At 61.9% G+C, this 40,654-nt stretch carries 39 protein-coding genes, 4 tRNA genes and 1 pseudogene (1 of these 44 running past the window's edge); 29 read left to right on the plus strand and 15 right to left on the minus strand.

Annotated features, from left to right (window positions below):
* The 7 genes from KBX18_RS05780 to KBX18_RS05810 form a co-directional block, all read left to right on the plus strand.
* Positions 1-56: transfer RNA gene (locus KBX18_RS05780), tRNA-Gln, on the plus strand (it extends 16 nt beyond the left edge of the window).
* A 47-nt stretch (positions 57-103) separates the two neighbouring features.
* Positions 104-176, plus strand: a tRNA-Glu gene (locus KBX18_RS05785).
* 244 nt (positions 177-420) lie between these two features.
* The gene (locus tag KBX18_RS05790) at positions 421-609 is read left to right on the plus strand and encodes a hypothetical protein (RefSeq protein ID WP_255995183.1); all 189 of its coding nucleotides are present in this window, start codon (positions 421-423) and stop codon (positions 607-609) included.
* 88 nt (positions 610-697) lie between these two features.
* Positions 698-770: transfer RNA gene (locus KBX18_RS05795), tRNA-Glu, on the plus strand.
* 452 nt (positions 771-1,222) lie between these two features.
* Complete coding sequence (locus tag KBX18_RS05800; protein WP_005290398.1) at positions 1,223-1,792, plus strand: DUF6230 family protein; 570 nt, start codon at positions 1,223-1,225, stop codon at positions 1,790-1,792.
* Complete coding sequence (locus KBX18_RS05805) at positions 1,782-2,261, plus strand: DUF6114 domain-containing protein (protein ID WP_005290396.1); 480 nt, start codon at positions 1,782-1,784, stop codon at positions 2,259-2,261. Before KBX18_RS05800 ends, KBX18_RS05805 begins: the two co-directional genes overlap by 11 nt.
* Before the next feature lie 173 nt (positions 2,262-2,434).
* A complete protein-coding gene (locus tag KBX18_RS05810) occupies positions 2,435-3,034 on the plus strand; it encodes a hypothetical protein (RefSeq protein WP_255995184.1) in 600 nt (199 codons plus the stop codon).
* Here KBX18_RS05810 and KBX18_RS05815 read toward each other — a convergent pair.
* Positions 3,031-3,435 carry a carboxymuconolactone decarboxylase family protein gene (locus KBX18_RS05815; protein ID WP_005290392.1) on the minus strand — a complete coding sequence of 135 codons (405 nt, stop codon included), beginning with the start codon at positions 3,433-3,435 and terminating at the stop codon, positions 3,031-3,033. The genes KBX18_RS05810 and KBX18_RS05815 overlap by 4 nt on opposite strands.
* Before the next feature lie 43 nt (positions 3,436-3,478).
* On the opposite strand from KBX18_RS05815, the gene KBX18_RS05820 reads away from it, so the two are divergent.
* Together KBX18_RS05820 and KBX18_RS05825 are read left to right on the plus strand one after the other, a co-directional pair.
* Positions 3,479-4,438 carry a pyridoxal-phosphate dependent enzyme gene (locus KBX18_RS05820; RefSeq protein ID WP_255995185.1) on the plus strand — a complete coding sequence of 320 codons (960 nt, stop codon included), beginning with the start codon at positions 3,479-3,481 and terminating at the stop codon, positions 4,436-4,438.
* On the plus strand, positions 4,431-7,160 hold the full coding sequence (locus tag KBX18_RS05825) for an FAD/NAD(P)-binding protein (protein ID WP_255995186.1): 2,730 nt from the start codon (positions 4,431-4,433) through the stop codon (positions 7,158-7,160). The genes KBX18_RS05820 and KBX18_RS05825 overlap by 8 nt, the downstream gene beginning before the upstream one ends.
* On the opposite strand, the gene KBX18_RS05830 is transcribed toward KBX18_RS05825, so the two are convergent.
* Positions 7,157-7,843, minus strand: a complete 687-nt coding sequence (locus KBX18_RS05830; protein WP_255995187.1) for a helix-turn-helix domain-containing protein — start codon at positions 7,841-7,843, stop codon at positions 7,157-7,159. The genes KBX18_RS05825 and KBX18_RS05830 overlap by 4 nt on opposite strands.
* Positions 7,844-8,046: 203 nt before the next feature.
* Here KBX18_RS05830 and leuC point away from each other — a divergent pair, with 203 nt between their 5' ends.
* Positions 8,047-9,477: a 3-isopropylmalate dehydratase large subunit gene (gene leuC / locus KBX18_RS05835; protein ID WP_255995188.1), complete on the plus strand. Its 1,431-nt coding sequence runs from the start codon at positions 8,047-8,049 to the stop codon at positions 9,475-9,477.
* A 9-nt stretch (positions 9,478-9,486) separates the two neighbouring features.
* The gene (gene leuD, locus KBX18_RS05840) at positions 9,487-10,080 is read left to right on the plus strand and encodes a 3-isopropylmalate dehydratase small subunit (RefSeq protein WP_255995190.1); all 594 of its coding nucleotides are present in this window, start codon (positions 9,487-9,489) and stop codon (positions 10,078-10,080) included.
* 22 nt (positions 10,081-10,102) lie between these two features.
* On the opposite strand, the gene KBX18_RS05845 is transcribed toward leuD, so the two are convergent.
* Entirely contained in the window at positions 10,103-11,110 is a 1,008-nt protein-coding gene (locus KBX18_RS05845; protein ID WP_255995191.1) for a bifunctional NUDIX hydrolase/histidine phosphatase family protein, read from the minus strand.
* A 74-nt stretch (positions 11,111-11,184) separates the two neighbouring features.
* On the opposite strand from KBX18_RS05845, the gene KBX18_RS05850 reads away from it, so the two are divergent.
* The gene (locus tag KBX18_RS05850) at positions 11,185-12,183 is read left to right on the plus strand and encodes an NAD(P)H-dependent glycerol-3-phosphate dehydrogenase (protein ID WP_255995192.1); all 999 of its coding nucleotides are present in this window, start codon (positions 11,185-11,187) and stop codon (positions 12,181-12,183) included.
* A 21-nt stretch (positions 12,184-12,204) separates the two neighbouring features.
* Positions 12,205-13,260, plus strand: a complete 1,056-nt coding sequence (locus KBX18_RS05855; RefSeq protein WP_255995193.1) for a D-alanine--D-alanine ligase family protein — start codon at positions 12,205-12,207, stop codon at positions 13,258-13,260.
* Here KBX18_RS05855 and KBX18_RS05860 read toward each other — a convergent pair.
* The gene (locus KBX18_RS05860) at positions 13,232-14,188 is read right to left on the minus strand and encodes a DUF3515 domain-containing protein (RefSeq protein ID WP_255995194.1); all 957 of its coding nucleotides are present in this window, start codon (positions 14,186-14,188) and stop codon (positions 13,232-13,234) included. The genes KBX18_RS05855 and KBX18_RS05860 overlap by 29 nt on opposite strands.
* Positions 14,189-14,236: 48 nt before the next feature.
* Here KBX18_RS05860 and KBX18_RS05865 point away from each other — a divergent pair, with 48 nt between their 5' ends.
* The 6 genes from KBX18_RS05865 to coaD are packed head-to-tail and all read left to right on the plus strand — an operon-like array spanning position 14,237 to position 20,606.
* Positions 14,237-15,211: a thiamine-phosphate kinase gene (locus tag KBX18_RS05865; RefSeq protein WP_255995195.1), complete on the plus strand. Its 975-nt coding sequence runs from the start codon at positions 14,237-14,239 to the stop codon at positions 15,209-15,211.
* Positions 15,208-15,852 (plus strand): uracil-DNA glycosylase, encoded by a 645-nt coding sequence (locus tag KBX18_RS05870; protein ID WP_255995196.1) that lies wholly within the window; start codon positions 15,208-15,210, stop codon positions 15,850-15,852. Before KBX18_RS05865 ends, KBX18_RS05870 begins: the two co-directional genes overlap by 4 nt.
* An 11-nt stretch (positions 15,853-15,863) precedes the next feature.
* Positions 15,864-17,402 (plus strand): DAK2 domain-containing protein, encoded by a 1,539-nt coding sequence (locus KBX18_RS05875; protein ID WP_255995198.1) that lies wholly within the window; start codon positions 15,864-15,866, stop codon positions 17,400-17,402.
* 4 nt (positions 17,403-17,406) lie between these two features.
* Positions 17,407-19,527 carry an ATP-dependent DNA helicase RecG gene (locus KBX18_RS05880; RefSeq protein WP_370686992.1) on the plus strand — a complete coding sequence of 707 codons (2,121 nt, stop codon included), beginning with the start codon at positions 17,407-17,409 and terminating at the stop codon, positions 19,525-19,527.
* A 9-nt stretch (positions 19,528-19,536) separates the two neighbouring features.
* Complete coding sequence (locus KBX18_RS05885) at positions 19,537-20,124, plus strand: RsmD family RNA methyltransferase (RefSeq protein ID WP_255995201.1); 588 nt, start codon at positions 19,537-19,539, stop codon at positions 20,122-20,124.
* Positions 20,121-20,606, plus strand: a complete 486-nt coding sequence (gene coaD, locus KBX18_RS05890) for a pantetheine-phosphate adenylyltransferase (RefSeq protein ID WP_005290363.1) — start codon at positions 20,121-20,123, stop codon at positions 20,604-20,606. Before KBX18_RS05885 ends, coaD begins: the two co-directional genes overlap by 4 nt.
* A 163-nt stretch (positions 20,607-20,769) precedes the next feature.
* On the opposite strand, the gene KBX18_RS05895 is transcribed toward coaD, so the two are convergent.
* The 4 genes from KBX18_RS05895 to KBX18_RS05910 form a co-directional block, all read right to left on the minus strand.
* Positions 20,770-21,537 (minus strand): amino acid ABC transporter ATP-binding protein, encoded by a 768-nt coding sequence (locus KBX18_RS05895; protein ID WP_305082973.1) that lies wholly within the window; start codon positions 21,535-21,537, stop codon positions 20,770-20,772.
* A 9-nt stretch (positions 21,538-21,546) separates the two neighbouring features.
* A complete protein-coding gene (locus KBX18_RS05900; protein ID WP_255995202.1) occupies positions 21,547-22,464 on the minus strand; it encodes an amino acid ABC transporter permease in 918 nt (305 codons plus the stop codon).
* Positions 22,464-23,363: an ABC transporter substrate-binding protein gene (locus tag KBX18_RS05905; protein ID WP_255995203.1), complete on the minus strand. Its 900-nt coding sequence runs from the start codon at positions 23,361-23,363 to the stop codon at positions 22,464-22,466. Before KBX18_RS05905 ends, KBX18_RS05900 begins: the two co-directional genes overlap by 1 nt.
* A gap of 85 nt (positions 23,364-23,448) precedes the next feature.
* Positions 23,449-23,802, minus strand: coding sequence for a hypothetical protein (locus KBX18_RS05910; RefSeq protein WP_005290356.1), 354 nt, complete (start codon positions 23,800-23,802; stop codon positions 23,449-23,451).
* A 147-nt stretch (positions 23,803-23,949) separates the two neighbouring features.
* Here KBX18_RS05910 and KBX18_RS05915 point away from each other — a divergent pair, with 147 nt between their 5' ends.
* Positions 23,950-24,795, plus strand: a complete 846-nt coding sequence (locus tag KBX18_RS05915; RefSeq protein ID WP_005290353.1) for a cutinase family protein — start codon at positions 23,950-23,952, stop codon at positions 24,793-24,795.
* Here KBX18_RS05915 and KBX18_RS05920 read toward each other — a convergent pair whose 3' ends face one another.
* Entirely contained in the window at positions 24,796-26,193 is a 1,398-nt protein-coding gene (locus tag KBX18_RS05920) for a deoxyribodipyrimidine photo-lyase (RefSeq protein WP_255995204.1), read from the minus strand. It lies immediately after the preceding gene.
* A gap of 67 nt (positions 26,194-26,260) precedes the next feature.
* Positions 26,261-26,836 carry a GDSL-type esterase/lipase family protein gene (locus KBX18_RS05925; RefSeq protein WP_255995205.1) on the minus strand — a complete coding sequence of 192 codons (576 nt, stop codon included), beginning with the start codon at positions 26,834-26,836 and terminating at the stop codon, positions 26,261-26,263.
* 205 nt (positions 26,837-27,041) lie between these two features.
* On the opposite strand from KBX18_RS05925, the gene KBX18_RS05930 reads away from it, so the two are divergent.
* The 5 genes from KBX18_RS05930 to KBX18_RS05950 all read left to right on the plus strand — a co-directional run bounded on the left by KBX18_RS05930 (position 27,042) and on the right by KBX18_RS05950 (position 32,176).
* On the plus strand, positions 27,042-28,604 hold the full coding sequence (locus tag KBX18_RS05930) for a sodium:alanine symporter family protein (RefSeq protein WP_255995206.1): 1,563 nt from the start codon (positions 27,042-27,044) through the stop codon (positions 28,602-28,604).
* Between the two features lie 71 nt (positions 28,605-28,675).
* Positions 28,676-29,884, plus strand: coding sequence for an amidohydrolase (locus tag KBX18_RS05935; protein WP_255995207.1), 1,209 nt, complete (start codon positions 28,676-28,678; stop codon positions 29,882-29,884).
* 264 nt (positions 29,885-30,148) lie between these two features.
* Entirely contained in the window at positions 30,149-30,778 is a 630-nt protein-coding gene (locus tag KBX18_RS05940) for a YdhK family protein (RefSeq protein WP_255995208.1), read from the plus strand.
* A gap of 7 nt (positions 30,779-30,785) precedes the next feature.
* On the plus strand, positions 30,786-31,292 hold the full coding sequence (locus tag KBX18_RS05945) for an O-acetyl-ADP-ribose deacetylase (RefSeq protein WP_255995209.1): 507 nt from the start codon (positions 30,786-30,788) through the stop codon (positions 31,290-31,292).
* 2 nt (positions 31,293-31,294) lie between these two features.
* Entirely contained in the window at positions 31,295-32,176 is an 882-nt protein-coding gene (locus KBX18_RS05950; RefSeq protein ID WP_255995210.1) for a DMT family transporter, read from the plus strand.
* A gap of 5 nt (positions 32,177-32,181) precedes the next feature.
* Here the strand turns inward: KBX18_RS05950 and KBX18_RS05955 are convergent, their stop codons facing one another.
* Positions 32,182-32,472: a hypothetical protein gene (locus KBX18_RS05955; protein WP_255995211.1), complete on the minus strand. Its 291-nt coding sequence runs from the start codon at positions 32,470-32,472 to the stop codon at positions 32,182-32,184.
* Between KBX18_RS05955 and KBX18_RS05960 the strand changes: the two genes are divergently transcribed.
* Entirely contained in the window at positions 32,471-32,959 is a 489-nt protein-coding gene (locus KBX18_RS05960; RefSeq protein ID WP_255995212.1) for a GNAT family N-acetyltransferase, read from the plus strand. The genes KBX18_RS05955 and KBX18_RS05960 overlap by 2 nt on opposite strands.
* Before the next feature lie 194 nt (positions 32,960-33,153).
* Here the strand turns inward: KBX18_RS05960 and KBX18_RS05965 are convergent.
* Positions 33,154-33,230 (minus strand) — tRNA-Leu (locus tag KBX18_RS05965).
* A gap of 71 nt (positions 33,231-33,301) precedes the next feature.
* Entirely contained in the window at positions 33,302-33,655 is a 354-nt protein-coding gene (locus KBX18_RS05970) for a hypothetical protein (RefSeq protein ID WP_255995213.1), read from the minus strand.
* A 390-nt stretch (positions 33,656-34,045) separates the two neighbouring features.
* Between KBX18_RS05970 and polA the strand changes: the two genes are divergently transcribed.
* On the plus strand, positions 34,046-36,709 hold the full coding sequence (polA, locus tag KBX18_RS05975) for a DNA polymerase I (RefSeq protein WP_255995214.1): 2,664 nt from the start codon (positions 34,046-34,048) through the stop codon (positions 36,707-36,709).
* 75 nt (positions 36,710-36,784) lie between these two features.
* On the opposite strand, the gene KBX18_RS05980 is transcribed toward polA, so the two are convergent.
* Positions 36,785-38,116, minus strand: a complete 1,332-nt coding sequence (locus KBX18_RS05980) for a hypothetical protein (RefSeq protein ID WP_255995215.1) — start codon at positions 38,114-38,116, stop codon at positions 36,785-36,787.
* 358 nt (positions 38,117-38,474) lie between these two features.
* Here KBX18_RS05980 and rpsA point away from each other — a divergent pair, with 358 nt between their 5' ends.
* Both rpsA and KBX18_RS05990 read left to right on the plus strand, forming a co-directional pair.
* Positions 38,475-39,950 carry a 30S ribosomal protein S1 gene (rpsA, locus tag KBX18_RS05985; RefSeq protein WP_255995216.1) on the plus strand — a complete coding sequence of 492 codons (1,476 nt, stop codon included), beginning with the start codon at positions 38,475-38,477 and terminating at the stop codon, positions 39,948-39,950.
* A 173-nt stretch (positions 39,951-40,123) separates the two neighbouring features.
* On the plus strand, positions 40,124-40,549 hold the full coding sequence (locus KBX18_RS05990) for a hypothetical protein (protein WP_255995217.1): 426 nt from the start codon (positions 40,124-40,126) through the stop codon (positions 40,547-40,549).
* On the opposite strand, the pseudogene KBX18_RS05995 reads toward KBX18_RS05990, so the two are convergent.
* A pseudogene (locus tag KBX18_RS05995) lies at positions 40,508-40,654 on the minus strand (IS256 family transposase); the annotation flags it as partial. The gene KBX18_RS05990 and the pseudogene KBX18_RS05995 sit on opposite strands and share 42 nt — an antisense overlap.

Consider the following 40,654-nt stretch of genomic DNA (forward strand, 5'->3'; position numbering starts at 1 on the left):
TGGCAACACTACGGTTTCTGGTACCGTCATTCTAGGTTCGAGTCCTGGTAGGCCAGCTGCAGTCCGCTTCAAATAGTGAACTGCAAGACAGAAAAGTCCTAATGCCCCGTTCGTCTAGCGGCCTAGGACGTCGCCCTCTCACGGCGGTAACACGGGTTCAAATCCCGTACGGGGTACAGCGAGAAAACCCTTTCATTCCACAGTGGAGTGAAAGGGTTTTTCCATATGTCTGAATATCTTGGCATTGAGAACAACTTTGTGACTCTTATTGTCGCGGTTGCAATCGGGGCGGCGGTGTTCACGGCGGTCTACAACGTGGGTCGAAAGCCTAAGGGAGAAGTGGAGACCTAGGTTCGTGTAACGGAGGGGGTTTGCGGAGCAATTAACAAACGAAACCGATTACTCACATGGAGGGGAATTATGGGTAAGAGAATCGCCGGCTTTTCTGTCGCGGTCGCTATCGCTATGGCGTGGGCAATTGTCTCCGCGCAATACGGCATTGAAAACCAAATTGTTTCGGCCATTGTCACCGTTGCTATGGGACTGGTTGTTTTTCTGGCGATCTTTTCCGTGGGCACCAACGGAAAGCCCCTGTTCAAAGAAAGTTAGAAGCGAACGCTTAGCCGCTTGTTGACCTAGGGATTTGGCGTTCGGCGCCATCACCATTTAGAGTGAGCAAGTCGCCACAAGCGAGCGCGCCCCGTTCGTCTAGCGGCCTAGGACGTCGCCCTCTCACGGCGGTAACACGGGTTCAAATCCCGTACGGGGTACAAAGCTAAAACCCTTTCATTCCATACCGGAGTGGAAGGGCTTTTCTTTTGTTCAAGAAGCCCTGTGCACATTGGCGTAACGAATCCCGGTTGAATCCTGATTAGGTCAGTGAAACGAGATGCCAATGGAGGGGTTGTCATGGTTAGAAATATTGTTGGTCTGTTGCTCGCGCTGTTCGCCGCTACGGTTTGGACAGTTGTCGCCGTTCGGATCGGGGTGGAAGATTCTCTCATGCGGACCATGATTTCGTGTGCGCTAGCGGCGACCATATTCTGCGCATTCTTCTTTTCGGGCAACAAGCCCGATGAGCCAGAAGCTCCTGCGGCTACCTAACCGTGACCGATCCACGCCCCGGCGGTTGTTTGCAAACCGCCGGGGTTTTGTCGTGTTTCGCTGACGTAGCGTCCGCTCAGGAGTAGTGTTTGCTACACAAACATAAAGGAGCGTGGGCATGGGACACACCAAGAAACTCCGGTTTGCTGTTATCACCGGTGTGGGGCTGATCATTCTCGCCGGTGAAGGTGTGGCGATGGCGCAGAACGGGCTCACCGCTGGTCTCGCATTGTCGAATGTGATCTTCACCCAGCAGGTCGGCGGCATTGAGGCCGACAACTTCAGCCTCTTCGTCGACCGAGAGACCTTGAAGGACAGTGAAGTAGCCGTGTCTCGCCTCAAGCTGGAGGACGCGACGATCACCGACCTGTGCATGTCCGCGCCGATTAAGCTCCCCGGTTTGGGGGATCGTCGCTTCCAAATGAAGGCCCCGGGGGCAAGCACGAAAGCTACCAACCTGGTCATCGGCGCCAAGGAACTCAACGGCACCATGACAATGACCAACCCGCAGATCGGTGTGGACGCCCGGCAATTGTCCGATAAGGCTGAGCCGGGCTCCTTCGGTATTTCCATGACGCACCTGTCTGCAAAGAACCAGCTGATCTACGCCACGTCCCTGTCCGCTGACAAGCTCACAGCCGCCGGCGGGCAGATTAAGGTGGTGAAAGAGGGCGAAGGTGAGTGCTAATTCACGTGGGCCGGAGCACGGGGGCATCAACGAACTCTTCGACGGTCCCACCAACGTCCCCGGCACGGCGGAGGGTCCCGCCGACACAGATGACAACGTCGAGAAGATCAATCGCGGTTTCGCGGGATGGCGCGGCGGACGGCCGTTCGGCGCGGGGCTGTGCATGATCATCGCCGGTGTGATCATCCTCATGCCGGCCTACCTCTCCTTCGAGGTGTCTAACATCATGATCCAGATCAGCACGATCTCGGGCGTGTCCACCTTGCTCGTGGGTGTTCTGCTCATCGTTTGTGGCTTGATGACGTGGGGGCAGCCGCAGGCCCGCATTCTCACTGGGGTGACCGCCATGCTGCTCGGATTCATTGCTTTGCCCACGTCGAATTTCGGCGGTTTCATCATCGGCACCCTCTTCGCTCTCATCGGCGGGGCGTGGGCCTTGTCCTGGGCGCCAGGGGAGAAAACCGCATGAAAGTCAGGGGACAAGTAGCAGCTGCACTCACGGCCGCAACCATGGTCGTGGCCGCGCCGCAGGTCGCTGTCGCGCAGTTTCCTCCCGTGCCTCCGTTGCCTTCGTTGGAACTGCCACCGCCGCTGCCACTTCCAGCACCGTCATCACTGCCCCCATTACCTCCACCGCCGCCGGTGCTTCCAACCCCCGAGCTTGAAGGCCTTGACCTTCCACCGCAGCTGTCGGGTCGCGGTGCAGTGCCCCGGCAGATTGGCGGTTTCGACTTCGACCCTCCGTCGCCGATCGAGAATATGATGACTCCCTCGGGGGAGACATACACGGTCCAGTCGGATTCCACGAAGCTGCTGGGCGACGTCAAGATGTCCTACGTCCAGGTGGACACGATGCAGGGGTCCAAACCCGCAATCCGCATCGATTGCAACCGTGTGGAGTTGGACAACCTGCGTGTTCGGTTCCCCGGTGCTTCCGCCGGTGTGGAGGATATCTGGCAGCGGTCCGGCCCAGGGGTGATCACCACTCTCAACGGGAACTTTCACATCCTCGTGGCCAGGATGACCATCACGTCTCAGATCGCAGGCGTGACTCTTCCCATTCCCATCACGGTTGACGCGTCGTGGGCACCGGAACAGATCCGTGCCGAGCTCAGCAAAGCCGGTGCAGGGCTGCCCGATGACATGTCCAACCTCATGGTCGTGGTCGACGGAACGATGGAAACGTACTACATCTCCGCAGATGACCTGCGTGCTGAGCAGGGATTGAGCATTAAGTCTTAGTCCTTCGGGCCGAGCTCGTTCTCGAGCACTTCTTGGGCCACCTTCATCGCAGAAAGCGCTGCGGGGGCGCCACAGTAACCGGAGGAGTGGATGATCGCCTCGGTGATCTCCTCGCGCGTGAGGCCGTTGACAAGTGCGCCACGGACATGGCCACGCAGCTCCTCAGTGGCGCGCAGTGCGACCAGCATGCCGATGTTGAGCAAGCTGCGGTCGCGGCGGGAAAGTCCGTCGCGCGTCCATACCGAGCCCCACACGGTGGCTGTGACGTGGTTTTGCAGTTCTTCGCCGTCTTTGCCGGTGTTGCGCTCGAGCGCCGCGTCGACAAAGTCATCTCCCATGACGTCGCGGCGCACGGCCATGCCAGCGTCGTAACGGTTGTCCTGAGTATTGTTGTCGCTCATGCGCCCAAGCCTAACCCCACCCGCTTCACATAAGCTGGCGGGCATGATTGAAAACCGTCGGTTGCTCGACACCATAGGTTCCACGCCCCTCATACGTCTCGACACCGGCGACGGGGCCTCCAGTGGCCGGCGGGTATGGGGAAAACTGGAATCGTTCAACCCAGGTGGCAGCGCGAAAGACCGTACAGCGCGGGCTCTGGTGAAGGCCGCAGAAGAACAGGGGCTCGTCGGCCCCGGTGTGACGGTGGTCGAGTCGAGTTCCGGCAATCTCGGTGTCGCTCTAGCGCGTGAGGCCGCCGTCGGCGGGTGGGATTTCCACTGCGTTGTGGACCAACGCACGAACGCCTCAACCGTGGCGCACATGGAGGCGCTCGGCGCAACGATCCATGCGGTCACGAAACCGGATCCACGCACGGGGGACTGGTTGGCGGCGCGGAGGATCATGGTCGCGGAGCTCGTCGATAAGCTCGGCGCGGTCAACCTGGACCAGTACTCGAACCGCGCTGCGTTCACCGCGCACAGTGAAGGCACGATGCGCGAGATCGTGGAGCAACTTGGGCACGCGCCGGACTACTTGGTGGTGGCAGTGAGCACGACAGGCACTGTCGGAGGATGTCTGCGCTACATCGAGGAGCACGACCTGGATACCACTGTGATTGCTGTCGACGCAGAAGGGTCGGTTCTTTTCGGCGGAGAACGCGGCGAGCGGCTGCTGCCTGGCTTTGGCGCTGGCGTGGTTCCGGATCTCGCCGGCGACGTCACACCGCACGAGGTCGTGCGGGTCAGCGCAGCTGATTGCGTGGCGGCCGGTCGCCGCTTGGCCGCCGCGACGGGATTCTTGCCGGGGGCGTCTGGGGGAGCGGTGGCTGCGTGCGTCGAAAAGCATGCGGAACTAGAAGGCGATGTCGTGGCGATCTTCCACGACTCTGGAGTCGCGTACCTAGACACGATGTACAACGACGAGTGGGTGGCAGAGAAGCTGGGAGTGGATTTCGATGGGTAGAACAGTTGCGATCATCGGTGCCGGACCGCGCGGACTGTGGGCTGCTGAAGAGCTCTTCGACTTCGCCCGCCAGCGCGGCGTGGCTATCGATCTCACGGTGTTCTCCTCCGGCACGGTGGGTGCGAGGAACGCGTACGAACTGGATCAGCCTGAGCAGTGGGTGCTCAACGTGCCGCACAGCGCGATCCGGTCGCACAGCTCCAGTTTCGAGAACTTCAGTCGTGAAGATGAACCGGCCTCGCGCAGCACCGCCGGTGACTTCCTCGGAAAAGCTTGGGGCGATCTGCAGACATTCGCGCCGCGTACGTGCACGATCGACTGGCGGCGCACGTGGGTCAAGGACATTCGTCCCCGCGGTGAGCAATGGGAGGTTGAGGGCACGCTTTTCGACGACGTCCTCATCACCACCGGCCACGCCGACGACTGGCCCGGATCGTTGGCCCACGCGGATCTGGGCCTGGGAGAGAACGTGCGGGTCATTGCGCCCGCCACCCCTCAGGCTCTCGCGACCGTGACTCCCGACGACGTGGTGGTCGTGCGCGGCGCCGCACTGACGTTCATCGACATCACCCGCGTCATCTCTGCGAAAGCGATCTACCCCGTGACGCGCTCGGGCAGGTTCATGGAGGCCAAGCATGAGCCCACGACGCTTATCGACGACCTCGTCGACCGCGCCCAGGACGCAATCCGTGCCGCAACAAACACGCAGGACATCGTGGACGCACTGGCCGAATGCGCGGCAGGGATTCTCGAGCGCGAGACCGGTGACGCAGACCGGAATGCCATCGAGCAGGTTCTCGCCGGGACCGACAAAGGCGATCCGGTGGAGGATTTTCGGCGTTCCGTCACCGAGCCGGTCACGCCCGCGCACGCGGTGGGCATCGCCTTCCGCAAGGCCTATCCGGCCGTGATTGAGCGTGCATCCTTCGGCGGGCGGGGGAGCCTCGACAGCTTTGGCGACCTCACCCGCCGCCTCGAGCGCGTCGCGTTCGGGCCGTTTGCCGGCCCTGCTGCTGACCTGCTGGATCTGATCGAAAAGGGTGTCGTGCGGACCGACATTCTCGACCGTGGGGGCGATAACGCTGATCTGGCAGCCGCCGCGCGTGAGGTCAAAGCGACAGTCGTGATCGACGGGGTCATCGCGCCGCCCGGAGTCGTTCCGGGCACTCTGGTGGCCGACCTGGTGGACCGCGGCATCGGCACAATCGACCCTGAAACGAATGGTCTGGTCATTGACCGAGACGCCACGATCACCGGTCAGCGCCACATTGCGGCGGCGGGACGGATGACTGAAGGGTGGGTCTTGGGCCTGGACACCCTGAACCGGACGCAACATGACGAGATCCCGCGGTGGGCACGCCGCGTTGTCACTGAGGCGATGGAGAATCCCGAGCGCGTGCACGGTGTCCCGCCGATGACGGCCCGGATCGAGCCCTGGGCTGAGGAACTCACCAACAGCTACAACGACTGCCGGAACCTGCTCGAGGAATTCTCCAGCCCGGTCAATGTGCTCAATCCGGAACCGATGCTGGCGAACGTCGACGAGCTCGTCAGCGCGGGCGCCTCCACGGGAGTCGAGGTGAAGATCTTCTTCGCCCGCAAAGCCAACAAGGGACTCGTGTTTGTGGACACGATGCGCGACGCCGGGCATGGTGTTGATGTGGCCAGTGAGAACGAGCTGCGCCAAGTCCTGGATCGGGGCGTGCCGGGGGAGCGGATCATTCTCTCCGCGGCGATCAAGTCGGACGCGTTGCTCGAGCTCGCCATCGCTAACGGGGTGGTCATCTCCGCCGACAACGTGACCGAGTTGGAGCGCATCATCGCCATTGCCGGTGACCGCACCGCCTTGGTGGCTCCGCGTCTCGCGCCGGATCCGCAGACGATGCCGCCGACTCGCTTCGGCGAACGTTCTCAGGTCTGGGCGCAGCGGTTGAGCGAGCCAGTGGGCTCCGTGACGGTTGCAGGGGTGCACGTTCACCTCCACGGTTACGCTGCTGCGGACCGGTCTGCGGCGCTGCGGGAGTGCGTGGGGCTCGTCGATAAGCTGCGGGCGAGCGGGCACGACCCGCAGTTCATTGATGTGGGCGGCGGTGTGCCGATGAGCTACCTCGACGATGAGGAGCAGTGGAATCACGCCCAAGACTCGCTACGCGCCATGCGGGAGGGCTACGCGGAGCCGTTCACGTGGAAGGGCGACCCGCTGCACAACACCTACCCTTACTGGCAACGGCCCGTGCGCGGTGCATGGCTGCGCGACGTGCTGGCCGATGGTGTTGCGCAAGAGCTCACCTCACGCGGCTTACGGTTGCATTTGGAGCCAGGCCGCTCGCTTCTCGACGGCTGCGGCCTCATCCTCGCCACCGTCGAATTCACCAAGCACCGCAGCGATGGGTTACCACTCGTCGGCCTGGCGATGAACCGGACGCAATGCCGGACCACATCGGATGACTACCTGATCGATCCGATTCTGGTGACGGGCGCCCCCGGTTCCACCGACGAGGAGGTCGAGGCGTTCCTGGTGGGCGCCTACTGCATTGAGGATGAGGTGATCCTGCGGCGGCGGATCCGTTTCCCCCGTGGGGTACGGCCGGGCGATATCGTCGCGATCCCGAACTCTGCCGGCTACTTCATGCACATTCTGGAAAGCGCTTCCCACCAGATCCCGCTGGCGAAGAACGTGGTCTGGCCGGTCGGCGCGCTTGACTCTATCGACGCAGGTTAGATTGCGGCCATCAAGGCGTCGGCTGCGCTGAGCAGTTCGGCTCCCCACATCTGCGCAGGGGAGGGCTTGAGGCGTTCGACCGGGCCGGAGATGGACAGCACGGCAAGAAGCGCACCGTTGGCGCTGTGAATGGGAGTGGATACGCTGGCCAGCTCTACTTCACGTTCGCCGACGGATTCGGCTAGACGGGTGGTAAGGATCCGGTCGAGCTCCGCAGGGTTGAACGGGGTGTCGATGTGCTCGTAGGCGGCAAACACCTTCGCAGCGGAACCACGGTCGAGGGGCAGCTTCGAACCCACGGGAACTGTGTTGTTGAGTCCGCTCGGCGGCTCGATCGCCGCCACACACGTGCGGGTTGCGCCAGTGAGCTCGTAGAGCTGGACGGACTCGTGCGTGGTGCGCACTAGCTCGCCCATGATGGGCTTAGCAGCGTCAATCACCTGTGACGGGCCAGCTGCGGCATAGCGTGCGAGTGCGGGGCCGATCGCCCATGCGCCGGCTTCCGTGCGGACGAGGATCTGGTGAATCTCCAACGCTGTGGCAAGGCGGTGGGTCGTCGCACGGGGGAGTTCCGTCGCGGCGCTCAGCTGAGCAAGGGTCTTCTCGCCGGCGGCGATGGCGTCGATGATGGCGATGGAACGGTCAAGGACCTTGATGCCGGAAAGTTCTGCAGTGTTTCCCACGATGCGGATGATAGCAATCCACTATGTGGACAGTGGTATCGACCGTGGTAGGGGTGTGTTCGTTCAGGGCGCAGGGTGAACGAGGGTGGCAAAACGGTTTTGCCTAGGATTACGTGAAACGGTCTGGCCTCCGCTAGACTGTCCCATTGAATGGACTCGTTTGTCCCGCCTGTTGGGAACATGCTTGAAGGAGAGTGTCTGAGATGGCCGTTAATGCGGACAAGCCATTGACTTTGGCTGAAAAAGTCTGGCGCGATCACGTGATCACCAAAGGTGAGAACGGGGACCCGGATCTGATTTACATCGACTTCCAGCTTCTCCACGAGGTCACCTCGCCGCAAGCGTTCGACGGCCTGCGCATGAACGGCCGCGCGATCCGCAACCCCCAGCAGCACCTGGCTACCGAGGACCACAACGTGCCCACCGTGGGCATCAAGTCCGGCAATTTGCTGGAGATCGAGGAGCTGACCTCCCGCACCCAGGTGTCCACCCTGCGCAAGAACTGCGAAGAGTTCGGTGTCCGTCTGCACTCTATGGGCGACGTCAAGCAGGGCATTGTCCACACCGTTGGCCCGCAGCTGGGCATCACTCAGCCGGGCATGACGATCGTGTGCGGCGACTCCCACACCTCAACCCATGGTGCGTTCGGATCGATCGGCATGGGCATTGGCACTTCCGAGGTTGAGCACGTCATGGCGACCCAGACACTGCCGCTCAAGCCGTTCAAGACCATGGCTATCGAGGTCTCCGGCGAATTGCAGCCCGGAGTCACGGCTAAGGACTTGATTTTGGCGATCATCGCGAAGATCGGCACCAACGGCGGAGCCGGCCACATCATCGAGTACCGCGGAGAGGCCATCGAGAAGCTGTCGATGGAAGCACGCATGACCATCTGCAACATGTCCATCGAGGGCGGTGCCCGTGCCGGCATGGTGGCCCCCGACGAGAAGACCTTCGAGTACGTCAAAGGCCGCGAATACGCACCACAAGGCAAGGACTGGGACGACGCCGTCGCCTACTGGAAGACGCTGCCGACCGATGAGGGTGCCGAGTTCGACACTGTCGTCGAAATCGATGGTTCTGCGCTCACCCCGTTTGTCACCTGGGGCACAAACCCTGGTCAGGGTCTGCCGCTGGCTGAGTCTGTGCCGGACCCGGAGTCCTTCGGTGATGACACGCTCAAGGCGGCCGCCGAGAAGGCGTTGAAGTACATGGATCTTGAGCCGGGCACCCCGCTGCGGGACATCAAGATCGACACTGTCTTCCTTGGTTCGTGCACCAATGCGCGCATTGAAGACCTGCGTGCAGCTGCGGAGGTCATCAAGGGCAAGAAGATTCACGAGAACACCCGCATGATGGTCGTTCCCTCTTCCGCAATGGTGAAGCAGCAGGCGGAGGCAGAAGGCCTGGACCAGATCTTCCGCGACTTCGGAGCGGACTGGCGTACCGCCGGCTGCTCGATGTGCTTGGGCATGAACCCGGATCAGTTGCAGCCGGGGGAGCGGTCAGCGTCGACAAGCAACCGCAACTTCGAGGGCCGTCAGGGCCCCGGCGGCCGCACCCACCTGGTGTCGCCGCTTGTCGCAGCGGCAACCGCAATCACTGGCCACCTTGCCTCCCCGGCGGACCTTTAAGGAGCAATCATGGAAAAGTTCACCACCCACACCGGCGTTGGCGTTCCGCTGACCCGCTCCAACGTGGACACCGACCAGATCATCCCCGCTGTGTACTTGAAGCGTGTCTCGCGCACCGGGTTTGAGGACGGTCTGTTCTCCAACTGGCGTAACAACGAAGCAGACTTTGTGCTGAACCAGGATGCGTTCAAGAACGGCTCCGTGCTCTTCGCCGGCCCCGACTTCGGCACCGGCTCCTCTCGAGAGCACGCCGTGTGGGCGCTCATGGACTACGGCTTCAAGGCCGTGTTCAGCCCGCGTTTCGCCGACATCTTCCGCGGTAACACCTCCAAAGCAGGCCTGCTCGCCGGCCAAATGACTGAATCCGACATCGAGCTGATCTGGAAGCAGCTCGAACAGAACCCCGGCATGGAGGTCACGGTGTCCCTCGAGGACCGGACCGTGACGGTGGGGGAGAACACCTTCACCTTCGAGATCGATGACTACATCCGCTGGCGCCTCATGGAAGGCCTCGACGACATCGGCCTGACCCTGCGTGATGAGGGCGCAATCGAGGACTTCGAAGCGAAGCGGCCCGCGTACAAGCCAGCTATCGACGTCTAGAACGGCCGGACTGCCCCGCTTTTTATCGCACCGGCAGGGCAGTGGGCATGTAGTCAGCGCCAGTCAGCTCGCCGTTGTTGAAGGACAAGACCCACACGCAGCCCTTCTTGCAGTTGATCTCACCGTCGATCGGCAGGCGGCCGTTCTCTGAGAGCCACTGGATCATGTTGGGCATCACGTCGCCCTGGGCCACGATGACGCTCGTGCCGCCCTGATCGATGACAGCTTGGAAAGCCTGCTTGGCACCGGACGGGTCTGACTGCCAGGCGTTATCACCGAAACGCAGGTCGACGTCGACAGGCATGTTCAACTCGTCGGCAAGCGGCGCGATGGTCTGCTGGCAGCGGTCCGGAAGAGCGCTGTAGATGCGCTCCGGGTGGAAGGCAGCGAGCATTGGGACGAGCATCTCCGACTGGCGGCGGCCTTTCTTGTCTAATGGCCGCTTGTTGTCGTCGCCGGACCACTTCTCGCGGTCGTGCGCCTTCGCGTGGCGCACATAAAGGATGCGGCTCGTCGCCGGGAGGCGGAAGCGCTTCTCCGCTTTCGTCAGAACCTGGCGGTCGAGGTCGTAGGACATGATTTCTTTGGCATCGTCGAAGGTGAGCCAGCGGATCTCGTCGACCTCGTCGTTCGGCTCGAACTCGCCGCCGAGCACCTGAGCGATCCAGTAGTAGACCACCTTCGTGCTGTCCATGACGGGGTACACCGTCCTACCCAGCAGCTTGCCCAGGCGGATGTCGTAGCCGGTTTCCTCCTTGATCTCGCGGACCGCAGTGACCACGAGAGACTCGCCCGGGTCCACCTTGCCTTTGGCCAAGGACCAGTCGTCATAGCGTGGGCGATGAATGCACGCGACTTCAATCGAGTCGGTGTCGTTGACGTCGCCGCGCCACAGCACGGCGCCCGCAGCCAGAGTAGTCTTCTTAAATTCCTCATCTGGTCGGCGTGGAATCTCCTGGTGGCGGCCGGTGAGGAACATCTCGCCCTGGATGTCCTTGTCGTCTTCGTGCATCTTCGACTTCTTGCCCATGGCATTCATCATATGCGCCCAACCGAGCCTGGCTCCTCTACACTGGCACGGAACGTAAGAGAGAAGGAGCGCACATGGTCAAGGTGGCTGTTCTCGGCGCCGGGTCGTGGGGGACCGCACTGGCGAAGGTCTTTGCGGACGCCGGAAACTCTGTGAGTCTGTGGGCTCGCCGCACCCAGTTGGCGCAGACAATGGCGTCCACACGCGAGAATCCCGATTACCTCGAGGGCATTGAACTGCCAGAGGCGATTGAAGCGACCTATGACGCCGAAGCCGCAATCGAGTCTGCACAGATCGTGGTGCCCGCTGTGCCGAGCCAGACGATGCGGGACAACCTGGCCACGTGGGCGCCGCACATCAGCTCGGACGCCACAGTGCTGTCTATCTCCAAGGGCATTGAGACGGGCACGTACAAGCGCATGTCCGAGGTGGTGGCAGAGGTCACTGGCATTAGCGACGACCGCGTGGCCGTTTTGTCGGGCCCGAATTTGGCTCGCGAGGTCGCTGAGGAGCAGCCAGCGGCTACAGTCATCGCCTGCTCAGACCTCAACCGCGCGAAGCTGGTCCAGGCCGCCTGCGCAACCACGTATATGCGCCCGTACACCAACACTGATGTCGTCGGCTGTGAGATTGGCGGGGCCTGCAAGAACGTCATCGCGCTCGCGTGCGGCATGGCTGCGGGCAAAGATCTGGGGGAGAACACCCGAGCCACCTTGATCACCCGCGGCCTGGCGGAGATCACACGCCTGGGCATGGCGCTCGGCGCAGATCAGCGCACTTTCGCGGGCCTTGCTGGGCTGGGCGACCTCGTGGCCACCTGCGGCTCGCCGCTGTCCCGCAACCGCACGTTCGGTGAACGTCTCGGCCGCGGAATGTCGCTGGAGGACGCCCGCGAGGCGACGCACGGCCAGGTCGCAGAAGGCGTGATCAGCTCTAAGAGCATCTACGAGCTGGCGCTGGCGAACGGGGTGGACATGCCGCTCACGGAGGCAGTGCACTCCGTATGCCACGGCGACCTCAAGGTCGATGAGATGGTTGTCGCACTGATGGGTCGCTCGAAAAAGTCGGAGTAGGTGCCTTGTAGTGTGGTCTGCATGATCACACTTGCCGTCATTTACGGTGGAATGTCCTCCGAGCACTCCATTTCTTGCATTTCTGCTGGCGCCATCATGGCGGTGTTGCCCGAGGACAAGTACAAAATTTTCCCGGTAGGCATCACTCAAGATGGCGTGTGGGTGGAAGGCACGACGGACCCGGTCGGGGATTCTCAGCTGCCGTCGGTCACGGGCGAGCGCGAGGTCGCGCTGTCGGTCAATCCTTCCCGCCGCGGTGAGTTCTACGATGCTCGCACGGGCGAGGTCCTGGCCACCATCGACGCTGTCTTCCCGGTTCTGCACGGCACCTACGGCGAAGATGGCACGATTCAGGGTCTGCTCGACCTTGCTGGCGTGCCGTATGTCGGCCCGGGTGTGCTGTCGTCCGCCTGCTCGATGGACAAGCAGTTCACGAAGATTGTCGCGCGTTCGGCCGACGTTCCCGTCACCCGCGAGGTCGTGCTTGTCGACGACGAGCACCTCGACGACAACGACCGCGACTACCTCGGCCTTCCCGTGTTTGTGAAGCCGGCCCGCGGTGGATCCTCCATCGGCATCAACAAGGTCGACAGCTGGGATCAGCTCGATGACGCCGTGCGTTTTGCCCGCCTGTATGACTCCAAGGTCATCATTGAGGCGGAGCTGGTTGGCGACGAGGTGGAAGTCGGCGTGATCGAGCGCCCCAACGGCGATCTGATCGCCTCGCCTCCCGCAAAGCTCAACGGGACCTCCGAATCGGAGGAGGGCTTCTACGGGTTTGAGACCAAGTACCTCGACGACGTTGTCACCGCGACGATCCCGGCGGGCTACGACGACGTGATGAACGCCAAGCTCGAAGAACTGGCCATCCGCACCTTCCGCGCTCTGGACTGCCGTGGTTTGGCGCGCGTGGACTTCTTTGTCACATCGGAGGGCCCGATGCTCAACGAAGTCAACACCATGCCCGGCTTCACCTCGATCTCGATGTTCCCGCAGGTCTTCCAAGCTGCGGGCATGAGCTACGGGGAGCTGCTCGAAACACTCATTGCTACTGCGCTGGAACGTTCTCCTCAATAAGGTTGGTCAGCTTCGTCAGCGCTTCTTCGCCGACACCCATGGGCAGCGACACTGCGATATCGGTGCGCCGGCCCAGCGCGTAGAGCAGCGTCGCAGTTCCGTCAGGCTTCTCCTCCTGGAACCACGGGGTGTCGTTGATCTGGGTCAGCTGGGCTCCAGGTTCATAGCTCGCCGGTGCCGCGACACCGCAGCGGATGACAATGGGTTCCACGCTATCCCCGCCCCATGCGGCTGCAGATGCGTCGTCAAGCGAAGCGACGTTGCTCAGATCCAACCGTGCGTAGCCCGGGACGAGCTCGTCGGGGAGTCCTCCCATGAGCGTCTCGCACTCGGCTACAGCGCCCTCTGCGGGTTCAAGCGCGGCCAGCGGCGCGGGTGCAGGTTCGCTCGCCTCTTCCGGTAGAGCAGACAGGTCGAGCTTATCGACGGGACTCTCACCCTCCCGCACAGCCTGATGGTCCGCCGTCACCGCCACGACCGGCGAGCGGTCGACAGTGAACCATGTGGACAAGTCCGCCCCCGCCGTAGGGTCGCTGATTTCTATCCACCGTGCTCCGGCCGCTTCAAACGTGGGGGTGAGCTCGGTGTACTGGAGAGGGGCTTCGACACCGCAGCGCAGCGTGACGCGTTCGTCGGACGCAGACTGCCACACGGCAGCACCGGCAGGAGCCGGGTCGAGCAGCTCGGCGCGGCGGTGACCGGCAAGCTCGTCGGGCAGAGACTCGACCAACTGGGCGCATTCTGGGGAATCCGCCATAGGAGACGGCAACTCCGACAGCGAGACCGGCTGGTTGTTAAGCTTCTGCATAACCAATTTGGACCCGACGAGCACGCCGACGACAAGCGCTAGCGCCAAGCCCAGACTGACGTAGATCAGTGTCTTGTTCATCGGCGGCGCGGCGGTAGTCTGTTCGGCTGAGCTCGTCATAACGGCCCAGTCTATAAGGCCCAGAACCGAGAAAGGCCCCACGCACCTATGATTCACACCGGTTTTCCCACCAGTGGCCCCACGCTCGGTGAGGTCGGGGAACACGCGGTAATCCAGTCGATCATCGATGCCAGCCCATCACCGGTCAACGGGGACGATGCGGCCGTTTTGCTGCCTGCGTCGCCGAACTCGCGCGTGGTGGCCACCACGGACATGCTCGTGGAAGGGCGGCATTTCCGGGCAGATGTGACCACCCCGTGGCATCTGGGCCGCAAGGCAGTCGTGCAGAACTTCGCCGATATTGAAGCAATGGGTGCGCGCCCGATCGCTGTGTTGCTCTCCCTGTCTGCTCCGCCGGCAATGGCGGCGTCCGTGGTCGGGGAGATCGCCCGTGGGATCGCCCACGAGATCGACAAGTACGCCGCCGAGCTCGTCGGCGGCGACGTCACAGCGGGGGAGAGCCTTGTTCTCTCGGTCACCGCTATCGGATCCCTCGGCGGCAACCGGCCGCCGCTGACCCTATCCGGTGCGCGCCCGGGCCAGAACCTTGTTGCCCACGGTGCGATCGGTTACTCCGCGGCTGGCTTGGACCTGCTGGAATCGGGCATGGAGATCCCCGAGAAGTTGGAACCGCTCGTGCTGGCCTACCAGGCTCCCGTTCTCTCGCCGAGCGCTGGCGTGGTCGCGCGGTCCGCCGGAGCAAGCGCGATGACCGACAACTCCGACGGTCTACTGCACGATCTCACTGCGATCGCTGAGAACTCCAGTGTGCGGTTCGATCTGGATCCCCACACGATCGCCCCCGACGACTTGCTGCTTCATGCCGCTGAGCTTCTTGGTGCTGACCCGTGGAAGTGGGTGTACGAGGGCGGGGAAGACCACACTTTGCTTGGCACCCTGCATGGGGATGCGCCTGTCGGGTTCCGCAGCATCGGCAAGGTGTGCCGCACCAACGATGCAGCGTGCGTCACCGTCGATGGTGCTGCACCCAATTATTCCGGAGGATGGGAGAGTTTCGCATGAGTTTGCCTGTGCATGAGAGCTGGGAGGAACCACTGAAGCCCGTCGAAAAGCGCATTCATGAGATGGGTGACTTCCTGCGCGCGAACCAGCCGTACCTGCCGGCCGGCAACGATGTCCTGCGCGCGTTTCAGGACCCCTTTGATGACGTGCGCGTGCTCATCGTTGGCCAAGACCCGTACCCGACACCAGGGCACCCCATGGGCCTGAGCTTTTCGACGCAACCAGGTGTCCGCCCACCCCGCTCCCTGGTGAATATCTACACCGAGCTGGAAAGCGACCTGGGCATCCCGCCCCGGAAGGACGGCGACCTGTCCAACTGGGCGAGCCAGGGAATCTTGCTGCTCAACAGGGTGCTCACAGTGGCGCCCGGAAAATCTGGCTCGCACCGCGGCAAGGGCTGGGAAGAAGTCACAGAGCAAGCGATGCGCGCCCTCGCCGAGCGTGACACACCGCTCGTGGCCATCCTGTGGGGACGCGACGCCCGCACCGCCAAAGAGTTCTTGGGCGACACTCCATGCATCGAGTCGACGCACCCCTCACCGTTTTCCGCGCGCAACGGATTCTTCGGCTCCCGGCCGTTCTCGCGGGCCAATGAGGCGCTGCAGGCCCAAGGGGCCGACGGTGTTGACTGGGCACTGTAGAGTAAGTGCCCATGACCACCCTCTCCGGCGTTTCTGTGCTTGACGGTGCCCGCCTTCTGGTGTGGGCACGTAGCGGCGCTGAAGCGTTGGAGGAGCACCGCGAGGACATCAACAGCCTGAATGTCTTCCCCGTGCCGGATTCAGACACTGGCTCCAACATGGCGTACACAATGGCCGCAGCCGTGCGCGAAGCCGAGAATGTGGATCCGTCCGCCGGCGCGGACGCGGTCGCTGAGGCGCTGGCGTTCGGCAGCATTAAGGGTGCCCGCGGTAATTCGGGGATCGTCCTGTCGCAGGTATTGCGGGGTGTCGCGCAGGCGGCACTCGATGGGGAGTTGGACGGCAGAAGCGTCGCAGACGCGCTGACCAACGCTGTCACGTTCGTGGAGCGGGCTATCAATTCGCCCGTCGAGGGCACGATCATCACCGTCTTGCGCGAAGCAGCTAATGCGGCACGAGCGGCCGCGGAGACCGGTGAGCTTGCTGACGTCACTGCAGCAGCCCTTGGTGCCGCCGAAGAAGCGCTCGAACGCACTCCGTCACAGCTCGCTGAACTCCGCGAAGCGGGGGTTGTGGATGCAGGCGGTACTGGGCTGGTGCTGTTGCTTCAGGTGCTGCACGACAGCGTCAGCGGCGAAAGCGGCGGTGACCGTCCCGTAGGTTCTGCAGCTGGTTCGGACCATGAACACGGGGACGGCCACAGCGCCCCCGGTTGGCTCGAAGTTCTGTTCATGTTCTCTGGTCCCCTCGATGATCTTGAGTCGGTGCTCTCCGGGATGGGGCGCAGCCTTGTCGTGGCCCGTGTGACGGACACGCAGGGCAAGGTGCACATTCATACCCCGGAAGCGGGGCCGGTCATCGAGAAGGCCTTCGCTATGGGGGAGGTGACCGAGTTGCGGCTTGAGGTGTTGCCGGATGCGTCCCCGTTGCATGAAGCGCGCCGTGCCGGCCGCCTCATCGTTGCGGTGACTCCTGCCGGTTCGTTGATGGATCTGTACACCCAAGCCGGTGCGGTCGCTGTCGTGCCCGGGCCAGGTGTGGTTGAGGATCTCCGCCGCGAGATTGTCGCCTCGGGCGCGCACGAGGTCCTTGTGCTGCCCAATGGCCAGCTCGACTCCGAAACGCTCGACGCAGTCGAAGCGGTTGCCGAGACGGATGACATGGAGATCGTTTTGCTCCCGACAGTCCGCCTGGTCAACGGTATCGCTGCTCTTGCCGTTCATGATCCGCGCCTACCGCTCGACCAGGCGGCTGCTTTGATGCAGGAAGCCGCGCAGGAGATGGATGTGGCCGATATCCAGGCCACAGATGACGGGATTGACGTCCTCGGTGCGGACGGAGCTATTGCCCGGGCAGACGACCTCGCTTCGGCGATTGAGCAGGCGTGCACCGCTTTGCTTGCCGACGGCGGTGAGCTGATCACCCTCCTTCTCGCCCCGGACGACGCCACCGTGGTAGACAGCGACGCCCTCGAAGAGAAACTCGGGGCGGAGGTACTGGTCTACCCGGCAGATGGCCTCGGAACGCTCGGCCACATCGGAGTGGAGTAGCACCGTGCTCGGCCTGACGTACTCCACGCCGCTCAACCTGGTCATTCCCACCCGCCCCGCGCGAGCCATCGCGACCAACTTCGGGATCGAGACAGCAGAAGGGCTGTTGGAGCACTACCCGCGCAAGTACCTTCACTACGGTTACGGCGACGCGCTCGAAGGGGCGCTGCCAGGTGACACGATCTCTTTCATCGGCGTGATCCAGTCCACGCGCATGATTCACGGCAAGCGCACAATCTTCAAGGCGCAGGTGACCGACGGGCGCAACACGATTGACATGTCGTTCTTCAACGCCCGCTACGCTCCGCGGGTGCTCGCGGAAGGCACCCGCGGCATGTTCACCGGGAAGCTGTCCTACTTCAACGGCATGCCGCAGCTGCAGCACCCGGACTTCATTCTGCTCAACCAGTCCAGTTTCTCAGGCGAGAAGTCAAGCGGTGCTACGCACAGCTCCGGGTCGATGAAGCAGCTTGCCGCCTTCGGGGACCCCAATGAGATGTTGGCTGGCCGTGAGTGGTTGCCGGTCTACGCGGCAAAGAAGAACGTCTCCACATGGACCATTATGGGTGCGGTCGCCACCGTCCTCGAACACATCGGGGAGGTGGAAGAGCCGCTCGGCTTCACTCCCGAGGGCTTCATTTCTCTTCAGGACGCTCTGTGGCAGATCCACTTGCCCGGGCCCCACGGCCCCGACGCCGCCCGGAACCGCCTGAAATACAACGAGGCGCTGCGGGTGGCTCTCATCATGGCGGTGCGCCGCGAGGATACGGCGCATCGGACGGCGCCGGCGCTTCCGCGCGTCGATAAGCGCAACCAAGCGCAACTCTTGAGCGCTTTGCCGTTCTCGCTGACCGACGGGCAGCTCGGTGTGCTCGACGAGATCACCTCAGACCTACAGCGCACGATCCCGATGACCCGCCTGCTGCAGGGCGAGGTCGGTTCCGGAAAAACGATCGTGGCGTTGGCTGCGATGCTCCAAGCGGTGGACAACGGCATGCAGTGTGCGCTGCTTGCCCCGACGGAAGTGCTCACCCTGCAGCACGAAAAGTCCCTGCGTAAAACCTTGATGCGCACCGGTGTCCATGCCCGCGTGGTGGCGCTGACGGGGTCGATGCCGACTGTGCAGAAACAGGAGGCGCTGCTGGCGATCATGACGGGGGAGGCCGACATCGTCGTGGGCACGCACGCGATCATTCAGCAGAGCGTGGAGTTCTTCAACCTCGGTTTCGTCGTTGTGGACGAGCAGCACCGCTTCGGTGTGGAGCAGCGCGACATGCTGCGCGACAAGGCAGGGGATATCACCCCGCACTTGCTGGTAATGACGGCGACACCGATTCCGCGCACCATCGCCATCACCGTCTTCGGCGACTTGGAAGTGTCCACTCTGCGAGAGCTTCCCGGTGGCCGCAAACCCATCCAGTCGGCGATCGTGCCGGAGTTCAAGGAGACGTGGGTCGCGCGTGCCTGGGTGAAGATTCGCGAGGAGGTCGCCGCCGGCCACCAGGCCTATATTGTGTGCCCGCGCATTGAGGGGCCCGGCGGGGTGCTCGAGATGGCGGAACGCCTGCAAGCCGTGGAGTTGCAGGGCCTGCGAATCGAGATTCTGCACGGGCGCATGAAAGGCGAGGACAAGGACCGGACCATGTCCGAGTTCAGCGCCGGAGAGATCGATGTGCTCATCTCCACGACGGTCATCGAGGTCGGTGTCGATGTACCGAATGCAACGGTGATGATGGTGCGCGAATCCGAGCACTTCGGCGTCTCCCAGCTCCACCAGCTGCGCGGCCGTGTGGGTCGTGGTGGGCACCAGTCGCTGTGCTTGTTCCATACCTTCGCCGAACCCGATACACCCCAATTGGAGCGCGTTTCGCGCATTGCCGAGGTTTCCGACGGGTTCGAACTCGCCGAGCTCGACCTGGAGATCCGCCAAGAGGGCGACGTGCTGGGCACATCCCAGTCCGGCAAGGAGCGACAGCTCAAGCTGCTCAACCTGGTCGAGGACTATGAGATCATCCAGCGCGCCTACGACGACGCCGCCGAGATTGTCGCCCGCGACATTGAGCTGGCCCGCTCCGTCACCGAAGAGATGATCCTCGAAGAATTCGAGTACTTGGATAAAAGTTAAAGTGGTCGCATGAGCCGAATCATTTCGGGCGAAGCCCGCGGACGCAAGATCAAGGTGCCGCCGGAAGGCACCCGCCCCACCTCAGACAGAGCGAAAGAGGGGTTGTTCTCGTCGCTGCAGGTGCGGTTCGGCTTCGTCGGCAAGCGTGTGCTCGACCTGTTTTCCGGCTCGGGCGCGCTGGGGCTCGAGGCCGCATCGCGTGGCGCCGACGAGGTCGTGCTTGTCGAGTCCGACCCGAAAGCCGTTGAGATAATCAAGCACAACGCCCAGGCCGTCGGCCATCCGAACGTGCACATTGAGCCCGTCAAGGCCTCCGCCTATGTGCCGCGTGCCCCGCGCGCGTACTTCGACATGGTGCTCGCCGACCCGCCCTACGACCTGCCCGACGAGGATGTCGCCGCCATGCTCGAAGCGCTCAAGCCCGCGCTTATCGACGGCGCAGCTGTCGTCATCGAACGCCACCGCGACAGCGCAGAAACCGCATGGCCGGAGGGCTACACACCTACCGGTCAAAAGTTGAAGAAGCGCCTGTATGGTATCGCTCGTATGGACATGGCTGTCTACGACAGTGCCGACAAGAACGAGGAAGAACAATGACGAAGGCAGTATGCCCAGGATCCTTCGACCCTGTGACCAACGGTCACCTGGACATCTTCACCCGCGCCGCGCGTAGCTTCGATGAAGTCACCGTCCTGGTGACCGGCAACCCGAACAAGCAGTCCGGCCTGTTCAGCATTGACGAGCGCATGGACCTCATTCGCGAAGTCACCAGCCACATTCCCAATATCACCGTTGACACATGGGGCGGTCTGCTGGTGGACTACACCACCGCGCACAACATCGGCGCGCTGGTGAAGGGTCTGCGCTCCTCCCTCGACTACGACTACGAGCTACCCATGGCGCAGATGAACCGGCGGCTCTCCGGCGTGGACACATTCTTCCTCATGACCGACGAGAAGTACGGCTACATCTCCTCGTCGCTCTGCAAGGAAGTGGCCAAGTACGGCGGCGACCTGAAGGGGCTTGTGCCGGACCCGGTTTTCGAGGCGATGAACCAGAAGTTCAGCGGCACTACTTAGGTCCAAGGGCCGCTTGCGGAAAAGTTGACAAACCTGAAGCCGGTCTAGCGCCCCATATCGCTTCTACCTGCGGAAACGGTTCTAGGCGGAAATTGAGTTTGTCAACTTTTCCGCACGCAGCGATCGGCGAGGATCCGCACTGGGGCGCGGCCCCCGAAGATCCCTAGAAGATCGACGAGAGGAACTCCTGCGTGCGGGCTTCCTTCGGGTTGTCGAGAACTTGCTCGGGAGTGCCGTACTCGACAATGGCGCCGTCAGACATGAAGGCGACTGTATCGGCGACCTCGCGGGCGAACGCCATCTCGTGGGTCACCACCAGCATGGTCATTCCGGATGCGGCCAGCTCGCGCATCACGCGGAGGACTTCGCCGACGAGTTCGGGGTCGAGGGCGGAGGTGGGTTCGTCGAAAAGCATGAGCTTGGGGTCCATGGCTACCGCACGCGCGATGGCGACGCGTTGCTGCTGACCTCCGGAAAGCTGGACGGGGTAGGCGTCTGCTTTGTGGGCGAGGCCGACTTGCTCGAGCAGCTCCATGGCCTTCTTCTTGGCAGTCTCCGGCTTCTCGCCCTTGACGTGGATGGGCGCTTCGATGATGTTCTCCAGGGCGGTGCGGTGGCCGAAGAGATTGAAGGACTGGAAGACCATGCCGATGTCGCGGCGCTGGCGGGAGGCATCCTTTTCCGAGATTTGGTACAGAACACCGTCTTTTTCGCGGTACCCGATGAGGTCCCCATCGACGTAGAGGCGGCCGGCGGTGACCTGCTCGAGGTGGTTCACGCAGCGCAGGAACGTCGACTTACCGGACCCCGACGGGCCGATGAGGCAGGTGACCTCGCCTTTTTGCACTTCGAGGTTGATGCCCTTGAGCACGTCGAGCGAGCCGAAAGACTTCCAGACGTCGACGGCCTGAACCATGGGTGTGCTAGTCATGAGCGCTTCCTACCTTTCCTCGATGACGGTGACGTTGTGGGGTGTTTTGCCTTCAGCGTCGGTCAGCGCCGCGAGCTGGCGGGCCGTGAGTTCGCGGGTGACACCACGGTCGAAGTAGCGCTCCAGGTAGTACTGGCCGATCATGAGGATCGAGGTGATCACCAGGTACCAGGTGGCGGCGACAAGCAGCATCGGCACTGGCTCGAAGAGCGCGGCGGCAATGTCTTGGCTGCGGCCGTAAAGCTCGAGCGAGTAGGGGATAGCCACCACCAGCGAGGAGGTCTTCAGCAGGGAGATGAACTCGTTGCCAGTTGGCGGGATGATGATCCGCATTGCCTGCGGTAGCACCGTGCGGCGCATGGTCATGCCCCAGCCCATGCCCAAAGCTTTCGACGCTTCGATCTGCCCTTCCGGAACCGAGTTGATGCCGGAGCGGACGATTTCGGCCATGTAACCAGCTTCGTTGAGGCCCAGGCCAAGCACCGCGAGGGCGAAAGCGGAGGACGTGAGTGCCTCCATGGAGATCTCAGTGAAGCCGAGGTCGACAGACTGGTAGATCGCTCCGAGAAGTCCCCAGAACACCAGTTGGACATATACCGGGGTACCTCGGAAGACCCACAGGTACAGCCACGCAATGGATTTGAACACTGGGTTCGGCGACATGCGCATGACTGCCAGGATCACGCCGAGCACCACACCGATGATCATGGCCAGCACCGTCAGCGCCAGGGTGTGGCCGGCGGCGCTGAGGATGCGGGTGTCAAAAAGGTACGCGAAGTAAGTGCCCCAGCCGTAGGCCTCGCGGCGCGCGGCGTCGAAGATGAAGAGCGCGAAAAGCATCAACAGGATCACCGCGGCGACCCATCGTCCCGGGTGGCGCAGCGGTTTAGCCTCGATGCGTTGCGGGCGTTCGTTGCGTTGAGCCATTAGTGTCCTCCCACTGGCTGCTCGTTGATCAGGGCCTCATCCAACAGGCCGGTTTCCACATTCCACTGTTCCAAGATGCGCTGGTATTCGCCCGTATCAATAAGGTGTTGCATGGCTGCGGCGAGCGCGTCCGCCAGCGGCGAATCCTTCGGCACCGCGATGCCGTAGGGTGCGGCGTCGAACATCTCGCCGGTGAGCTCGAGCTGGCCGTCCGAGCGTTCCACGGCCCAGGCCGACACAGGTGAGTCCGCGCTAAGCGCGTCAGCGCGCCCGACGAGCGCAGCCAATGCAGCATTGTCCGACGTGTCGTAGGACAGGATCGTGATCGGGTTGCCTTCCTCTTCGCACTTCTCGGCTTTCGGGCGGATGTCGTCCGTCTCTGACACCGTCGTGCGCTGCACGGCAACGGTGAGCCCGCAGGGGTTCTCCGGGTCGACCCCGCTGCCGGGCTGAGTCGCCCACTGGATGCCGGCGTACAGGAAGTTGACGAACTCGAAGTTCTCGCGCCGTTCCTCCGTGTCAGTGAAGCCAGACATTCCCGCGTCGAGCGTTCCGGCCTGAACGGCGGGCAAGATCATGGAGAAATCCTGCTCCTGAGCCTGGAACTCCAGACCCATAACGCTGGCGAGGGCGTGGCCGAGATCCATCTCCAGACCAATCATCCGGCCTTGCGAGTTCTTGAACTCAAAAGGAGCGAACGGGGGATTGGTACCGATTGTCAGGGTGCCGGATGCCTGTATATCTTCAGGCACCATCGCGGCGATCTCGGGAACCTCATCCGGCGTGATCTGCTCCCAACCGTCAGGGTGTCCGCCCTCGACGTTGGTGACGCAACCAGCGAGCATGCTTATCGACGCAATGCTGGCCGCGCAGGCTGCCACCTTGAAAGGTTTGAACATAGAAGAAGCATACAATGCCTTCGAGTGAAGAAATTGTATGCCTCGGTCTTGGCTCAGTCCCACTCGGAACGAGCATTGGTGTGGTCTAGCGCGGCATGTTAGCCATGACCAGCTGGATGATCTGGCCGATGATGGTGATGCCCGCTGCGATGATGACGTAGTTGAGGATGGCGCGGGTCAAGCCCTCGGAGCTCGTCGCAGTGTCCATAGAGGACATATCCCCAAAGGGCTCGAGGCCATTTTTGAAGAAGTCCTTGGTGCTGGAGTTTTCCTGCAGAACCGACTTCTCGGGATCTATGCCGCGTTCGATGCCAGTGGTGATTTCCTCGGAGATTTTTCCGATCTTGTCCTGTGCATCTGCCACGGCGGGGAAAGCTCCCAGGGTCAGGGCAGCCGCGGTGGCGACGGAGACGGCTTTAGTAACGATGGATTTGCGCATGCGGGCAGTGTACCCCGCGGGTGCCCCCGACGAAACTGCGCTGAGAGCAAACTGGCCGTTTCCTGTTGGGGTTTCCTTGTATGTGCTTTATTCTTAGTTGGTCTTTACGCGGAAACCGATGCCTCACGGGGCGCGAGGAATAAGAGAATGTTGCTGAAGAAGATTGCGGCGGTCGCTGTCGCGCTCGGGTTTGTAGCGGGCGGTGCTGCGCAGGCGAGTGCTCAGGATATGAGCTCGGTGCTGGAGTCGCCGAATGTGAACACGTGCTCGCGCGAGTTCCTCATTACTATTCCCGGTGGTGCCAACACTGCTTCGTTCCTCCCGGAGAAGGCTCCTGTCGGCCCGAAGGTGACTCCGGTGGCGCAGCGCGTGCACCAGCGCACCGGTGGGACGACGCAGCCGGTGTGGATCACCTACCCGGCCGTGCCGTTCACGCTGATGACGTACACGGATTCCGCGCGTGCCGGATATAACGATGCTTCTGCGACGATGCGTCGATTGTCCCGCATGTGCCCGGATGCGACCTTTAGCATTACCGGCTTCTCTGAAGGCGCTGGCATCGGTGCGCAGTTGATCAACGACATCGCCCACGACCGCGGGCCGATCCAGAAGGAGAAGTTTCGCTCAGCTGCGCTGATCTCCAACCCCCACCTGGCTGACAACGGTGGCCACTTCCGCGCTGGTGCCACGGCCGCCGATAAGGGCGCGTTGGAGACACTGGAGGGTGGTTACGGTGAGCTGGGCCCGCGCGTGCTGGATATCTGCCGCCCCGATGACCCGATCTGCTCGCTTCCCGACGAGTGGCGCCGCCACGTCGACCCCATGCTGCGCGTGGCCACTTTGAGGGGGCAGATGCCGATCACTGAGTTGGCGGCGATCGTCGCAATGCGCTCTCCCACGACGTTGCCGCTGTTGTTGAGCGTTTACAACCACGGCCAGTACGGCGAGGTCTCTTACGGTGAGGCCGTGAACTGGATTACCGCCGCCCGTTAGTCAGTTCTTGACGTCGACCATCGGCTCCGGGTACATCGGGGTGTGTCGCTCCGGCACCCACTGGTTGATGTAGAGCCCCTGAGGGTCGAACTTCTCCTCCTGGAGAAGGGGGTTGAAGATGCGGAAATAGGGTGCGGCATCGTCGCCGCAGCCGGCGACCCATTGCCAGTTGAAGGGGTTGGAAGCGTAGTCGGCGTCGACAAGCGTGTCCCAGAACCACTCTTCGCCGTGACGCCAGTGGATTCCGAGGTTCTTTGTCAGCCAGCTGCCGACGACCATCCGCACCCGGTTGTGCATCGTTCCGGTGGCCCACAACTCGCGCATCCCGGCATCGACCATTGGGATTCCTGTTTCACCTTTCTGCCACAGGGCGAGCTCATCGAGGTGCTGGGCTTCGTCCGGATCGTTCGGCACCATCTTGGGGTGGGCAAAGGCTCGCGTTGTGGAGCCAGGGGTGGCCTGGTCCGTCCACGCCCAGGGAAACGCGTTGAACTGCTCGCGGACATTGTGCGTGGCCAAGTTGGGAATGTAGTAGAGCCGGTGCCACGCGAAATCTCGCCACAGCAGCTGGCGCAAGAACGCCCAGGCATCTGCGGCGACGGTGTGATTGGCGTCTGCGAAAGCGGCCGTCTCCGCCCAGGTCTGGGCGGGACTGATCTCCCCGAAGCGCAGGTGCGCTGACAGGCCCGACGTCGCATCAACCGAGGGGATGTCGTTGCTGTCCTTGTAGCTCGTATCCGCCAATCCGTCGAGGAAGTCACGGAACCTCCGTTGCGCTTGCGTCTCACCGGGATGGCAGTGCTTGGCGAGGGTCTCCACCGCCCAGAACGGCTCCTCGAAGGTCGGTGGTGCACTCGTCACGCCGGTTCCGTGGAGGTCGGGGATGGGGAGGGGGGTGGGTGGAGCGTCGATAAGCATGCTTTGCGACGCCTTGCCATACGGCGTGAACACCCTAAACGGCGTGCCACTACCTGTCTGCACAGTCCACGGCTCGTTCAGCAGGTAGCCGGGGTGAGAGGTGACCTCGCACGTTCCCGCCAATGTGCGCTTGAGTTCAGCATCGACATCGCGGAAGGGGAGGTGGTAGCGGCGGTTCCACGTCACCGCCGTGGCACCCAGCTCTGCGGCGATCCTCGGGACGATCTCACGGGGATCACCGTGCTCGATGATCAGGTGTACACCGCGTTGCGCCAGATCAGCGTGTAGTTTGCGGACGCTTTCACGCTGCCACCACGCCGCTGCGGCACCCAGTGGGCGAGCGGCATCGATCTCCTCGAAAATGAACAGCCCGACCACATGGCCGTGCTGCGCTGCCCACGTGAGGGTGGCGTTATCCGTGAGCCGGAGGTCGTCGCGGAACCAGACAAGTGCGAGGGGCTGCGGGGTGGGGGAGACCATGTCTTTCAGACTAAACCCGGTCAGCTAGCGGGGAGCGGCGTGGTTTCAGAGGGCGTCCTCGCGGGCGCTAGAGCACCTGGTTCACACGGGTAGCCACGTAGCGCGAACCAGCGTGGGAGGGGTGGTAGGCCATGTTGTAGTTCTCGGTGGTGGTGTCGATGAACCCGGCGACCCAGCGGTTCTTGTCCGGCGCGCAGGAATGGTTGTTGCGGGATTCGTTCTTGATGTCAATGAAGGTGGCGCCGATCTCACGCGCTGCACGCATCTGGGCATCGCGAGCACCCAGTTCCATCGCCTGAAGATGGCCAAGCGGAATGCCCCCGGGCATGTTCGGAATCACGTTGAGCAAGCAGATGCGCTGCAGGCCGGTGGGCTCAGAGATGGAGAGCAGGCCGGGCATGATAATGCGGGCGTTAGGGGCAATGCGGCGAATCTTGCCGGCAGCGGTGTGCAGGTTGCGGACGTAGACGTTCTGGATGTCACGGAAGTCTCCGGAGGCACAGTTGAGCACGTTCAGGGGTGCGTAGTCGTTGAAGCCGGTGGAGATCAAGACGGTAGTGGTGCCGCGGTTGAGATCGCCCTTCGCGATCGCGCGGTCGATGCGGTGGAGCAGCGAGGTCGAGTTTCCACCGGATAGCGTCACATCTGTTACTGATGTGACAGAAGTGACGTATGTTCTTTCTGGATGGGTAGTGGAGCTCAATTGTCCTGTCATTTGAATATCGGGCCCTGCGTGTGCGCTCGGTTGGGGGTAACTGCGGAAAATATGGGCAGGAGCGCATAGTGGGCGCTTCCCATGGTCTATAGTTTGACCAATATTTAGAACTCGCCGACGTGGGAGGACCCCCATGGAAGATCTCATCAGCACGCTTGAAGGCCTGATCTGGTCGAATGCGCTCGTATTCCTCTGTCTAGGTGCTGGCGTGTACTTCACAGCCGTGACGTTGTTCTTGCAGGTGCGTTGCTTGCCAGACATGATCAAACAAATTCGTTCGGGGGAGGACTCAGAATCGGGAATTTCCTCGTTCCAGTCGCTGATGGTCTCGCTGGCTGGCCGCGTCGGCGTGGGAAACATCTCTGGTGTGGCCACGGCCATCGCCTTCGGTGGTCCGGGTGCGGTGTTCTGGATGTGGCTGGTGGCCTTCCTGGGTTCGGCCACCTCCTTCGTCGAATGCTGCCTGGCCCAGGTGTATAAGGAGAAGGATCGTGACACGGGTGAATACCGCGGCGGCCCTGCCTATTACATCGAGAAGGCGTACTCCCACACCAAGGCCCGTCCGTTCGCGCTCGTCTACGCTGTCCTCTTCGCGGTCATGATGATCCTGGCTACCTCGTACTTCTTGCCGGGTGTTCAGGCCAACGGTGTGGCCGCAGCCGTCGATAATGCATGGAGCGTTCCCACGTGGGCGACTGCGCTGGTGATGGTCGCGCTGCTCGCTGTCATCATCCTCGGTGGTGTCAAGCGCATCGCCTGGTTCGCGTCCATGGTCGTGCCCTTCATGGCGGTGTTGTACATCCTGGTCGCCGTGATCATCCTGTTTGTGAACGCGTCGGAGATCCCCGATGTCTTCGGCCTGATCTTCCGTTCCGCGTTCGATCGCGAGGCACTGTTCTCCGGTATGCTCGGCGCCGCCATCCTGTGGGGTGTCAAGCGCGGTATCTACTCCAACGAGGCCGGCCAGGGCACCGGCCCGCAGTCGGCCGCTGCTGCCGAGGTGTCCCACCCGGCGAAGCAGGGGTTCGTGCAGTCGTTCGCCGTGTACGTCGATACGCTGCTCGTCTGCTCTGCGACCGCATTCATCATCATCTCCACCGATATGTACCGCGTCTTCGAAGGCGACGAAGAAGGCCCGGTCCGCTACTCCGGTGCGATCTCCGAGACGATCGCTGTCGGCCCCGGCTATGTCCAGTCGGGTCTTGACACATTGATCCCGGGCTTCGGCGCGAGCTTCGTGGCGTTGGCCATTCTCTTCTTCGCCTTCACCACGATCGTCGCTTACTACTACATGGCAGAGGTCAACTTCAGCTACCTCAACCGGTGGATCGAGAACGACACCGCCCGCAGCGTGGTCATTTGGTTCCTGCGCGGTCTGATTCTCGTGTCTGTGTGGGTCGGTGCAACCACGACTCCGGGCACTGCGTGGGCGCTCGGCGACATTGGCGTCGGCGTGACGGCGTGGCTGAACATCGTTGCTATCCTCGTGCTGCAAGTTCCCGCACTGAAGTGCCTTTGGGATTACCGCCGCCAGAAGAAGGCTGGCCTCGACCCGCAGTTCGATCCGGAGGCAGTGGGCATCCGCAACGCGACGTTCTGGGAGGCGCGCAAAGAGCAAATGCTTATCGACGGCTCCTGGACCACCCCCTCCACCCACGAATCCAACAGCATTCTGGAACGGTATCCCCGGGCCTAAAACCGCACGTGCGTGGCGGTCCACGGGCCTAGGCTGGGAGGTAGAACCCTTTCATCTAAGGAGGTATCCCAATGGCCACCGAGAACTTTCAGAAACTGATTGACACTCTGGAAAACACGCGGGCTGAGCGCGAGGAACTGTACAAGTGGTTCCACCAACACCCCGAGCTCTCGATGGAGGAGCACGAGACCGCCGCGCGCATTGAGGAAGAACTCAAGCGCTTAGGCCTCGAGGTGCAGACATTCGCTGGCACCGGCAAAGTCGCTGTCATCCAAAACGGTGAAGGCCCGGTAGTTCTGTTCCGTTCTGACCACGACGCATTGCCGATCGCCGAAGAATCCGACGTCGACTACGCCGCGCCGTACGAGTTAGGCAAGATGCACGCCTGCGGCCACGACATGCACACCACCGCCCAGCTCGGTGCGGTCGGTGCACTAGTGCGCAACAAGGACTTGTGGTCCGGCACGTTCATCGCGCTGTTCCAGCCCGGTGAGGAAGCCGGCGGAGGGGCGCGCCGCATGGTCGAGGATGGTCTCGTCGATAGGCTGCCGAAGCCAGACTACGTCTTCGGTCAGCACATCTTCGCCGAGGACCCGCCGTACGGCTTCATCTTCACCCCGGGGCGCATGACCACCGCCGCATCGAACTGGAAGGTGCGCATCCACGGCAAGTCCGGCCACGCGTCACTTCCGCACCGTTCCATTGACCCGATCCCCACCGCCGCGTCGATCGTGACCCGCCTGCAAGCCGCCGTCGTGCGCGAGGTCGACCCATTGGAGATCGCCATCATCTCCGTCGGTTCCATCAACGGCGGAACCACCTCGAACTCAATTACGGACATGGTGGAACTAGGCATCAACACCCGTGCCTCCACTGACGCGATCTCCGAGCAGATCCAGAACATCATGAAGCGCGTGGTCACCGCCGAGTGCGAAGCGGGCAACTGCCCGCAGCCGCCGGAGTTCGAATACCTCGACTCCGTCCCGGTGGTCTACAACGACCCGGAGCTCACTGAACGGGTCAAAGACACCTTCACCGAGTTCTTCGGTGAGGATCTGGTGCAGTACGGTCCCGGGTTCCCCGGCTCCGAAGACTTCCCGATCATCCCGAACGCCTGGGACGTACCGTACTTCTTCATCGGCTGGTCCGGTTTTGAAGAGGGGCAGGCTGGCCCGCCGAACCACTCCAAGGGATTTGTGCCACAGATCCAGCCGTCTTTGGACCGTGGCTCGATCTCCGTGCTGCTCGCAGCCGCCACGGTGATGGGGACGGACGATTAGGCGGCTGGGCTTTACAAGGTCCTGCGGGGCGCCTTCTGGGGCCCACGTGCTATGACCCCCAGGGCGTGACCTTCAAGGCCCCGTTCGCCCGCACGTGCCATGAACCTCTGTCTATCTCTTCGGTGCCGATGTCCACAGCTGACGGGAATTCTTGATCGGGAAGGTGAAACCGAGCATGAAGATGATCGTGACGAACGGAACGAGCACGAAGCGCATGTAGAATGGTTCAGTTACCGTCCGCCTACGCAGAATGAGGTACACATCATGACCACACGCAAGACCATGGCAATCGCAACCGTTGCAGTGGCGGGTTTGTTCGCTGCTACTGCATGCTCCTCCGAGAATACTGAGGTGCCTCAGACCCCTGAGACCACAGTCCAGGAGGAGACGAGCGCGGAACAGAACCACGAGCACGGAGACGACGCCAGCGACCACAACCACGGCGGCCACGAGGGCCACGAGCACGCTGAAGACGGTGGCCCCGCCCCCGAAGGCATGACAGAGGCTTCCGCTCCGACCTATCCCGTCGGTACGGAAGTCATTCTCACCGCGGACCACATGCCCGGCATGGACGGTGCGGAGGCCACCATCGTCGGCGCTTTCGATGGCACGTACACCTACGCCATCTCCTACGACCCGACCGACGGTGGCGAGCGTGTGACCAACCACAAGTGGGTTGTTCAGCAGGAGCTCGAGGATGCTGGCGAGGAGCGCTTGGCCGACGGCACCGAGAAAGTTGTCACCGCCGAGCACATGAAGGGCATGAAGGGTGCGACAGCCACGATCGACAGCTCTACCGATGAGACTGTCTACATGGTCGACGTTGAGGCCGACGGCATGACCATGAAGAACCACAAGTGGGTCGTCGAGAGCGAGATCAAACCCGCGAACTAGCAGAGTCATGAAACTCACTGTCATTCGCGGAGACATCACGCGAGAGCTTGTCGACGCTATCGTCAACGCCGCCAACTCTTCCCTCCTCGGGGGAGGTGGGGTCGACGGGGCGATCCACCGTGCTGGCGGCCCGGCTGTCCTCGCTGCCTGCAAGAAAGTCCGTGCGGAGCAGTGCCCCGACGGGCTACCCACCGGTGACGCTGTAGCGACTACCGCGGGCGACCTTTCTGCCACATGGGTCATTCACACTGTCGGTCCAGTGCACGGTCGCGGCACGCGTCAAGAACTCGTATCGTGTTACCGCCGCTCCATGGAGGTAGCAGGCGAAATCGGTGCCCGCACTATTGCTTTCCCGCTGGTGAGCGCCGGTGTTTACGGTTGGCCGCTTGACGACGCCGCTGCCAGCGCCATCGAAGGCGTCACCGAGTCCGGCGTCGAAATGGACGAGGTCCGCTTTGTCGCCTTCTCACCGGAGACTGAGGAAGCGTTGCAGAAAGCACTCGACGACCGGTAACTATGCCTGCTAGTGCACAAGAGGGCAGCGCCGTATCGCCGCTGCGCCCAGTGATCCTCATCCTCATCGGATCGTTGGGGAACCAATCATCGTCCGTCATTTCCTCGACGTTGTTTGCTCAGCTTGGCACGGTGGCTGTGTCGACGCTTCGTCTTGCCCTCTCTGCGGCGTTCCTGTTCGTCATCTTCCGGCCAAGGCTCACCAAGCTCAGCCGCGAACGATGGATCAATGCCGTCATCTACGGTGCGGCCATGGCAGCAATGAACCAATTCTTCTTTGCTGCGGTCGCCCGTATCCCGTTGGGCGTCGCGGTCACATTGGACTTCCTCGGGCCGTGCTTAGTGTCGTTTTTTGGGATCAAGTTCTGGCAGGGCAGGGTATGGGCTCTCGTGGCGTTTGCAGGGATCGTGCTCATCACGGGCCCTTCCTCAGGTCTGGACCCGCTCGGGATCACATTCGGTCTCATTGGGGGAGGCTTCTTTGCTGCCTACACTGTGTTCGCTGAACGCGTTGGAAAGGCCGAAGGCGGGCTTGGGGACTTAGCAATCTCCGTAGCAGTCGCCGCGATTCTCACCTTCCCACTGGTTGCGCCGTCGCTTGGAAACGTCGATAAGCGCGCATGGCTGATCCTCACCATTGCCGCAGTTGTGGGAGTGGTCATTCCGTACATTGCGGACACATTGGCGGCGAAGTTCTCCTCGGCACAGGTCGTCGGCACGCTTTTTGCTCTTGATCCTGTGCTTGGTTCTCTGCTCGGATGGCTCTTCGCCGGCGACCAGCTCACCGTGCGCATGGTCGTCGGCATTGCCTTGGTGACCGTTGCGGGCGCGGCCATTACCTGGCAGTCGGCCCCGAAGAACGAGACAAAGCCCGAGCCTTTCTAATCGGTCTACAGCCTCAGCAGGCCGGCGGAATACTTTTCCCGAAAGCCATCGGGGGCGGAAACGCGCTGGCCTGGAAAACCGCCAGACCGGAACACGCGGTTGAAATAGTCGACGAAGGGCTCGTGGATGGGTTGTGCGTGCGCGTCCTCGTTCACGAATGTGCCTTCAACGGTGGGAGCGGGAAGTTCGAAACCGTACGGTGCCCCTCCGGAAATATTCGCTTTGTGCAGGCTATCTGGCGCCACGGACAGGTCATGCGGCAAGACTAAGGCCCCGCGCAGTAGAAAGAGAACCATGATCGACGCAGTATTCCGGCCGCTGTCAGACGGCGACCGCGTATTACTGGAGCAGGCCACGCTCGGGAACGTGAATTGGAACGGTGACCGGTTCACCCTTGATCAGGTCAGGGAGACCGAAGCGTTAGCTCATTACCTCGAGTTTGATCCTGAGCGCGGGGACATCGGGATTGTAGCGGAGAGGGATGGTCGAGCTGTTGGCGTCGCGTGGGCGCTTTTCCTGCCGGCGGAAGACCCGGGGTTCGGGTACGTTGATGCGGATGTCCCCGAGTTGAGCCTGTGGGTTCATCCCAATGCGCGCGGCCAAGGGCTTGGCCGTCAGCTTCTGCGGGAGCTTCTTGACGCTTCCTCGCAGCGAGCAATCGATGCGGTCAGCTTGTCCGTTGAAGAGGGAAATTTTGCCCGGCAGCTCTACCTCTCGGAGGGGTTTAAGGACGTCCCCGGATCCGGAGTTAACGGCGTCATGGTACGCCAACTCCGCCGCTAGGGTCTTGGTTCTAAACTCGGGGGTTGTTGTTCTTGCCGATGGCGATGCCCAAAACGATTCCGACGATTAGGGCGATAACAGCAACGATAATGGTGACTAAAGAGAAACCAAACACAGCTTTTCCTTTCCTAGACGGGTGACTTAGGTCACACTACCGCCGTTACGCCAAACCGGCAGGAAATCGGAGAAAGTAGTGGTGCCCCAGGTGAGACTCGAACTCACACTGGACGGGTTTTGAATCCGTTGCCTCTGCCAATTGGGCTACTGGGGCGTGCTGAATAAGAATAGCGCAGCGTGTTTCACGGACGAAATGAGGTCTAGACCAGCAAGAAAGCTGCGCCTTTAATCGGGGTCTTCTTCGATGTTGTTGACTGCGGAGACAAACGCCTCAGCGCCTTCCCGCTCGAGGGCATCAAGAGCTTCCTGGAGAAGGGTTTGACGGTGAGACCCACCCAGCCTGTTGGCTTTGTTGATCACTTCCGGGGTGATGCGGTCAAGCCCGGGGTCTAACAAGGAAAGCGGAATACTCCCGACCTCGTATGGCGCGTCAGGAGGAATCCTCTTGTGCAGGACGTACATCACTACGAAAATCAGCGCTGGAGCGATGAGAAAAACCCAAAGCATGAGAAGTGCGGGGTCCCGGGGCTCACTGAAGAGGTAACCGATCAGTCCCAGCAGCGCGAAGGGGATGAGCATGCTCGCGAGACACCCGGCGCACCCTAACCAGATGTAGATCGTCCTGATCCGTTCGATCGTTGGGGTTGTTGGAGACGCTGTCGTTGTCACCACCATGGCCGAAGAATCGGGCGCTAGTTCGATCGAGATGCTTTTGTTCTTCGATGGCGGCAAGTCCGGGTATGGCCATACGTTTCGCGTCTCCAAGCGTTGCTCCTTTCTCCGTCATGGGTGAAACGCGCGCATCGGGCTGGAAGTTCGAGCAAGTGGCAAAACTAGAAGACTGCTGGAGGAGATAAACCAAAGACGATGCTTTTGACCTGCAGGTTTACGTGAGCGGTATTCCGGAAACCGGCCAGTAGTATTCCGGGCGCGGGGAGGTGTCCGGGCCACTCGGTAAAGTGGTGCCTTGTGACTGCGAACAAGAAACGCCTTTTGCTTATCGACGGCCACTCCATGGCCTTCCGCGCGTTCTACGCCTTGCCGGCCGAGAACTTCTCCACCTCCGGCGGGCAGAACACGAACGCGGTGTATGGCTTTCTGTCCATGTTCGCGAACATCCTCTCCGAGGAGCAGCCGACGCATGCTGCCGTCGCTTTCGATGTGGGGCGCAAGACCTTCCGCACGGAAAAATTCCCGGAGTACAAAGCTCAGCGCGAAGCCGCCCCGGAGGAATTCAAGGGGCAAGTGCCGATCATCCAGGATGTGCTGGGAAGCTTGGGCATCGTCACGTTGACAAAAGACAACTACGAGGCCGACGACATCTTGGCTACGCTGACGACGCAAGCGCAGGATGAATACGAGGTGGTCATTGTCACCGGCGACCGCGACTACATCCAGCTGGTCAACGACGACGTCACAGTCCTGTACCCGACTCGCGGTGTATCCACCCTGACCCGTTTCACCCCGGAGGAAGTGGAGAACAAATACGGTCTCACACCGGCCCAGTACCCGGATTTCGCGGCGTTGCGTGGCGACCCCTCGGACAACCTGCCTAACATCCCGGGCGTGGGGGAGAAGACCGCCACCAAGTGGATCGTGGAAAACGGGGACTTGGAGGCCCTTATCGCCAACGCCGACTCCATTAAGGGCAAAGCTGGCGATGCCTTTCGTGAGCGTATCGAGCAGGTCAAGCTCAACCGCGAACTGACCCAGATGGTCACCGATCTCGTACTGCCTGTCGGCCCGGATGATCTGGAGCTCAAACCGGCAGATGTCGGTGCAGTGGCGAAGGATTTCGATGATCTCGAGTTCGGCGTCAACCTCCGCGAGCGCGTTTTGGCAGCTGTGCCGACGGACGGCAGTGCGCCGGAGCCGGAGACCGTTCAGCTCAGCGAGGTCACGGTGGACGACGGCCCGCTTGACGAGTGGTTGTCCGCACATAAGGGCCAGGGTCTCGCCGTGTTCGTCACGGGTCATGGGGCGCCGGCGGCGGGGGATGCTGTGGCGGTGGGAATCGTCGACAAGCAGCGGCACGCTGTGAGCAAGCAGCTAGCGGAATTAAGCCCGGGGGAGGAGTCCGCGTTGCAGACGTGGCTCGAGTCGGCCGCACCGAAGTACCTGCACAGCGCGAAGGAGACGTTCCACATGCTGCGCGGCCGCGGGATCACTTTGCGCGGCATTGCGCACGACACAGCGATTGCGGCGTACCTGCTGCGCCCTGGCCAGCGTACGTATGATCTCGGCGACGTGTACCAGCGTCACCTGCAACGCCAGCTCACTACGGGCAGCGACCAGCTGAGCCTGCTCGATGAGGACACAACGCTTGTGGACTCGGCCGCGGCGATCCTGGAGCTCGCGGAAAAGCTCACCGAGGACTTGCGCGCGATCAATTCTTACGAGCTCTACGCCGATCTCGAATTGCCGCTAGTGACCATCCTCGCTGAGATGGAGGACACCGGAATCGCCGTCGACATGGGCGTCCTCGAAGAGCAGCTGAAAGAGATCGCGCAGAAAGTCACCGACGCAGAAGACACAGCACGTTCGCTTGTCGACGAACCCGACCTGAACCTCTCGTCCCCCAAGCAGCTCTCCGTCGTCCTCTTCGACAAACTCGAGCTGCCCAAGACGAAGAAGACCAAGACCGGCTATTCCACCGCCGCCAAGGAGATCGAGACGCTCGCCGCAAAGAACCCGCACCCGTTCTTGGATCAGCTACTCGCGCACCGCGAATGGCAGAAGCTCAAGTCCACCATTGAAGGCCTGATCAAGACCGTCCACGACGACGGCCGCATCCACACCACCTTCAACCAGACTGTCGCATCCACTGGGCGCCTCAGCTCCACCGAGCCGAATCTGCAGAACATCCCCGTGCGCACCGAGGCCGGCCGCCGCATCCGCTCCGCCTTCACCGTGGGTGACGGCTACGAATGCCTCCTCACTGCGGACTACTCCCAGATCGAGATGCGCGTCATGGCGCACCTGTCCGAAGATCCCGGCCTCATCGAGGCGTACAAGGAAGGAGAGGACCTGCACAACTTCGTCGGCTCCCGCGTCTTCGACGTGCCCATCGACGACGTCACCCCCGAGCTGCGCCGCCGCGTCAAAGCCATGAGCTACGGCCTCGTCTACGGCTTGAGCGCATACGGCCTGTCCAACCAGCTGGGTATCCCCGCCGGCGAAGCGAAGAAAATCATGGAGTCCTACTTCCAGCGCTTCGGCGGCGTGAAACGCTACCTCGACGAGGTCGTTGAACAAGCCCGCCGCGACGGCTACACATCCACCGTCTTCGGCCGCCGCCGCTACCTGCCGGAGCTCACCTCCGACAACCGTGTCGCGCGCGAAAACGCAGAACGCGCCGCCCTCAATGCTCCCATTCAGGGCACCGCGGCCGACATCATCAAGGTCGCCATGATCCGCGTCGACGCCGCGCTTAACGACGCCTCCCGCGACCAACCTTTCCAATCCCGCGTCCTCCTCCAAGTCCACGACGAACTCGTCGTCGAAGTCGCCCCCGGCGAGCTCGAGCAGGTTCAAGCGATCGTCGAGGAGGAAATGGACCGCGCCATCACACTGCGCGTCCCGCTGGAAGTCTCCGCCGGAACCGGCACCAACTGGGACGAAGCAGCACATTAGCCCGGGGCCGGCGCTTGTTCCGCGCGGCACCCGGGCTAATAGGGAAGGCAGGGGGGGAGGCCCCTCTAGATTTTCCTAGATCTTCGTGGAGCCGGAACCCGTGCTGGAATCGGCGGCCGCGTCAGAGCCCTCGCTGTCTGTACCGTCTGCACTGTCTGCGTCTTTGGTGTCTTCATCGTTTTCGTCCTCGACCTCGGACTGGAGGGCTTTCTGGAATTCTTCGTCATCAAGCATAGATTCCTCAGCCAGCTCGTCGAGCGACATGTCCGCGAACTCGCTGTCCGGGTCGAGATTCTCCTCGTCGGTCACCAGATGGACAGCGGCAGTGCGCAGCTCGCCCTCGCGGTCCAGGCGGTCGCGGTAACGGAAGTACTGGTAGACCAACACCGCGATCACGAACAGGCCCAAGTAACCCAGGATCGGGTACAGGTTGGCCACCAGTGGCTTGAAGCCGATGAACGACAGCACGAAGCCGACCAGGCAGGCGCCGACGTAAACCTTGTAGAAGTTGTCCGGGTTGTTGCGCGTCAGGCGCTTCGCCAGCGCGTAGATCATGCCCAGGCACGTGTTGAACACCATGAGGAAGATGACCCACGTCATGACCTGGCCGAGTGCTGGGTTGATGTTGAACAGCACGGTCAACAGCGGCAGATCGTCGCCGTTGATCTCCTTCGCCTCCATGAACAGCGTGACAACGAGCAGAGCCAGCATCGCCGCGTACAGGAAGCCCGCGACTATCCCGCCAATGCGGACCGACTTGTTGTCGAAGTTGTCGCCGCCGATCACAATCGCCATGGACACCGTGCACAGCGCGTTCAAGCCCGTATGGTTCAGCGCGCCCAGCCACCACGTGGGAGCGCCCGTCGCGCCCTCCACATTCTGCTGCGCCCATTCGCTTTGCGACGCAAAGTCCACGCTCGTATGCGTGAACGTCCAAATCGACGCGATTAGGACGAAAATGATGAGCAGCGGAGTGACGAGCCCCAGAACCATTGAGATCTTGTTCACATCCAGCCGGCCCACCAGCAGCATGATGACCAGCATGGCCACACCGCCGACATAGATCGGCCAACCGTATGCTTGCTCAAGGTTCGAACCGGCACCGGCGAACATCACGAAGCCCACACTGAACATGCAGGCGATCGCCGACCAGTCCATGATCTTCGATGAAAGCCCGTCCGAGACTTCGCCGAACACACGCGTGTGCTCGTTCGCCTGGAAATAGGAACCGAAAGCGAGGAAGGCCACCGCGGCAAAAGCCATGACCACACCGGCCAGGACAATGCCCCACATGCCCATCTCGCCGTACGAGACGAAGTACTGGAACGCCTCCATGCCGGAAGCGAAACCGGCGCCCACAACGACGCCGATGAAAGCGAAGCCGATACCGATACCGCGCTTCAACATAAAAACACCACCTATATGCCCTGCGGGCACTATCAAATTTGGTTGACTGTCTAAGGATAAAGAGATTGGTGTGAAAATGGTGAATTCGCGCCACAGATTTCTTCACCGCTCGCCCGGAAAGTGACCTGCGACGCGCGAGATCAAAGTTTGCTCGAGCTGGGCAAATGAACTAATCTCGGCAAGGCGTATCTACGCTGCCCGCGTGGCCCCGGTCGTAATAGGAGGGCCGCCCACGGCGGGAGCGAGATCGAAATCCCAGCGTGACCGGCCTCTTTTGGGGCGTCGATAAGCTGCTTTTTCGAGAGATGCGCTCATGTCCAACCGCTATCTCCTATCCATATTCGGAGCAACATAACCTATGCCCACTTCTACTACCCCGCAGGTTGCCATTAACGACATTGGCAGCTCTGAGGAATTTCTTGCCGCAGTTGACGCCACCATCAAGTACTTCAACGATGGTGACATTGTCACCGGCACCGTGGTCAAGGTCGACCACGACGAGGTTCTCCTTGACATCGGTTACAAGACCGAAGGTGTCATTCTGACCCGTGAGCTCTCCATCAAGCACGACGTCGACCCGGATGAGGTCGTTCAGATCGGCGATGAGATCGACGCTCTGGTCCTGACCAAGGAGGACAAGGAAGGCCGTCTTCTTCTGTCCAAGAAGCGTGCACAGTACGAGCGCGCCTGGGGCACCATCGAGGAGCTGCAGAAGAACGACCAGCCTGTCACCGGTACCGTCATCGAGGTGGTCAAGGGTGGCCTGATTCTCGACATCGGTCTGCGCGGCTTCCTGCCCGCATCCCTCGTTGAAATGCGCCGCGTCCGCGACCTGGACCCCTACATCGGCCAGGAGCTCGAAGCGAAGATCATCGAGCTGGACAAGCACCGCAACAACGTCGTTCTGTCCCGCCGCGCTTACCTGGAGGAGACCCAGTCCGCGGTCCGCTCCGACTTCCTCCACCAGCTGGAGAAGGGCCAGGTCCGCAAGGGTGTCGTGTCCTCTATCGTCAACTTCGGCGCCTTCGTCGATCTCGGCGGTGTTGACGGCCTGGTCCACGTGTCCGAGCTGTCCTGGAAGCACATCGACCACCCGTCCGAGGTTGTCACCGTCGGCGACGAGGTCACTGTCGAGGTGCTCGACGTCGATCTCGACCGCGAGCGCGTCTCCCTGTCGCTGAAGGCGACCCAAGAAGATCCGTGGCGCGTCTTCGCCCGCACCCACGCTGTGGGCCAGATCGTTCCGGGCAAGGTCACCAAGCTCGTCCCGTTCGGCGCATTCGTCCGCGTCGAAGAGGGCATCGAGGGCCTGGTTCACATCTCCGAGCTGGCACAGCGCCACGTCGAGGTGCCGGATCAGGTCGTCGAGGTGGGCCAGGAGGTCATGGTCAAGGTCATCGACATCGACCTGGAACGCCGCCGCATCTCCCTGTCTCTCAAACAGGCAGACGAGGACTACATCGAGGAGTTCGACCCGTCCCGCTACGGCATGGCCGACTCCTACGACGAGCAGGGCAACTACATCTTCCCGGAGGGCTTCGACCCGGAGACCAACGAGTGGATGGAAGGCTACGACGAGCAGCGTCAGGAGTGGGAGGCCCGCTACGCCGAGGCTGCCCGCCTGCACGAGGCTCACACTGCTCAGATCGAGCGCAACCGCGCCGCTGCAGCCGAGGCTGAGGAATCCGGCGAGGCAGCAGCTCCGTCCAACTACAGCTCCACCGGCGATGCTGCAGCTCCGGCAGCTCCGTCCGCTGGTGAGGCTGAGCAGGGTGGCTCGCTTGCTTCCGACGAGCAGCTCGCGGCTCTGCGCGAGAAGCTCGCAGGCAACTAACGCCTAGCATTTGTGGCCCGCACTCCGGTGCGGGCCTTTTTGCATGCTTATCGACGCCTTCCCCGCAACCCCTCCCTTGCGTCCCTGTGGATAAGTCTGGTTGTGGGGTGGGTTATCCACAGATTTTTGGTGGTTTTCTTATCGAGGGTGCCTTTTTGCTTAGCGTGTGTGTCATGAGCGATTTTGACGCGTTTCTTGGTTCTCTTGGCAGTCCGATGGATGTCCTGGCTGGTTTCGACCGTCAGGCTGCTTGTGCTGCCGGTGTCAAGCCTGCCACCTATATCGAGTGGGAGAAGGCTCACGAGGTCTATTTCGGGATAACTCGCTCTACTCGCAAGCAGGCGCAGGCGGTGCGTGTTGCGCGTCAGACGGGCAAGTCGTTGGATCAGATTCTGTTCATCGAGCAACACGTCAAAGCCGCCGGCTCCGAACGCGAAAAATGGAAGCTGCGCCTGGCGTTGTTGTCCGTGCGGGGTAACTATGAGACGTTGAAGCGCCGCGCCAAAGACATCGCCCCTGACCGAGGGTGTCCGATTGTTTGTGTGTGGGGGTTTGGTTTACAAGTAGTCTGCGAATCGGTCGGGGTAAGCCACGGCTAGTTGGTTGATGGCTTGTTTCCACCCGTTAGCTTTCGCTCCTTCAATATAGCCATTGCATTCGATGTCGCGCTTCGCTTTCTTCGCTCGCTGGGCAGCGCGTTTGTC

The sequence above is a fragment of the Corynebacterium sp. CCUG 69979 genome (genome assembly GCF_024454095.1).
In the GTDB taxonomy this organism is placed as follows: Bacteria; Actinomycetota; Actinomycetes; order Mycobacteriales; family Mycobacteriaceae; genus Corynebacterium; species Corynebacterium genitalium.

What these genes read in the sequence shown, in the direction of transcription:
- KBX18_RS05815 (WP_005290392.1), bottom strand. Translation starts at nt 3,435, where the DNA reads ATGAGCGACAACAATACTCAGGACAACCGTTACGACGCTGGCATGGCC.
- KBX18_RS05865 (WP_255995195.1), top strand. Translation starts at nt 14,237, where the DNA reads ATGATTCACACCGGTTTTCCCACCAGTGGCCCCACGCTCGGTGAGGTC.
- KBX18_RS05855 (WP_255995193.1), top strand. Translation starts at nt 12,205, where the DNA reads ATGATCACACTTGCCGTCATTTACGGTGGAATGTCCTCCGAGCACTCC.
- KBX18_RS05870 (WP_255995196.1), top strand. Translation starts at nt 15,208, where the DNA reads ATGAGTTTGCCTGTGCATGAGAGCTGGGAGGAACCACTGAAGCCCGTC.
- KBX18_RS05905 (WP_255995203.1), bottom strand. Translation starts at nt 23,363, where the DNA reads ATGTTCAAACCTTTCAAGGTGGCAGCCTGCGCGGCCAGCATTGCGTCG.
- KBX18_RS05875 (WP_255995198.1), top strand. Translation starts at nt 15,864, where the DNA reads ATGACCACCCTCTCCGGCGTTTCTGTGCTTGACGGTGCCCGCCTTCTG.
- KBX18_RS05980 (WP_255995215.1), bottom strand. Translation starts at nt 38,116, where the DNA reads ATGTTGAAGCGCGGTATCGGTATCGGCTTCGCTTTCATCGGCGTCGTT.
- KBX18_RS05895 (WP_305082973.1), bottom strand. Translation starts at nt 21,537, where the DNA reads ATGACTAGCACACCCATGGTTCAGGCCGTCGACGTCTGGAAGTCTTTC.
- leuC (WP_255995188.1), top strand. Translation starts at nt 8,047, where the DNA reads ATGGCCGTTAATGCGGACAAGCCATTGACTTTGGCTGAAAAAGTCTGG.
- KBX18_RS05935 (WP_255995207.1), top strand. Translation starts at nt 28,676, where the DNA reads ATGGCCACCGAGAACTTTCAGAAACTGATTGACACTCTGGAAAACACG.
- KBX18_RS05820 (WP_255995185.1), top strand. Translation starts at nt 3,479, where the DNA reads ATGATTGAAAACCGTCGGTTGCTCGACACCATAGGTTCCACGCCCCTC.
- KBX18_RS05825 (WP_255995186.1), top strand. Translation starts at nt 4,431, where the DNA reads ATGGGTAGAACAGTTGCGATCATCGGTGCCGGACCGCGCGGACTGTGG.
- KBX18_RS05915 (WP_005290353.1), top strand. Translation starts at nt 23,950, where the DNA reads ATGTTGCTGAAGAAGATTGCGGCGGTCGCTGTCGCGCTCGGGTTTGTA.
- leuD (WP_255995190.1), top strand. Translation starts at nt 9,487, where the DNA reads ATGGAAAAGTTCACCACCCACACCGGCGTTGGCGTTCCGCTGACCCGC.
- KBX18_RS05845 (WP_255995191.1), bottom strand. Translation starts at nt 11,110, where the DNA reads ATGGGCAAGAAGTCGAAGATGCACGAAGACGACAAGGACATCCAGGGC.
- rpsA (WP_255995216.1), top strand. Translation starts at nt 38,475, where the DNA reads ATGCCCACTTCTACTACCCCGCAGGTTGCCATTAACGACATTGGCAGC.
- KBX18_RS05955 (WP_255995211.1), bottom strand. Translation starts at nt 32,472, where the DNA reads ATGGTTCTCTTTCTACTGCGCGGGGCCTTAGTCTTGCCGCATGACCTG.
- KBX18_RS05885 (WP_255995201.1), top strand. Translation starts at nt 19,537, where the DNA reads ATGAGCCGAATCATTTCGGGCGAAGCCCGCGGACGCAAGATCAAGGTG.
- KBX18_RS05790 (WP_255995183.1), top strand. Translation starts at nt 421, where the DNA reads ATGGGTAAGAGAATCGCCGGCTTTTCTGTCGCGGTCGCTATCGCTATG.
- KBX18_RS05920 (WP_255995204.1), bottom strand. Translation starts at nt 26,193, where the DNA reads ATGGTCTCCCCCACCCCGCAGCCCCTCGCACTTGTCTGGTTCCGCGAC.
- KBX18_RS05900 (WP_255995202.1), bottom strand. Translation starts at nt 22,464, where the DNA reads ATGGCTCAACGCAACGAACGCCCGCAACGCATCGAGGCTAAACCGCTG.
- KBX18_RS05960 (WP_255995212.1), top strand. Translation starts at nt 32,471, where the DNA reads ATGATCGACGCAGTATTCCGGCCGCTGTCAGACGGCGACCGCGTATTA.
- KBX18_RS05850 (WP_255995192.1), top strand. Translation starts at nt 11,185, where the DNA reads ATGGTCAAGGTGGCTGTTCTCGGCGCCGGGTCGTGGGGGACCGCACTG.
- KBX18_RS05940 (WP_255995208.1), top strand. Translation starts at nt 30,149, where the DNA reads ATGACCACACGCAAGACCATGGCAATCGCAACCGTTGCAGTGGCGGGT.
- KBX18_RS05945 (WP_255995209.1), top strand. Translation starts at nt 30,786, where the DNA reads ATGAAACTCACTGTCATTCGCGGAGACATCACGCGAGAGCTTGTCGAC.
- KBX18_RS05800 (WP_005290398.1), top strand. Translation starts at nt 1,223, where the DNA reads ATGGGACACACCAAGAAACTCCGGTTTGCTGTTATCACCGGTGTGGGG.
- KBX18_RS05990 (WP_255995217.1), top strand. Translation starts at nt 40,124, where the DNA reads ATGAGCGATTTTGACGCGTTTCTTGGTTCTCTTGGCAGTCCGATGGAT.
- KBX18_RS05930 (WP_255995206.1), top strand. Translation starts at nt 27,042, where the DNA reads ATGGAAGATCTCATCAGCACGCTTGAAGGCCTGATCTGGTCGAATGCG.
- KBX18_RS05860 (WP_255995194.1), bottom strand. Translation starts at nt 14,188, where the DNA reads ATGACGAGCTCAGCCGAACAGACTACCGCCGCGCCGCCGATGAACAAG.
- KBX18_RS05970 (WP_255995213.1), bottom strand. Translation starts at nt 33,655, where the DNA reads ATGCTCATCCCCTTCGCGCTGCTGGGACTGATCGGTTACCTCTTCAGT.
- KBX18_RS05950 (WP_255995210.1), top strand. Translation starts at nt 31,295, where the DNA reads ATGCCTGCTAGTGCACAAGAGGGCAGCGCCGTATCGCCGCTGCGCCCA.
- coaD (WP_005290363.1), top strand. Translation starts at nt 20,121, where the DNA reads ATGACGAAGGCAGTATGCCCAGGATCCTTCGACCCTGTGACCAACGGT.
- KBX18_RS05910 (WP_005290356.1), bottom strand. Translation starts at nt 23,802, where the DNA reads ATGCGCAAATCCATCGTTACTAAAGCCGTCTCCGTCGCCACCGCGGCT.